We start from the raw sequence: 57,134 nt of genomic DNA on the forward strand, positions 1-57,134 counted from the left end.
CCAGGCGCCAAGCACGATCAGACCAACGGCGACGGGCGCGGCGACCCGGAGCGTGGTCTCGGCGTTTGCCGACGACCGGGAGCGGTTCGGGATCGTGAGCGCCATCAGCGGTTCTCGACTCCGCGGGCGCCCGTCGGCACTGGCGAGCCCGCGTGGAGTGCCTCGCGGACGGCGGTGACCCCCTCGAAGAACGCGCGTTCCTCACGGAGCGCCTCGGCGTGCGCCGGGTCGCGGTTGAGCACCATGGGCACGATCTGCTGGATGCGACCGGGGCGGGGTGACATCACAACCACCCGGTCCGAGAGATAGACCGCCTCGGGAATGGAGTGGGTGACGAACACGACGGCTGCACCGGTCTCGGCGCAGATCCGAAGCAGTTCGGTCTGCATCCGTTCACGGGTCATCTCATCGAGCGCACCGAACGGTTCGTCCATGAGCAGGAGGTCGGGCTTCTCGGCGAGCGACCTGGCGATTGCCACCCGCTGCTGCATCCCGCCCGAGAGCTGGTCGGGATAACGGTCGGCGAAATCGGTGAGTCCGACCATCTCGAGGAGCTCGGTGATCCTGGCCGTCCGGTCACCGCCGGACACTCCGTGCAGTTCGAGCGGGAGACCGACGTTCGCGGCGACGGTACGCCAGGGCAGGAGCCCGGCCTGCTGGAAAGCGATTCCGTAATCCTGGTCGAGCCTGGCCTGTTTCGCGCTCTTGCCGAACACCGTGACGCTCCCGGCGGTCGGCTGATCGAGATCTGCGATGAGCCGCAGAAGCGTCGACTTGCCGCAGCCGGACGGCCCGATGAGCGAAACGAACTCGCCGGCAGACACTGTCAGATCGATGGCGGTGAGCGCGTCGACCCGGCCGGAGCGGGTATCGAAGGTCTTGTCGACCGCACTCACCGTGACGGCGGCGGTTCGCCCTGCGGCATCCGCGGTGGATTCGGTTGGCTGAGTCACGCTGTGATCTCCACTCGTCGGTAGTTCCTGAGGATGGCGCCGAGGATGGCGACCGAGCCTGCCGCGGCGAGCCCGAGCACGATGGAACCGAAGATCGGTCCCCAGGCCTTCGCTGGGTCACCGCTGGCCTGGCCCGCGTACTGAATGAGGATGCGCCCGATTCCGCCCTGCATTCCCGTCGAGACCTCGGCGACGACGGCACCGACGACAGCGTTGGCTGCGCCAAGGCGGAGCGCCGGCAGGAGGTAGGGAACGGATGCCGGGATCCTCAGTTTCAGGAGGGTCTTCCACCAGCCGACGCCGTAGCTGCGCATCAGCTCGGTGTGGATGGTGTCCGGCGACTGGAGGCCCTTGAGCGCGCCGACCGCGATCGGGAAGAACGCGAGGTATGACGCGATCACCGCGACGCTCATCCAGTCCTGCCATTCGAAGGCGCCGATCTCGATTCGAGAGCCCCAGCTGCGCACAACGGGGGCGAACGCGATGAGCGGAACCGTCTGGCTGAGGATGATCCAGGGCAACAGGCCCCACTCGGCCAGCCGCCAGCGCTGCATCACCAGGGCGAGCGCGGACCCGACGACGATGCCGACGAGCCAGCCAACGGCCGCGATGCCGAGCGTGACGAGGGCGGCGAGCGCCACCTCGAGCCACAGCGGGTTCGCCGTCGACGACCGGGTCACGGGTTCGAACAGCCGCGCGACCATGTCCCAGGTGTGCGGCATGGCGAGGTCGGTCGTGCGGGGAAGCACCCGCGTCTCACCGATGACGACGCCGTCCACCGGCCCCAGGAACTTGTACAGTTCCCACAGCGCGGCGATCACGAGGATGCCGAGCACCCCGTATCCCCAGCGCGCAGCCTCCCTGGCAGGCGCCCCGCGGCGCCGCCGGAGTGCCGGGGCCAGGTTCTCGGCGGTCATGTCGTCGCCACGATCTTTTCCTTGAGCGCGGGGATGACCGTCTCACCGTAAACGCGGAGGGTCTCCTCCTTGTTGTCGTGCTGGAGGTAGCCCGCGAACTGGTCGACGCCGATGCTCTTCAGTTCCTCGAGCTTGTCGATGTGGTCATTCGCCGAACCGAGCACGCAGAACCTGTCGACGATCTCATCGGGCACGAAACTGGCGTGGGTGTTTCCTGCCCTGCCGTGCTCGTTGTAGTCGTACGACTCCCTGCCCTTGATGTAGTCGGTCAGCGCTTGCGGCACCGCGCCGCTCGCTCCGTACTTGGCGACGATGTCCGCAACGTGGTTGCCGACCATGCCACCGAACCAGCGGCACTGGTCTCGCATGTGCTCCCTGTCGTCGCCGACGTACATCGGTGCCGCGACACAGAACTTGATCGACATCGGGTCACGGCCGACCTTTTCGGCGGCATCCCGAACCGTCTTGATCATCCACTTGGCGATGTCGATGTCGGCCAGCTGGAGAATGAACCCGTCACCGACCTCGCCGGTCAGTTTGAGCGCGAGGGGGCCGTACGCGGCAACCCAGACGTCGAGCTCGGAACCGACGCTCCACGGGAACTGCACGGTGGCACCGTGATATTCGACGGGACGGGAGTTCGCCAGTTCACGGATGACGTGGATCGATTCGCGGAGCGTCTTGAGGTTGGTCGGAGCGCCGTTGGTGGTGCGCACCGCGGAGTCGCCCCGCCCGATCCCGCAGATTGTCCGGTTGCCGTACATCTCGTTGAGGGTGGCGTATGTCGACGCGGTCACCGTCCAGTCACGCGTCGCCGGGTTGGTGACCATCGGGCCGACCGTGATGCGCTTGGTCTCGTTGAGGATCTGGCTGTAGATGACGTACGGTTCCTGCCAGAGCAGGTGTGAGTCGAAGGTCCAGACGTGGCTGAAGCCATACTGCTCAGCGAGCTTCGCGAGGTGGACCGTTCGTGCGGCGGGCGGGTTGGTTTGAAGTACGGCTCCGAAGTCCATGGGTGCCCTCAGATCAGGTACTGGCTGAGGCCGCGGGGGACGTACTGTCCGTCACCTTTGGATCCCAGGTACTGGTTGTCGTCGACGATGACCTTCCCGCGGGAGAGAACGGTGTCGACGTGGCCGTCGATCTCGTACCCTTCCCAGGCCGAGTAGTCCATGTTCATGTGGTGGGTCTTGCCAACACCGATGGAGGTGTGACCGTGCGGGTCATAGATCACGACGTCGCCGTCTGCACCCGGCTGAAGCACTCCCTTCTTGCCGTACATGCCGAACATCCGCGCCGGGGTCGTCGACGTGACCTCGACCCAGCGTTCGAGCGAGATTTTCTTGTCGACGACGCCCTGGTAGAGCAGGTCCATCCGGTGCTCGACGCTGCCGATGCCGTTCGGGATCTTCGCGAAGTTGCCGAGGCCCATGTCTTTCTGGCCCTTCATGCAGAACGGGCAGTGGTCGGTGGAGACCATCTGGATGTCGTTCGTGCGCAGGCTCTGCCACATGTGGTGCTGGTGGCCCTCGTGCTTCGAGCGCAGCGGAGTGGAGCACACCCACTTGGCGCCCTCGAAGTCTCCCCACTCCTCGCTCGAGGCACCGAGCTGGTCTTCGAGCGAGAGGTAGAGGTACTGCGGGCACGTTTCGCCGAACACGTTCTGGCCGTTGTCACGGGCCATGGCGATCTGCTCGACCGCCTGCTTCGCGCTGACGTGCACGACGTAGAGCGGCGCACCCGTGAGGTTGGCGAGCATGATCGCGCGGTGGGTGGCCTCTTCCTCCGCCTGCCAGGGCCGGGTGATGCCGTGGTAGTACGGCGAGGTGTTGCCCGCGGCGAGCGACTGTTGCACGAGCAGGTCGATAACGCTGCCGTTCTCGGCGTGCATCATGATCATCGAGCCGTTGTCAGCCGCGCGCTGCATGGCCTTCACGATCTGGCCGTCGTCCGACAGGAAAACTCCCTTGTACGCCATGAAGAGCTTGAAGCTCGAGACGCCCTCCTTCACCAGCTCGTCCATTGCCGTCAGCGACGAGTCCTGAACGTCACTGAGGATCTGGTGGAAGCCGTAATCGATGGCGCAGTTACTCCGCGCTTTGTCATGCCACAGCGCGTATTGATCGAGGACGTTCTCACCCGCATACTGCACGACGAAATCGACGATGCTCGTCGTCCCGCCGTGTGCGGCTGCACGGGTACCCGTCTCGAAGGTGTCGCTCGCTTCGGTTCCTCCGAACGGCATCTGCATGTGGGTGTGTGCGTCGATTCCCCCGGGAATGACGTACTTTCCCGCTGCATCGATCACCGTGTCGACGTTCTTCTCGATGTCGAAGCCGAGCAGGGTCGAGCCTGGAGCGAGCACTGCGGCGATCGTCTCGCCGTCGATCAGCACGTCTGCCGGTGCCGATCCGGTCGAGTTCACGACGGTGCCGTTCTTGATGAGGGTCTTCATGATGCCTCCTCGCCTGGTCCGGTTACGGCTTCGGGATCGACGTGTAGGACTCGGGCCGACGGTCGCGGTAGAACTGCCAGTCGTCACGGACTCTCTTGATCATGTCGAGGTCGAGGTCACGGATGACGATGTCCTCGTGCTCGGCGCTGCCACGATCACCGACGAAGTTGCCCTGCGGGTCTGCGAACTGGCTCGTGCCGTAGAACGTCACCGCGAGGTCGCCGTATTCGTTATCTTCCGTGCCGACCCGGTTGGGGGCCGCAACGAAGTACCCGTTTGCCGCCGCTGCGGTCGCCTGCTCGAGGTCCCAGAGCCGGTTCGAGAGACCAGGCTTGGTTGCGTTCGGGTTGAACACGATCTGTGCGCCGTTGAGGCCGAGTTCGCGCCAGCCCTCTGGGAAGTGGCGGTCGTAACAGATGTAGACACCGACGGGGCCGACCGCGGTGTCGAACACGGGATAACCGAGGTTGCCGGGGCGGAAGTAGAACTTCTCGTAGAACTTCTCGAGGTGAGGAATGTGGTGCTTGCGGTACTTGCCGAGGACGGTGCCGTCGGAATCGACGACGACAGCGGTGTTGTAGTAGACGCCGGGCATGTCCTCTTCATAGATCGGCAGAACCATCACGAGGTTCAGCTCTTTCGCGAGCTTCGCGAACCGCTGGACGATGGGACCGTCCGCCGGTTCAGCGAACTCGTAGTACTTCTTGTCCTCGGTGATTCCGAAGTACGGTCCGTAGAACAGCTCCTGGAAGCAGATGATCTGCGCTCCCTGAGCAGCCGCATCCCTCGCGAACTGTTCGTGCTTCGCGATCATGGATTCCTTGTCGCCGGTCCAGGTTGTCTGGGTGATAGCCGCGCGAACTACAGTCATCTCTAGCCTCCGTGTCGTCATTGAGCGGTAGGTGTTTCTGTCTGTCAGCCTCGGGATGAAACGTCGGTTTCGTTGTCAGCCCGAGGTGTGTGGTGCCGTTCCGCTCATTTGTTATTATTCGAGTTGAACATTTCTCCATTGTTTCCCTCTGTGACGCATTCGTAAATACCCAAAACCCGGATGGGGTTCCCCGATGCCTGAGTCGTACGCAGATCTCATCGACGATCGCTCGCCTCGCGGCATCGCGGCCGCTCTCGCGAGACTCATCAACTCCGGGCAACTGGCACCGGGTGACCGCCTCCCGACGGTGAGGGAACTTGGCGCGGAACTCGCCGTGAGCCCGGCGACCGTGAGTGCCGCGTGGCAGGCGCTGACCACCGTCGGCCTCATCGTCTCTCGCGGACGCAGTGGCAGTTTTGTGCGTCAGGCCGCCATGCCCTGGTTGAGTCCACGCATGCAGCGCATGGCCGGCTACACCGAGCAAACCCGCATCGACCTCTCACGGGGCACCCCGGACGATTCCCTGCTCCCCGCGCTCGGGCCGGCACTGTCGCGCCTGTCCGAGCACGCGACGACGTTCAGCTACACCGACCAGCCGGTGATCCCCACCCTCGCCGAGGAATTGAGACGAACCTGGCCGTACAGCACCGGCGAAATCACCGTGGTCGATGGGGCACTCGACGGTGTGTCGCGCGCGCTCGAACAGGTCGTCAGGTTCGGCGATCGGGTGGTCATTGAAGACCCCACCTTCCCGCCGTTCTTCGACCTCCTCGATTCCCTGGGCGCCGTACCCGTCCCGGTGCCCCTCGATCACCTCGGGATGCGTCCTTCCGCACTGGCCAGGGCCCTGACATCATCGCCGCGCGCGGTGCTGCTCCAACCGCGCGCGCACAATCCGACGGGCGCGTCGATGACCCAGGACCGCGCACGCGAACTGGCCGCGGTGATCACGGCATCCCGTCACGCCAGCGACGCCGTCGTGATCGAAGACGACCACTCCGCGGGGATCAGCACCGAGCCAGACGTCAGCCTCGGCAGCTACATTCCCGGGCAGGTGCTCCACGTACGCAGCTTCTCGAAAACACACGGCCCTGACCTGCGCATCGCCGCACTTGGCGGGCCGGATGAACTCGTGAACCGCATTGTGTCGAGGCGGATGCTGACGACCGGGTGGACGAGCCGAATGGTCCAGACGATCCTCACCGAACTGCTCACCGAGAACGCATCGGTCAACGCGGTCAATGAGGCGAGGATGGTGTACTTCTCCCGGCAGAAGGAGCTCGCCGCTGCTCTCGGCAGACACGGTTACGACGCCACCCTCGCTGACGGCCTCAACACCTGGATCGCCGTCGACGACGAACGAAGCGCGCTTGTGCAGCTGTCAGCCGCAGGCATCCGTGTGGCCGGCGGGACGCCGTATCTGTCGTCGCCGGATACCGGCTCGTTTGTGCGCGTCACGGCAGGGGTGCTGAGCGGTGAGTTCGATTTCGTCGCGGATGCCCTCGCGAACGTCGCGGTGAGGGCGTAGAACTGACGAAGGAATCCCTCACGGAAGGCTGACCATGATTGACGCACCTGCCGGATCGGTCATGCGGTCATGGCGCGGCTGGATCCGACCGGAGGATCGGGAGAACTACACCGAGTACCTGGAAAAAACCGGTCTCAGCGAGTATCGCTCGACGCCGGGCAACCTCGGGGCGATCGCCGCGTTCAGGGATCTTCCCGACGGACGGTGCGAGGTGCGCACGCTGTCGTGGTGGGAAAGCCGGGAACACATCGTCGCTTTCGCGGGGAGCGACATCGCGGTGGCCGTCTTCTACCCCGAGGACGACCGTTACCTCATCGACCGCGAGAGCTCCGTCGAGCATTTCGACGTGGGTTAACGGGTTTCGACGAAATCTCAGGTCTCCGGCGTATTATGACTCACCACTTCGATCCGAAGGATGTTGATCGTGTCGCGTAACTCTCTCAAGTGGCTTCCCGCCCTCGCAGTACCGGCGCTCGTCGCCGCGGGCATCGTCGCAGTGCCGCTCTCCGCTGGCGCGGCCGTTGACCTGCCGGATAAGACGGCGGAAGAGGTGCTCCTCCTGATCTCCGACAGCACAGAGGACTCGTTCTCCGGCACCGTCACGAAGACCGCCGAACTCGGTCTGCCCGACGTGGATGCCGCTACCGGCATGACCTCCTCCATGGGCGGCGCGTCAGGTCTTTCGGCCGAAGAGTCGAGCGAACTCGTCTCGAGCGCACTCGAACTGCTCAGCGGCACCCACGAGGGCAACGTGTACGTGTCGGGAGACAGCAATGTCAGGATCCAGATCAAGGACGAGCTCGCTGAGCGCATCGCGGTGCTGAACGGCACCGACGCCTGGTACTACGACTCCGAATCCAACGTCGCGACCCACGTCGCCATCCCCGCCGACCTCGAGTCGTCGCTCGAGGGCAAGCTCGACGGCCGCGCCGACGAGACGATGAACCCCGCTGAACTGGCGAACCAGCTCCTGACCGAACTCGAACCGACCACAAAGGTTGCGGTCGGCACCGACGCCCGCGTCGCCGGGCGGACCGTGTACGAGCTCATTCTCACGCCGAAGGCATCCGGAACACTCGCTGAGTCGGTGTCGATCGCCGTCGATTCCGAGACGGGGCTTCCGCTTCAGGTCTCCGTCGCGGCTGCCGGTCAGGACGAACCGGCATTCCAGGTCGGCTTCTCGTCAATCGATCTCTCTGACCCAGCGGCTGACCTCTTCACGTACACACCGGGCGACGGCGTCACCGTCGAGGAACAGCCGTTCCCCTCGATGCCGCCGGCTTCCGATGACGGACCGAAGCCCGACGACGGCAGCGGGCTTGTCACGACAGGAACCGGATGGGAGACCATCGTGGCCTTGCCGGCCGGTAGCGCCCCCGAGGGCTTCGAAGGCAACCCGATGCTCGACCAGCTGACCACAAAGGTCGACGGTGGGCGACTTCTCTCCACGTCACTTCTCAACGTGTTCCTCACCGACGACGGCCGCGTGTTCGCCGGGTCGGTGACCGTGGACAGGCTCCAGGCGGCTGCGAACGCAGAGTGACGGCATCCGCCGGGGCCTCACCCGAGCTCGCCATCGAGAGCTCGGGCCTGACCAAACGGTTCCGAACCCAGACCGCCGTCGATGCGATCGACCTCGCCGTGCCCCGCGGCTCGGTGTTCGGGTTCCTCGGCCCCAATGGATCCGGCAAAACCACGAGCATCCGCATGCTGCTCGGCCTCGTCAGCCCAAGCCAGGGTGAGGTCAGGGTGCTCGGCGAGAGCATGCCCGAACGACTGCGTGACGTACTCCCCCGGGTCGGTGCACTCGTGGAGGGCCCGGCGTTCTATCCGTTTCTGTCGGGACAGGCCAACCTGCACCGGCTCGACACGGCGGACCGGCACGCGCCACGTCGAACCCGCGGTGCGCGCATCGACGCGGCGCTCGAGCGGGTCGGGCTCACGAACGCCGCGACGAAAAAGGCCGGCGCGTACTCGCTCGGTATGAAGCAGCGGCTCGGCATTGCCAACGCGCTCCTCTCGCCACGCGACCTCCTGGTCCTCGACGAACCGACCAACGGACTCGATCCACAGGGAACACGGGAGGTGCGCAACCTCGTCAGCTCGTTCGCTGCTGAGGGAACCACAGTGTTCGTCTCCAGCCACCTGCTGGCCGAGGTCGAGCAGATGTGCACGCACGCAGCGATCATGAGCGCCGGCCGCATCGTGGCCCAGGGCGCGCTCGATGACCTTCGGGGCGCCGGTGAGTCCCACGTGCGGGTGCGAACACCGGATGCCGAGACCGCCGAGAGCGTACTTGCCCGCTTCGGGCTCACACCGACGCGCGAGGGGAAAGCCGACTCGCACGCCGAAGTATCCGCCCTCCTCCCGGCGACGACCGACCTCGATCCCGACCGGATCCTCCCCGCGTTGCTCGAGGCCGGCGTCCGTGTCCGCGGGTACGGCATCGAGGAGGCCAGTCTCGAGGAACGGTTCGTTGCGCTGACCGGGGAGGGATTCGATGTCGTCTCCTGAGCTCGCCCCGACCCCGCAACCGTCCCAGCCTGCGGCGACCCCGCGGAACGCCGGGGTCGCACTCGATTCTCCGGGCACAGGGCAGCCCGCCGCCACGCGTACCCGCCCGACCCTGGGCCTCGACCTTCTCGGAAGCGAACTCACCGTGCTGTTCCGGCGGCGACGCACCTGGGCCATGCTCGCGGCCGTCGCGCTCATTCCGATCCTTCTCGCCGTCGCCGTCCGCTTGACGGCGAGCGAGCTCGACCCCGGCGACGGGCCGCCGTTTCTCGACCGGGTGACCCAGAACGGGCTGTTCGTCGGGTTCACGGCGACGGTCGTTGCGATCCCGCTCTTCCTCCCGCTCACCATCGGGGTGGTCGCCGGGGATACCATCGCCGGCGAAGCAGGGCTCGGAACGCTGCGCTACCTGCTCGTGTCGCCCGCGGGCCGACTCCGACTGCTCCTGGTCAAGTACGCCGGAGCTGCCGCATTCTGCCTCGCTGCGACACTGACCCTCGTGGCTGTCGGAGCACTGATCGGCGCACTCCTGTTCCCGGTCGGGCCGGTAACGCTGCTGTCGGGCGAGACCATCGGCGTCGGTGAGTCCGTGCTGAGATCACTGCTCGTCGCGGCCTATGTCACCGTGTCGCTTCTCGGCCTGTGCGCGATCGGCCTCTTCATCTCGACGCTCACCACGGTGCCGGTCGGCGCCATGGCTGCGACGGTCGTCGTGTCGGTCGTGTCCCAGATCCTTGGCGCTCTCCCCCAGCTGGAGTGGCTGCACCCCTGGCTGTTCACGCAGCACTGGCTCGGTTTCGCCGGAATCCTCAGCCAGCCCGCAGACTTGAGCGCGTTCGGCACCAATGCGCTTCTCCAGGCCGGCTACATCGCCGTGTTCTTCGCACTCGCCTACGGCCGGTTCGCGACCAAAGACATCCTGTCCTGAGCGCGGTAGCACCACAGGGCTCTCGACTCAGGTGCGCACCTCGAGCCGTTGCGTGAGGAACTCTTCCCACGACTGACGCCCTACCGCGTGTTCCGGCGTGAGATTGGCTCCGCTGCGAAACGCCGCTGCCGCTCGACCTGGCATCGGCACCTGCACGATCCGTCGTCGCTGTCCGGTTCTCGCGAGATACTCACGAATCAGCTCGACCATCGTGTACACACGCGGGCCACCCATATCGGCAACGAGGCCGGAAGGCACGCCGAGAGCCAGCTCGACCAGCCGAGCGGCGACCTCATCCGCGGAGATCGGTTGAAATCGAAACCCGGCCGGGGAAGGAATCACGGGGAGCTTTGCAAGACCCTGCACGGCGGCGAGGTTGAGATCGTGAAACTGGGTCGCCCGCACCATTGAATAGGGCAATCCCGACTCGCGGATGATGTTCTCCGCCCCGCGCTTGAATCCGAAATAGCCGAACATCGCCCGATCGACGGCGCTTTCGATCGGAATCCGATCGGCACCGACAACGGAGATGTGCACGAGATGTTCGATCCGTTCCCTCTCCGCCGCTTGCACGAGGATCCGCGCCTTGTCGTCGTCACCCTTCTGGCTGCCTGCGCAGTGGATGACGGTGGACACTCCGCGGGTCGCGGCGGCGACGCCCGAGCCGGTGGACAGATCGCCAACGACGAATTCGAGCCCGTCGCCGTCTTCCTCCTGCTGACGGCTGAGCACCCGCACGTCTCGCCCGGCCTGGCTCAATCGCTTGACGACGAGTCGGCCGAGCGTGCCGGTGCCACCGGTGACGAGAATTGGTGATGTGGTCATTTTTCCTCCGCGAGGTTCGTGTTTTACTGACATGACCCCGAGAAGTGAGGGAGTGTGACACATGCACGTCGATCTCCTCGCCGATGCGTTCGAGTCGCACCGCACGCATCTCCGAGCCGTCTCCTACCGAATGCTGGGCTCCCTGAGCGAGGCTGACGATGCGGTTCAGGATGCCTGGCTGCGACTCAGCCGCAGTGATGCGGATGACATCGAGAACCTGGGCGGATGGCTGACCACTGTGGTCTCGCGAATCTGCCTGAACATGCTGCGCTCGCGTGTGTCCCGGCGGGAGCAGCCTCTGGGGCCGCACGTGCCTGATCCCCTCGTGAGCCGCGTCGACTCCGGCAATCCCGAACACGAAGCTCTCCTCGGGGACTCCGTCGGCCTGGCCATGCTGGTTGTCCTCGACACGCTCTCCCCGGCGGAACGCATTGCGTTCGTGCTTCATGACGTGTTCGCTGTGCCGTTCCCGGACGTCGCCGCCGTCCTCGCGGTCACACCACCGACGGCGCGACAACTCGCCAGCCGCGCTCGACGTCGGGTCGGAACCGCCCCGGTTCCCGATGCCGACCCCGCTCGCCAGCGAGAGGTGGTCGATGCCTTCTTCGCGGCATCCCGCAACGGCGATTTCGAGGCGCTTCTCAGCCTCCTCGACCCCGAGGTGGTGCTCCGGTCCGATGGCGGGGACAGCCGCCCGAGCATCACCCGGATCATCCGCGGGGGGCACGCACTCGGCGAGCAGGCAATTCTGTTTGCGCAGGGCGCGCCGTTCGCCCAGCCTGCCCTCGTGAACGGAGCTGCTGGAGTCGTCGTCGTCCGAGACGGGCGGCCTCTCTCGGTGATGGGCTTCGTGGTTCGGGACGGCGTGATCGTCGCGATCGATGTTCTCGCCGACCCTGAGCGGCTCCGCCGACTCGATCTGGTTCCCTGGCTCGGCTGACCTCGCCGTCGGGTGTATCGTCGAAAAAGACCGCCGGTTGGGTATGACCGGTCGAGCTTGCCCGGATTTGGGTGGCTGGTCGAGACGAGTACGCGTTGTGCTCTCTCACCCCGCACACTCGATCCGAGGTCACATGACTCTTCGTAACCCTGCCCCCCGTTTCTCTCGCCCTCTCGCTGCGATCGCTATTGCCGGCTCGCTCCTCGCGGTTTCCGCGTGTGCCGGCCCAGCGGCATCCGCCCCACCGTCGGAATCGGCCACCCCGACAGCGGCGAGCTATCCACTCACACTCGACAACTGCGGCACAGAGGTGACCATCGAGCAGGCGCCAGAGCGCGTGCTGACCATCAAGTCCACGACGACGGAGATGCTTCTCGCGCTCGGCCTCGAGGACAATCTGATCGGCCGTGCATTCCCCGATGGCCCGCTGCCCGACGACCTCGGTGGCGCCGACGTCCCGGTGATCAGCGACAAGGTGCCTGGGCAGGAGGCCGTCCTCGACCTCGAACCCGACTTCATCTACGCGGGCTGGGAATCGAACTTTTCGGCAGACGGCGCCGGCGATCGGCCGACGCTGCAGTCTCTCGGGGTGAACACCTACGTGTCTCCCGCCGCGTGCCAGGAAGCGGAATACGCACCGAAGTCGCTGAGCTTTGACGATGTCTTTGAGCAGATTCTCGAGGTGGGTTCCATCTTCGACGTGAGCGAAGCGGCCACCGAGCTCGTTGCAGAACAGAAAGAGCAGCTCGAAAAGATCGAGCCGGTCGAGGACGTCAGCGCCCTCTGGTTCTCCAGCGGATCAGACACCCCGTTCGTCGGTGCCGGATCCGGCGCGCCGCAGATGATCATGGATGCCGTCGGGCTCACGAACATCGCGGCGGACGTCGACGAAAGCTGGACCTCGTTCAACTGGGAAGCCGTCGTCGACGCGAACCCCGATGTCATCGTGCTCGTCGTCTCCGACTGGGGCAGCGCCGAGAAGAAGATCGGCGTGCTCGAAGCCAACCCGGCAACCGCCCAGCTCGACGCCGTCGTGAACAAGCGATACGTCACCGTGCCGTTCGCGACAGGCGAGGCCGGCGTGCGCAACGCCGAGGCGGCATCCACGATCGCTGACCAGCTGGCGGAACTGAACCTGTGACGCTGACGGCCGAGACCGGGGCACCGGCGGTGGGGATTCCTCACCGCCGGATCCGGCGCGGGCTGCCGACCGCTGTCTGGGTCGTCGTCCTCTCGGCCGTGCTCCTCGTGTCGATCGTGTTCGCCGTGACCTTCGGGCCGGCCGAGATCCGCCCGACGGAGGTCTGGGGGTCGATCCTCGGCCACCTCGGCTTCTCGCCGACGGCGCTCGGCGGTGAAGCGCTGTCACCGCTTCGCGACGGCATCGTCTGGGAACTACGGATGCCTCGTGTCCTCACCGCTGCGGCGGTCGGCGCCGGCCTCGCCCTCTCCGGAACCGTGATGCAGGCCATCACCCGCAACCCGCTCGCCGACCCGTACCTGCTCGGACTCTCGTCGGGTGCATCGCTCGGTGCCGTTGCCGTGATCCTGCTCGGGCTCGGGGTGCTCCTGCCCGTCGCAGCGTTCGGCGGGGCCGTCGCAGCCCTCGTCGGCACCCTGCTGCTCGCCGGCGCGATCGGTTCACTGACCCCGACCCGCACCGTGCTCGCCGGCCTCGCGGTGTCGAGTTTCTTCGGCGCGCTCACCAGCCTCATCATCTTCTGGTCCGCAACCGGTGACACCTACCGCGAAATCCTCAGCTGGCTGCTCGGCTCGCTGAGCGGTGCGCGCTGGCCCGCCGTTGCAATTGGACTCGGCGCCCTCCTGATCGTCGGCATCCCGCTCATGCTGACCGGCCGCACACTCGACGCGTTCGCGTTCGGTGACAACGCGGCATCCGCTTTGGGTGTCGGCGTGAATTCAACCCGGTGGACGCTCCTCATCGCGACCGCCCTGCTCACCGGTGCCATGGTCTCGGTCTCCGGCTCGATCGGTTTCGTCGGCCTCATCCTGCCGCACGCGGTCCGGCTCGTGGTCGGGCAACGCAACCGGGTTGTGCTTCCTCTCTCGGCACTCGCCGGGGCAATCTTCCTGCTCTGGATCGACACCGGCGCCCGCACGCTGTTCGACCCGCGTGAGCTGCCCGTCGGCATCCTCACCGCCGTCGTCGGCGCTCCGGTGTTCGCTCTCCTGCTGCTCAGGGGCAGGAGGGTCTCGTGACCGATACCACAGCCCCATCGACAACGGATGCCACCGCCGGTGCGTCCGCTCTCGCGGCGAACCGGCTCTCGTTCCGCCGCGACGGCAGGCTCATCGTCGACGGCGTCGACATCACGGTTCCCGTCGGGTCGTTCGGTGCCGTCATCGGCCCCAACGGTGCCGGAAAGTCGACGCTGCTGCACCTCCTGGTCGGCACGCTTCCCGCCGACAGCGGCACTGTGTTGCTCGACGGCGCCGACCTGCTCGGACTTCGACGCAGGGACCGCGCCAGGATCGTCGCGCTCAGCGAGCAGCACGGTGATTCAGACACCGGCCTCGCGGTCACCGAGGTGGTCATGCTCGGCCGGACACCGCATATCGGCAGGTTCTCCAGCGAGAGCGAGGCCGACAGGCAAATCGTCGCGGATGCCCTTGCCGCCGTTGGCATGGACTTTTTTGCCGACCGGCCGTTCGACACGCTCTCCGGCGGTGAGCGCCAGCGGGTGCACCTCGCCAGGGCACTCGCCCAGCAACCGAGGCTGCTGCTCCTCGATGAGCCGACCAACCACCTCGACGTGCGGGCGCAATTGAGCCTGCTCTCACTCGTCAGGGCGCAGACCGCGGCCGGGATCACCGCTGTCGCGGCGCTTCACGACCTCAATATCGCCGCGGCGTACGCAGACAGTGTCATCGTGCTGAGTGCCGGGCGCGTGGTCGCCGCGGGTGCTGCGGCATCCGTTCTTACCCCCGAGCTCATCGGCGACGTCTACGGCGTTCGAGCCGACGTGCTCGAACACCCGCGCACCGGGCGTCCGCTCATCGCGTTCGACACGACCTGACCCTTTTCACCGAGCGCTACACATCCTGCGTTCGGCTGCAGATGCTTCTGCAGCCGAACGTAAGGATATGCAGCGGTCGGCGAATCTAGCTCGAGCTTGCCGACGCGGCAGCAGCGGCGACTCCGGCAGCAAAGCCTGCGGCATAGGCCTCGTCACTGCCGAGCCGGAACATGTCACGCTCCGCGTCCCGCACGAGCGCACGAGCACCCGGCCCGTCGTCGTCAGTCACGATCTGCGCCATCCCGCGGGCAACCGCGACCGGGCGACCGGAAGCCTTGCCCTTGACCAGGTCACCGGCGGCGGCAAGCTCGTCGGCGGTTGCCGCAGCGGTGACAGTGAGCAGGCGACCGGAGGCATCCGTCGTCCCGCGCAGGTCATCGACGACACGGATGCCTGCGGCCCCGATGGCAATATCGGTCTGACCTTCACGCCACGGCCGGCCAACAGTGTCGGTGATGATCACGCCGACCCGGACACCGAGGCGGGTTCGAAGCTCGGCTCTCAGGGCACGGGCTGACGCGTCAGGGTCGACGGGCAGCAACAGGATGGTGCCGTCCGGGGTGTTGCTCGCGTCGACTCCGGCGGCAGCCATGACGAGGCCGAGCCGGTTCTCGACGATGCGGGTGACGCCGCCGGGGTGTTCGCGGCTCGCAACGACCCGAACGGTCTCCGCGGTGATGGCCTCTTCGCGGTCGACGGCGTTGAGCTGCCTGCCCTCCGCCTTCGACACGATCTTCGAGGTGACGAGGAGGATGTCGCCGTCCGCGAGTGCGCCATCGGCGGCGGCAGCGATCAGGGCAGCAAGGTCATCGCCAGGCGCGATCTCGCCGATGCCGTCGAGGGGAAATACTGTCAGCACGCTGCGCCTATCGCTTGAGGGAGGGAAGAACGTCGCGGCCGAAAGTCTCGATCCACTCACGCTGGTTGCGACCGACGTTGTGCAGGTACACCCGGTCGAACCCGAGGTCGATGTAGGACTGGATGTGCCGCCGGTGTACGTCGGGATCGGCGGAGATCACCATTCGGCCGTCAAAGTCCTCCGCCCGCACCATGCGCGCCATCTGCTCGAACTCGAACGGCGACCTGATGTCGGACTTCGGAAACCGCATGCCACCGTTCGGCCACTCGACCACGGCGTTGCGGCGCGCTTCCTCCTCGGTCGGGGCCCAGGAGAGGTGAAGCTGAATCACCTTGGTCATCCCGGACGGGTCCCTGCCGACGGACCGTGCACCCTCATCGAAGCGGGCGAGCAGCGTTGCCACTTTCTCGCGCGGCGCCTCGACAGTGATGAGCCCGTCCACGGTCTTTCCCGCACGCTTGGCCGTGACGGGCCCGGAGGTAGCGACGAGGATCTCCGGGGCAACCTCCGGCATGGTCCACAGCCGGGAGGATTCAAGCTTGTAGAACGGGCCGGTGTGTTTGGCATCCCGACCGGCGACGGATGCCGCGAACAGCTTCTTGATCACGTCGACCGCCTCGAACATGCGACTGATCCGCTCGTGCGCCTCCGGCCAGTACGCCCCGACGACATGTTCGTTGAGTGCCTCGCCAGAGCCGAGACCGAGCCAGTGCCTGCCCGGATACATGGCCGCGAGCGTGGCCGACGCCTGCGCGACAACGGCGGGGTGCATGCGGAAGGTCGGAGCCGTGACGCCCGGCCCGAAGTTGCCCGTCGTCCGTTCACCGAGGGCGGCAAGCACGCTCCACACGAACGACGACTGTCCCTGCTGCGGAACCCACGGTTGAAAGTGGTCGGCCGCCATCACGCCATCGAAGCCGTGCTGCTCGGCGTACGCGCTGAGTGCGACGGCCTCCTGCGGTGCGAACTGCGAGAGCATGGCCGAGTATCCGACAGAGAGTGACGCCATTGTCCCATCTTGGCGCACAGAACCCCCGAGAACCACGACGAGAGCCACGAGCGAACAGAACCGTCACAGGTCTCAGCTAGCGTTGACGCATGCGAATCGCCACCTGGAACGTCAATTCAATCCGCGCCCGCGTCGGACGCACCGTCGACTGGATGGTGCGGGAAGACATCGACGTGCTCGCGATGCAGGAGATCAAGTGCAAGCCGGAGCAGTTCCCCCTCGAGGCGTTCGAGGCGGCAGGGTACGAGGTCGCGATCCACGGCTTCAGCCAGTGGAATGGCGTTGCCATCGCCAGCAGGCTCCCGCTCGAGGATGTCACGACCACGTTTGAGGGTATGCCCGGCTTCCTCAAGGGCCAGGAAGGCCCTGACCTCCCGAAAGAGGCTCGGGCAATGGGTGCGACGATCAACGGCGTGCGACTGTGGAGCCTGTACGTTCCCAACGGCCGCTCGCTGGATGACCCGCACTACGTCTACAAGCTCGACTGGCTGGCCGCACTGAAGAACGACACGGCGAATTGGCTCACGAAGAACCCCGGCGTCCCGCTCGCACTCATGGGCGACTTCAACGTCGCCCCGTTCGACAGTGACATGGGCGACCCGAGCATCATTCCCGGCCTGTCCACCCACGTCTCGCCAGCTGAGCGCGAGGCCATCGCTGCCTTCGGCGAGATCGGCCTGACCGATGTCGTCCGCCCTCTCGTCCCGGAGGGATTCACGTACTGGGACTACAAGCAGCTGCGTTTCCCCCGCAACGAGGGCATGCGAATCGACTTCATCCTCGGGTCGCCCGAATTCGCCGAGCTCGTCACGGCTGCCTCGATCCACAGGAATGAGCGCAAGGGTGAGGCTCCGAGCGATCACGTTCCCGTTCTGGTCGAACTCGACCTGCCCACCGAAGACGACGACGACCGGCCCATGATCTTCTAGAGCCGCTCTGCACGAGGCTCCCCGCATTCCAGTACCGCGCTGCCTGAGCCTTCGGAAGTGCGGTCGGTTGGCGTTCGAATGCCACAAAACCGCGGAATGAGCGCGCCATACCGCGATTTTGCGGCATCCGAGCGCTCGGCACTTCGAGCCGCCTTCTCTCAACTGACGCAAACGCACCGTAAAGACGGCCCACCCGTGACTTTGCGTCCACCGAACGGATGCCGTCGCCCCTGGGGATTGCGTCGGCGGGCTTCACAGTGGCCCAACGTGGGTCCGCGGATTGTGCGGCGTTTTTGGTTTTTCTGTGTTTCGCTTGCGTTCCCACACAATCGGGCATAAAGTCACTGAAACAAAGATTCGTCCGGGCGGTGGTTACCGCTGGACGGGTTCCGGTTCAGAGAAGTCCGAGGGGTCAGCGTCGACATGTATGCCATTGAACGCCACGAGCGAATAACGAGGCTTCTCCACGCCGGCGGGCGCGTCACCGTAGCCGGTCTCGCCGATGCTCTCTCGGTCACCGCGGAAACCGTGCGGCGCGACCTCGACATCCTCGAACGCCAGGGTGCACTTCGCCGGGTCCACGGCGGAGCCGTGGCCGCGAGCAAGACCAGCCTCGTCGAATCGACGGTCGCCGACCGTTCCGGCAAGGCACGCGAGGCCAAACTCGCGATCGCGCGTGCAGCGTTCGCGTTGCTCGGTGACGACTTCCGTGGGTCCATCCTCCTCGACGCCGGCACGACGACCGGTGCCCTGGCGGAGCTTCTCGCCGAGTGGCACGGCAGCGGCCCATCGAGCATGACGGTCATCACGAACTCGGTGCCGATCGCCGCCCTGCTGCACCACAACCCGGCACTCGACCTGCACCTGCTCGGTGGCAGCGTGCGCGGGGTCACGAGCGCAGCGGTCGGCGGCAGCACGCTCGAACAGCTCGCGCACCTGCGCCCCGACATCGCCTTCCTCGGAGCCAACGGTCTCTCCGCCGACTTCGGACTCAGCACCCCGGAGGAGCGCGAGGCGACGGTCAAGTCCGCCATGGTTCGCGCAGCACGTCGCACTGTCGCGCTCGTCGACTCGTCGAAGCTGGGCGACGAAGCGCTCTACCGGTTCGCTGAACTCCGGGAACTCGACACCCTCATCTCAGACACCGACCCGATCGGGACGCTCTCAGCGGCGCTCGACGCCGACGACGTGGAGGTAATCGTCGCATGATTCTCACAGTCACACTCAACCCGTCGTTTGACCGCACCGTCGAACTCACCGCACCGCTCGAACGGGGCCAGGTGCAGCGAGCTGCCGGTGCCGTCCAGGAGCCGGGCGGCAAAGGCGTCAACGTCTCCCGCGCGCTCCATGTGGCCGGAGTCGACACTCTCGCGGTACTCCCCGGCGCACCGGCGGACCCGATGGTCATCGCCCTCGAGGCCGACGGCATCCCCTCCCTCACGATTCCCGTGACGAGCCCGATCCGTTCGAACACCACGCTCACCGAGCCTGACGGAACGACGACCAAAGTCAACGAACCTGGCGCGCCTCTGACCGCTGAGACGGCCGAGGCCATCCTCGAGACCATCGTCGCGCGATCAGCGGATGCCACCTGGCTGGTTCTCGCAGGATCGCTGCCCCCGGGGATTCCGGTCGACTTCTACGCGCGCATTGTGAGCGCCGTGCGAACAGCCGCCTCCCGCAACGGCACCAAGGCACCCCGCATCGCCGTCGACAGCTCGGGTGCACCGCTTGCCGCGCTGCTCGCGTCGGACGAGGCCGTCGATCTGATCAAGCCCAACGCCGAGGAACTGTGGGAACTCGCCTCAGGCCTCGGCATCACCGTTCCGGACGACGACCCTGAGTCGCTGGGCTTCGACGATGACGCAGTCGTCGACGTCGCAAGCCGTGTGCTGGAGCACGGCCTCGATGCTGCGCTCGTCACACTTGGCTCGCGCGGTGCTGTTCTTGTCAGCACAACCGAGGTAGTGCGGGCAGCCGCGCCCCGAATTATCGCCCGCAGCACCGTCGGCGCCGGGGACTGCTCTCTCGCCGGCTTCGTCCTGGCGTCCGAGCGCGGAGACGATGCTGCGGGGTGCCTGGCCCAGGCCGTCGCCCACGGCGCGGCAGCCGCGTCCCTTCCCGGTTCACAGGTTCCCACCCTCGAACAGGCGGCTTCCGGCCCTATTGCCGTGACCCGTACCCGTCGCACTCTTACCGAGTAGCGCCCTTCTTCACACGACGTTCCCGCACCACCACATTGAAGGATTCTCGTCTCATGTCATCTCTCATCACACCGGAACTGGTCATCCTCGACCGGGACCTCGGAACCGACCGTGCAACGGTCATCCGCACACTCGCGACGCTCGTCGTCCAGAACGGCAGGGCGACCGATGTCGACGCCCTCTTCGCCGACGCCTGGGCACGGGAGTCCCAGACCGACACCGGGATTCCGGGCGGCCTCGCGATCCCCCACTGCCGTTCAGAAGCGGTCACGGTTCCGACGCTCGTCATGGCTCGCCCGAACCCCGGAGTCGACTTCGGCTCAGACGACGGCCCCGCCGACATCATCTTCTTCATCGCCGCACCCGCTGGCGCCGACCAGGCCCACCTGGCACTGCTGTCGACGCTCGCTCGCTCGCTGATCCGTGAGGACTTCACCGCTGCGCTCCGCAGCGCCCCGACGCCACAGGCGGTCGTCGACCTCGTCAATGAAGCCCTCGCCCCCGCGGCACCCGCCGCTGCCGAGTCGGATGCCGCGACCGGCACCGCCGCTGCGACGAGCACCGGTACCGCCGCGACCACCGGCACCGCGACATCCGCCCCCTCCACGACGGAGGACAAGCCCGTACTCATCGCGGTGACCGCGTGCCCCACCGGAATCGCGCACACCTACATGGCGGCAGACGCCCTCGCCGCAGCGGCGAAACGGGCCGGTGCCGAACTGCACGTCGAGACCCAGGGCTCATCGAGCGTCACACCGGTTGACCCGTCGGTCATCGGGCGGGCGTCAGCCGTGATTTTCGCCGTCGACGTCGACGTCCGCGACAAGAATCGTTTCGCCGGGCTGCCGCTCGTACAGGCACCGGTCAAGCGCGGCATCGACGAACCAGACAAGATGATCGCCGAGGCTCTCGCCGCCGCGAAGGACCCCAACGCACGCCGCGTCTCGGGTGGCGGCGCCGAACCCGCAACGGCCGGCGACGACACCAGGAATGAGCACATCGGCCAGAAGCTCAAGCGATACCTGCTCACTGGCGTCAGCTACATGATCCCGTTCGTCGCCGGAGGCGGTCTCCTGATCGCGCTCGGCTTCCTGCTGGCCGGTTACCGCATCACCGACAACGCCGGCGAGATCGTGCTCACCAACAGCCTGCTGAACCTTCCCGATGGCGGGCTCGGCCAGTACCTCGGCGCTGTGGCATACGTCATCGGCAACGCGTCGATGGGCTTCCTGGTCCCGGCACTGGCCGGCTATATCGCCTACGCCATCGCTGACCGTCCCGGCATCGCCGTCGGGTTCACCGCCGGAGCCGTCGCCCTCGTCATGAACGCCGGCTTCCTCGGCGGACTCGTCGGTGGTCTGCTCGCCGGATTCATCGCGTGGGCCATCGGGCGCATCAACGTGCCCCGCTGGCTCCGCGGTCTCATGCCCGTCGTGATCATCCCGCTCGTCGGCTCGATCTTCGCCTCCGGGCTCATGATCGTGCTGCTCGGCGGACCGATCGCTGCACTCATGACCGGACTCAGCAGCTGGCTCAACTCCCTCACCGGAACCTCCGCCGTTCTGCTCGGCCTGATCCTCGGCGCGATGATGGCTGTCGACCTCGGTGGCCCCGTCAACAAGGTCGCATATGCCTTCGCCGTTGCGGGACTCAGCGCTGGATCGTTCGAGAACCAGGCACCGTGGGCCATCATGGCCGCGGTCATGGGAGCGGGAATGGTTCCGCCCCTCGCCCTCGCTCTCGCGACGCTCGTCGACCGCAAGCTGTTCAGTGCCGCCGAACGCGAGAACGGCAAGGCAGCCTGGCTGCTCGGTGCCGCGTTCATCTCGGAGGGCGCGATCCCGTTTGCCGCCGCAGACCCGCTCCGGGTCATCCCGGCCGGAATCGTGGGCAGCTCGATCACGGGCGCGATCATCATGGGCACCGGCGTAACCTCGCAGGCACCGCACGGCGGTTTCTTCGTATTCTTCGCAATCGGCAACTTCGGTATGTTCGTCCTGGCGATCCTCGTCGGAACCATCGTCTCCGCTGGCCTCGTCATCCTGCTCAAGCGTTTCGTCCGGCGTCGCCCGGTCGCCGATGAGACGACGACGACGGATGTCACGGCGGTCGAACAGGGCATCCCCGCCACGGTCTGACCCCCGGCGCCACCCCCACTCACCGTCAATTCACTTCAGTTCACTCCAGTAAAGGAATCTCCATGCCAGAACGCTCAGCAGTCATCGGCAGCCGTGTCGGTCTCCACGCCCGTCCCGCCTCACTGTTCATCGATGCGGTGAAGCGCCAGCCGGTCAAGGTCACCATCGCGAAGGGTGACAGCGGGCCGCTCAACGCGGCGAGCATCCTCTCCATCATCAGCCTCGGTGCAACGAACGGTGAGACGGTCACCCTCGCGGCCGAAGGAGAAGGAGCCGATGAGGCTCTCGACGAACTGGTCGCTCTGCTCGAAAGCGACCTCGACGCCGAGTAATCAGGTTCACGCATAACGGAGGCCAGACGCATTAGTTGCGTCTGGCCTCCGTCGTGTCTGGGCAGCTACCCCTTGGTCACTATCGCGAACCCTCCCGGTTTCACCGAGATCTGGGCGACACCGCTGATGGAGTGCTCGGCCACAACGACGCCCCGCGAGTCGTAGCTGGTGAGAGTCCCAGCACCGCCGCCCGCGTTCACCGAGACCCGCTGCGTGACAGCGCTCGCTGAGTGCACGAGCTCCGTGCTCCGGCTCGGCCCGGCGAATTTCAGCCGGGAGAAGAGCGGTCGGACGATCAGGGCGTCGACCTTGACCGGCCCCGTCACCGCCGTGACCGACACCGCGGAGCTCCTGGACGGAGCCGCGATCGGCAGCGACTGCGGTAGCAGCGCACCGGGCACCGCCGTGACGCCCTGCGCGCCGACGCCATGCTTCAGCAATCCAAGCGGCACGTATCCGCTGCGCCACAGTGAACTGGCCTTTCCGTTCGCCGCCGAGAAAACGACGGGAGTGATCAGTCGCGCGGTCGTGGCGGACCCGAGAGAGAACGTCGCGGAGCGGCCCCGACTCAGTTCAAGGTAACCACTCCCCGAATACTGGGACTCACCGGTCCAGGTCGATTCGGGAGTGACGACTCTGCCGGTCGTGGATGTCGCGGATTCGGCCTCGACGACGGTGGCTCCCTCTCGCGAGACAACGGTGGTCAGCCCGAGTGTGCGATCTCGAAGTTCGGGGTTGGCGTCGAGGGCGAGCATCGACAGCTGCCCGTGAATCGTCGACTCGGCTCCGCTGTTGCGGTTGACGGTTCCGTCCGCCGCGACGCCGTCGAACGTCACACCGGTTGATGGGTCGTAGACGGCGGCGCCAGACGCGTTGGTGCCGAAATACCAGCTGCCAAAGAGCGACGCGAGGTCAAGAAGGCCGGGAAGCCCCGCGGCCTCGGACACAGCCACAAGCGACTGCAGTCGTGAGTCGACGCCGTATGCGATCTGGGTACGGTCGACGGGCGCGGGATTCCACCCGTTGTCGGGGCCGCCGGCGGTGAGCAGGATCGGATCGAACACCGCTGAATCGGTAACGGCTGGTCGGAGCAGCACTGGATCAGCCAGAACAACTGATGCCTCGGCGAGCGCTGCCGGCATCTGCGATCCCCAGGCGTGCCAGATCGACCGCGACTCGGCCCACGGAAGCACAGCGCCGTACGGCCAGTTGCGAGCGTCACCCGATCCGAGCGCCGCGATGCCCTCCGCCAGTTTGCTGGTCGCGTCGCGCACCCGCTCATCGTCCGGCGACGCGTTGAGATAGGCCGACAGCCCGAGGACTGCCTCGGCGCTGGCATCCCCCCCGTTCGTGATCAGCCACGCCGGAAGCTCGACCCCGTCGACCGTGAGGTATTCGCCATACCTCGAGAGCGTCTGCCGTTCGAGGGCGGCAACGCCGAGAGTGAGACGCTCGGAGAGGAACTGGGCGAACTCAGGATCACTCTCCTGGAAGGCCGCAAACCCCTCACCGAATGCCCAGAGCGACCGGGCCAGCCAATAGCTCTCCCCCGAGTCGGATGGGTCTGGCAGCTCGACGGGCTCTGCGCTCGGGTTGAGCGTGCCGTCCGGTTGCATCCACAACACCACGTTTCCGGCGTTCGGCCCGGATGCCGTCTGCAGGTATGCCGTCGACCTGAGCAACTCGTACGCGCTCTGTTTCGAGGACTCGTCGCCGAATTGTGTCCAGTGCCTGAGGTAGACGACCGCGGCTCGCGCAACATCGTCCGCGTTGTACGCGCCCTGCCCCCAATATCCGGTGGCCGGGTCGAGAGGTCCGCCGCCAACCCGCTCAAATGTTCCGCCATCGCGGGCATCAGCGTAGGTCCACGGCATGACGAGGGCTGGTTCCTCGGCCAGGCGCCACGTGGTGTGCTCGGCTGTGTCGGCTGGCGTCACGTCGTCGAGGAGAAAGTCGAGGTGTGAGAGGTTGCTCAGCTGCGGGGCGTCGGCCGTGGCCGGCGAGGCAAGCCCGATGCTTCCCGCAATCAAGACGACGCTCGCGGCCACTGCCGCCAGACGCCGTACCAGTGAATTCGCCACAATCCCTCCAACGCCGTCGTTGTATCGAATCAACACCCGAGTGGCCGTCATCATACGCTCTCAATCCGTGCGACGCCGATCTTCGAGTCGGCCATCCCGTAGAACACGAACCTCGCGCCGTCGATCTCCTCGATCGCCGTCGGAAATACGACGTTCGGAACGATGCCGGAGCGCTCGTCGTCGGTCTCTGCTTCGAGCAGCGGGAGCGCGGTCCTCGCGGTCACCCGCCACGGTTCCTCCGCGTCGAGAATCATGCCGCCGGTTGCGTAGTTGACGTTCTGTTGCTGGTCGAATGCCCGCGCGAGCACTCCGGTCACGCCGTGGTGCAGCAACAACCAGCCCTCCGGCACCCGGATGGGCGGCGGCCCTCCCCCGATCTTGAGCGCCTCGAACGCGAACTCCGGCGCTGCGAGCAGTCGATGACCGGCCCAGTGCGTGAGAGAACGGATGTCACGTGAAACGTCGTCAGCGTGCACGAAGCTGATCCAGATCGACTGCCGTTCGTCCTCGACGCCGTGCGGCACCCGAATCCCCTGGCCTGGCCTGATCTCGTCGAGGTCCCACATCGGCCGGTGGAGGACAGCGAAGCTCCGGATTCCATCCGGCCCGGTGACCGCCTCGGGGAAAAACACCGTGTCTTTGTTCGGAAACAGGTTGAGGTCGGTGTCGAGCGCGTCGTCGTACTCGAAGTGCACGGGCCCGAGCCTGGTCCAGTCGCGGAGGTCGGGAGATGTCGCGATCGCACTGCGCGGACCGAGCGGACCGTATGCCACATAGGTCATCACGTGCAGACCGAGTTCCTCGATCCAGGTGACCCGCGGATCTTCGACGCCGGCATTGCCGACGCCGCGCTCCCAGCCGCGGTCGGGCGCCAGCACGACCCCTTCCCGGTTCACGCCGACCGGGACCCCGTCCTCGATCACGACCCGCGCAAGACCCACCCGGGAGACGTTGCCTCTCTCCACCATCCTCGGCAGGAGATACAGCTCTCCGTCCGGTCCACGGCCAGACCCCGGATTGAGCACGCCCTCCGCCTCGAGCTCGTTCCCCGGCTCCGGCGTCATGACGACCCCGACCCGGGTGAGCGTGTACGGGAACGAATCAGACCCTGTCGACATGATCACCCTTTCACGCCGGACCCGATGTCCGTCGAGACGAAGTACCGCTGGAAAACGATGAAGAGAACGATCACGGGAGCGGCGAGCACAACGGCACCCGCGAGCATCGCGCCGAAGGGATTCGACGTTGATGACGCGACGTTCGAGATGAAGTTCGCGAGCGACACAGCGAGTGGCTGCAGGCTCGCCTCCTTGGTGATGAGGAACGGCCAGAGGAACTCGTTCCACGGGCCGATGAAGGTCAGCAGAATGACGGTGAGCAGCGCAGGACGGACCAACGGAATCGCCACCTGCCAGAGCAGTCGGAACTCTCCGGCACCGTCCATTCGCGCGGCATCGAACAGTTCATTCGGCACCTGCAGGAAGTACTGGCGGAAGATGATCACCGCTGTCGAGTTGATGGCGAACGGGAGGATCATGCCGAGGTGGGTGTCACCGAGTCCGTAGTCCCTCGCGATCATCACGTAGAGCGGGATCATGAGCAGCTGGAACGGTACGACCTGCACGAGAAGTGCCAGGGCGAAGATGACTCCGCGCCCCCGCCACTCGAGCACGGCAAGGGCGTAGCCGACGAGGAGGCCGAACACCGTTGTGCCAAGCAGAACACCGCCCGTAAAGATGCCTGAGTTGACGAGGCCCGAGAACAGGTTGATTCGCTCGTTGATGTTCGCGTAGTTCTCGACGGTGATGTTCCCCGGGGAGGGGAAGATGCCCCCGAGTGAGGTGTCTGGCGCTGCCTGCAGTGAACCGATCACCATGTAGTAGAACGGGAACAGGAAGAGCACGGCGCCGATGGCGAGCACAATTCCGCGGAGGATCGACTGCCCGCGGCTGAGCTGGCCCGGGATGCGATGTCTCTGAGCCATCACTTGTCGTCCCTTCCACCGGCGTAGCGGTACTGCAGCAGCGCGATCACGAGCACGAAGATCACGAGCACGACGCCGATGGCCGCCGCATAGCCCGGCTTTCCCTGTTGGATTCCCTGCTGGTACATGATGAGCACTGGCGATGCCGATGCTCCGTTGGGTCCACCGCCTCCGGTCAGGAGATACGGCTCGGTGAACAGATTCGCCCCCGTCACCGTTGCGAGGAGGAGCACGAGCACCGTTGCCGATCTGACACCGGGAATCGTCACCGAGAAGAACGATCGAACGGCCCCGGCCCCGTCGGTCGACGCGGATTCGTACAGTTCGTTCGGCACGTTCTGGAGCGCGGCGAGATACAGCAGGATGTAGAAGCCAAGCTGCTTCCACGTGACAAACAACGCGATGGTCGGCATCGCCCAGTACGGGTTGATGAGCCAGGCCGGATCGGGCGCGAGCGGCCCAAGGAGTGTGGACACGAGCCCGTTTCCGTTGAAGAGGAACAGCCAGACTCCCACGACGGCAACACTCGCCGTGACGTACGGAATGTAATACGAGACTCGCAGGAACGCCCGGAAGCGCACGACCTTGTTGAGTGCGGTGGCGAGCACGAGCGACAGCACAACGGTGAGCGGCACATTGATGATGAGGAAAATACCGACGTTGAGGAAGCTCCGCAGCACCCGTGGGTCGGTCAGCGCAGTGACGTAGTTTTCAATTCCGGTGAACGGCCGGTCGACGACCGCGCCCGGCGCCGAGAAGAAGTAATCGTGCACCGAAATGTAGCCGGCAAAGATAAGCGGGTATGCGAAGACCAGCAGCACGAAGATCAGGTACGGCGCGCTGAAGAGCGCACCGAGCGGATGCTTGCCGAAGACGCGTTGCCGGACCGGTAGTTTTCCGGATGCCTTCCCTGACGTTCTCCGGGGGCTGCGAACCCCCGGAGAACGGCCGAGCGTATCGCTCGACATGGGTTACCCCTCACTCGCGAGGGCGTTGACCTTCTCGGCAGCATCGTTGAGGGCATCCTCAAGGTCGCCGTCACCCGAGATGACGGCCTTCGTGTACGCATCGCGGAAGTCCTGCAGCATCTCGACGGTGTTCGGACCAGCCGGGACTTCGATCGTTCGGCCGGCCTGGTCACCGAACGTTGTGTATGCCGGGTTCGCCTCGAAGTAATCAGCGAAGGTTTCGGGAAGGTCGGAGCGCATGGGCATCTGGCCCGTCAGCTCGAGCAGTTGCCCGTCCTGTTCCTCGCTCGTCGCGAACTTCAGCACCTCCCACGCCGTTGCCTGGTTCTCGCACGCCGAGTAGAGGCCGACGTTCTTGGCGTCGCTGAAGGTGTACGTCTCTTCGGCCGGGGTACCGTCCTGGGTCGGAACCGGGACGGCGCCCCAGTTCACGTCCTCACCGTAAACGGCGACCGCCCACGGTCCGACGATGGCCATGGCCGACTGGCCACTGGCGAAGGCGTCCCCCTGGATCTGTTCCTTACCGGCAAGGCCCTCGTCGTAAATCGTCTTCCAGAACGTCGCAACATCGACCCCTTCTTCGTCCGCGAATGTTGCCTCACCGTCTTCGACCAGGCCGGTACCGCCGGTCTCGGCCGCGTACAGCGGCATGAAGTCGAACTGGGCCTGGAAGAATTCGCTGGTCGGCGCAGGGTGGATCGCGAACGGTGCCGCTCCTGACTGCACGAGAGTCCTCGACGTGGCGAGGAAGTCGTCGTAGGTCGACAGGGCGGGGTTCTCCGGATCGAGTCCGGCGGCGGCGAACATGTCCTTGTTGTAGAAGATCATCACGGGGTTCGACTTCCACGGCATCTGGAAGTACCCGCCCTCCGGTGACGAGTACTGGTCGGCCGCCTCGCCCGAACGCTCCTCGATGTACGACGCCCCGTCATCGAAGGTGGTGAGGTCGACGAGCCCGCCCTGCTTCTGGAACTGGCCGACCGCAGACGGGGCCGTGTTGAAGACGAGGCACGGAGCAGTCCCCGCCGTGATCGCGGCGCCAATGACCTCCTCGCTCGACTTTCCAGCGGGAATTTCCTGGCCCTTGATCTGTTCATCGGGGTGGTCGGCGTTCCAGGCCTCGACCATGGCTTTGCCCCAGGCCACTTCCTGTTCGTTGTTGGAATACCAGATGGTGATGTCGCCCGTCGAGGTGAGGGCATCTGACGTGTTCCCTCCCCCTCCTGAGCAGGCGGTGAGCGCGAAGATGGTGACCGCGACTGTGGCGGTTGCCGTCATGAGAGTGCGTCGGTGCACGAGAGTTCTCCTTATTTAGGCGCGGCGAGCGAGCCGCACATTACTGTGGTGGCGCGGTGGATCGTCTGACCAGGAGCGTCGCCGGGGCGAGCGTCACGTTCGACGCTGCTCCGGTCGCTACCTGGTCGAGCAATGTCCTGGCGGCAACGCGGCCCCATTCGACAGGGTCGCTCGTAATCGTCGTCAGTGCGGGAAAGACAAAGGCGGAAATGTCGCTGCCGTCAAACCCGGTGATGGAAAGGTCGCCGGGCACGTCGAGTCCTCGTTGTTGGGCCACTCCGAGTCCGGCGATGGCCATGGGGTCGTTGGCGTAGACGATCGCGGTCGGCGGGTCATCCGCGTTGAGCAGCCGACGCGTGGCATCCGCCCCCTGCCCGACGGAGAAATCGGTCTCGATGACCTGTGAATCGTCGAGTCCGGCCTGGCTCATGGCGGCGCTGAACGATTCTCGTCGCCGACCGCCGTGGATCATCGACTGGTCTCCGGCCACGTGGGCGATGCGACGGTGACCGAGCGATACGAGGTGCGAGACCGCGGCCCGGATGCCTGACGTGTCGTCCAGCTCGACGAAGGGAAACAGTACGGTGCTCGCCGGGTGGCCGAGTGCGACGGCGGGGAGCCCGAGTTCTTCGAGGAGCCCAAACCGTTTGTCATCGTGGCGGAGGTCGGTGAGGAACACTCCGTCGACGCGGTTATCGGCCGCGAGGGTGCGGTACGCAGTGAGTTCAGCCGCCTCATCGGGAACCACGCTGAGCACGAGCGCCCTGCCCTCATCGGAAAGCACTGATTCGACACCGGCGATGAAGGACGGAAAGAAGGGGTCTGCGCCGATCACCTCGGCGGCGCGACGGATGACGAGGCCGAGTGCAAAAGACGTGCGGGTGGAGAGCGACCGCGCTGTCACGCTGGGGCGCCAGCCCAGGTCATCAGCCACGGCGAGGATGCGATCGCGGGTGCCTGCGGCGACGCCTGGCCTGTCGTTGAGGGCGAACGAGACGAGGCCCTTGCTGACTCCGGCCGCGCTGGCCACGTCAGCGATGGTGGGCTTTCGAGTGCTCATCGTGCCTCCGCGGTGAGGTGGATGACCGGCGTCAGGGGAAACGGATTTCACACCTGAACCGGTTTAGAACCCTCACGGTAGACCCGATCATGACCCCCGTCAAGGGAACAGCCGCCAAGCCGCCAGAGCAGGTCAGTTCGATCGAGCGCTCTGCTCCAGGCGTCCTGAGGCAGGACACCTGGAGCAGGCACAAACCATCGCTCAAGCGGCTACCAGGTGGAGTCCCCGCGGATCACTGCGTCGGAACCGCCATCGATGAAGATAACCTGCCCGCAGAGGTGGCCGTTCTCCTCGCTTGACAGCCAGGCGAGGAGTTGGGCGACGGACTCGGGTCCGAAGAACCCGTTGAGCGGCATCGGAACCATCCCGGCCAGTTGGGTGCGGGCCTCCTCGGTGCCTGTCAGGGATGCGGTCATCGGTGTGAGGACGACCCCGGGTGCAACAGCGTTGAGCGGGATGTTCGCGCCCGCCCAGTCCGCCGTCGGCGCCTGGCGGCGGACCCAGCGCGAGAGCGCTTGCTTGCTCGAGCCGTAGATGAGGTTTCCCTGCTCCGGCGACCCTGCAGCCAGCTCAGCCGCACGAGCAAGTGCTGCCTCCTCGTTTCCATCGAGGAACGCGTCCAGCAGTGCGTCGTCGTGTGGCATGAGTGACGCCATTGAGGTCACGGCCACCGCCCGCGGAGAATCCGACTTCGCGAGCAACGGCCGAAGCCCCTCAAGCGTGGCGACAGCGCCGAAGTAATTGACCGCGGCGGTCGCCACGGTGGGAGAAGAAAGCCCGGCCACCGCGAGCACCGCGTCGATCCTGCCGTCGCTCAGTCGTTCGACCTCGCTCACGAGCGTCTGGCGGCCCTGAAGGGTCGTCAGGTCGACATTCACATCGCTCCCGGCGATGTCAGCGCCGATGACCCGAGCACCCCTGGCCTCGAGCAACTCCTTCGTCGCCTTCCCGATTCCGCTTGCTGCTCCGGTGATGACATAGGTTCGTTCCACGAGGATCTCCATTGGTCGATTGAGCTGGATCCAGCTCTGCTCGGCCAGCATGGCAGGGTTGGGGCGGCAAGGACTGCAACGTCGCCAGACCGCTCCCTGTATTGGGGGCACCTAGGTCAGGAGCAGGGACGCAATCAGCAGCACACCGACCGAACCAACCGTGGTGAGGAGCACGGTGTCACGGGCGAGGATAAGGCCGCGGGAATAGCGCTGCGCATAGTTGAAGACGTTCTGCGCGGACGGCAGGCTGGCAAGAACCACGACCGCGAACAGTTCGTGGCCTGTCATTCCGAAGCCGTATCGCCCGATGAGCCACGCGGCCACCGGCATGATCGCGAGCTTGATCGTCGTCGCGAGCAGGACATCCCGCCTGCCGGAGCCCGGCTCGAGGACTCGCGTCCCTGACAGCGACATCCCGAAGCTGATGAGCATGATCGGCAGCGCCGCGGCACCGATGAGGCGGAACGGCTCGAGCACCGGGTCAGGGAGTTCGACGCGAGTGAGCGAGACCACGAGTCCGAGAAGGGACCCGATGATGATGGGATTGCGGAACGGCTGGGTGAGAATGCGGCCGACGGATGCCTTCCCTCCGGTTCCGATGTCCAGCAGGGTAAGCGCGATGGGCGTGAAGATCAACAGCTGAAGGAGCACGACGGGCGCCGAGTATGTGGCGTCACCGAGAACGTATACCGAAACGGGAATGCCTATGTTGTTGGCGTTGACGTAGCCGGCCGCAAGAGCACCGATTGTCGCCTCCGGCAGTGCCCGCCGCCAGAGCAGGGCAGCGACCGCGATGAAAATCCCGAACGCCGTGAGCGCAGCGAGGAGTGAAACGACAAGAAGGGGAGAGAAAAGTCGGCTCACCTCTGCCTCGGCAAGAACCGTGAACAAGAGGCACGGTGAGAGCACAAAGAAAATCGCACGCGCCAGCACCGGTTGCCCGTGCGGGCCGAGCAGTTTGATGCGCCCGACGACATACCCAACGGCGATGATCACGCCGATTACGAGAAACCCCGTCAGGACCCCAGACATTCGTCCATTGTGTCAGCAGCAACGGCATCCGGTTGCCGATGCCTGCTGCCCCTGTCCCACGCCCCTAGCCCCCGAACACCGGCGTCGGTAGTGTCAGAGCATGCCCCACCTGGATGTGCCGGGAGCCCGGCTGTACTACGAGACCGATGGTCACGCGTCGGACGAGCCGCTGCTCCTCATCCACGCGGGGATCGCGACTCTTCGCATGTGGGACCCCATCATCGGCATGCTCGCGTCCGACCACTACGTGATCCGATACGACACGCGAGGCTTCGGCGCAACGACCTGCGGCCCTGACCCCTACTCGGACAGGGACGATGCCAGGGCGTGCCTCGATCACCTCGGCGTTTTGCGAGCGACGGTCGTCGGCGCATCGCGCGGCGGCCGTATCGGGCTCGATGTTGCGGTCGAGACACCCGATCGGGTCGCCGGGATCGTCACCATTGGATCGGGTCCAAGTGGATTCCCCGAGGTGGAACTCACCGACGCCGAGGAGGAACTCTGTACCCAGCTGGACCGGGCGTCGGAGGCGGACGATCATGCCCGGATTGCCGACCTCGAGGTTCGCCTCTGGTCGATCGGTCCACTTCGGAACGAAGAGGACCTCGATGCCGACTTCGTGCGGACCGCTTACGAACTCAACCGGCTGAACGTCCGTCACCAGACGGCCACTGTGGGCGCGGCCATCGACCTGGAGCCGCCGGCATACGATCGGGTGGTCGATCTCGAGATTCCTGCCCTGGTCACCGTCGGTGAGTTCGACATCACACCTGCTCTCGTCCAGTTCGAGTACCTCGCCGCGACGATCCCGCACGCGACCCGCCACGTCTTCACTGACGCTGCCCACCTGCCGAGCGTCGAGCATCCGCGGCAGTTTCTTGAGGTGCTGAAACCGTGGCTGAGTGAGCACGGGTTGTGATCCATGGTGGCGGAACCCAGCTCCTCGACGTCCTCTTCGACGCCGGCGCACACGGTGAGCGAGTTGCTCACCGTCGCGCGCCACTGGGCCGATGCGATCGTTGCCAACGACGCGGCGCGAATTCGCGAGTTCGTGACCGAGGATTGGGCGATCGTCTCGGCATCGGGAATTTCCCCCGGCTCACGGCTGCTCGACCTCGTCGCGTCCGGTGATCTGAGCCACACCGCCATGACGACAGTCGGTGACACCCGGGTCCGCGTCTTCGGAAACACGGCGGTACTCACCGCTCGCATCACCAACACCGCCGTCTACCGCGGTGCGGTAACGGACGCAGACGAGTGGACCACCGACGTGTTCGTCCGTCGGGGCGACCGCTGGGTGTGCGCGCTCACGCACTACACAGCGACGGCTCTGCCCGGCCCCGAGTGAGCCCTCAGGCCGGCTGGCCCGATCTTTTCACGACGTCGTAGGCAGCGAGCGCTGCCCTTCTCGTCACCGCGAGGTCGACGATCGGCTCCGGATAGGCATCAGTTCCCCACTCCGGAACGTTCTGCCGGACGTACTCGCCGTGCGGATCGAATTTCTTCGCCTGCAACTCAGGGTTGAAGATGCGGAAATACGGAGCAGCATCCGCCCCCCAACCGGCCACCCATTGCCAGTTGAACGCGTTGGCAGCCTGATCGGCGTCGACGAGGGTGTCCCAGAACCAGCGCTCACCCTCGCGCCAGTCGATCAGGAGGTTCTTGGTGAGAAACGACGCGACGACCATGCGGATGCGGTTATGCATGCTGCCGGTTCGCCAGAGTTCACGCATGCCGGCGTCGACGATCGGGATTCCCGTTGTCCCGCGCTGCCACGCCGACAGCGCATCGCCGTCGAGCGGCGGCCAGGGAAACGCGTCGAATTCACGACGCCAGTTCGTCGTCGCCAGATCCGGAGCGGCAAAAAGCACGTGGTAGCAGAACTCCCGCCAGCCGAGCTCGGTGAGAAAGCGGGAGGCACTCGCCGCCTCACGAGCTGGGGCGCCACGGCGAGCCAGGTCGGTGGCAGCCCAGACCCGGTGCGGGCTGATCTCGCCCCAGCGCAGGTGCGGGGACAGCCGCGAGGTGGCCTGTTGGACTGGGAGGTCTCGTTCCTCGTCGTATGCGGCCAGGTTGTGAGCGAGGAACTCGTCGAGGAGACGATGAGCGGATGCTTCACCCGGCTGCCACGCCTCCCGGAGTCCGGCCGCCCAGTCGGGTCGCGTCGGCTCGAGGCGCCATTCGCCGAGGAGGTCGGTGGGCACGTCGCCGTCCCAGCCATCCAGCGTCTCCGGCTCGTCGATGGGCGCCCGCGGTGGCGGGCCCCCGAGGCATGCCCGCCAGAACGGGGTGAAGACCGAGTACGGCGTTCCCGACCCGGTCGTGATTGTCCACGGCTCGAAGAGCAGTGAAGCGGCGAAACTGGCGACCTCGAGGCCGCCCTCTCGAAGTCCGGTTTTCAGCGCTGAATCCACGGCGCGTTCCGCCGCCCCGTAGCGCCGGTTCCAGAACACCGCCCCGGCACCGGTCTCCTGCGCCAGCCGCGGAATCTCCGTCCCCGCCGCTCCCCGGCGGAGCACGAGCCGCACGCCCAGGCCGGAGAGCGACGCCGAGAGCGATTGGAGGCTCGAGTGCAGCCACCAGCGCGCGGCACCGCCGAGCGGACGGATCCCCGGCGACGATTCGTCGAGAAGGTACACAGCGACGACGGGCCGACCCGAGTCAGCTGCGGCCGTGAGTGCCGGGTTGTCGTCGATCCGGAGGTCATCACGGAACCAGACCAGAGCCGGTGCTGTTACAGCCATTTGTTCTTCTTGAAGATGATGTAGAGCGCGACAGCACCGCCGAACATGAGCAGCAGGGAGAACGGGTATCCCCACTCCCAGCCCAGCTCAGGCATGTACTCGAAGTTCATCCCGTAGATCGAGGCAACGAGCGACGGTGCGAAGAAGATCGCCGCCCAGCTGGAGATGCGCTTGACCTGCTCGCTCTGCGCAAAGCTCGCCTCGTTCTGTCGTTGACCGACGAGCGCGGTGTTCACCATGAGCGCGTTCTGGAGGAGCGCGCGGAAGGCGTCTGCACGCTCGACGACCCTGAGCACGTGATCGTGAACATCGCGGAGGTAACGCCGCAGTTCGACCGGAACGCCGTACTTGTCAGCTCCTTCGCCGAGCGCTTCGAAGATCCCGACGAGCGGCTGGGTGGCCCGCTGGAACTCGATCACCTCACGACTGAGCGCATAGATCCGCTGGGATGATTCCTGCCCCTCGGTGAAGAGAGCGTCCTGGATCTCATCGATGTCATTCTCGAGGCCGGCGATGACCGGGGCGTACCCGTCAACGATCTCGTCGATCACCGCGTACAACACGGATTCCGGACCCATCCCGAGCAGTTCGGGATCGCCCTCGAGCCGCCTGCGGATCGCCGCGATATCCGGTGTCTCCGCGTGACGGATGGTGATCGCGAAGTCCGATCCGACCACCACGTGCACCTCTCCGAACTCGACGCGCTCGTCGGCATCGACGTATCGGGCCGCCTTGAAGACCGCAAACAGCGTGTCGCCGTATCGCTCGATCTTGGGTCGCTGGTGTCCGGAGAGGGTGTCTTCGATCATCAGGTCGTGCAGGTCGAACTCGGCCCCGACCGACTGGATCTCTTCCTTGTCCGGCCGGTACAGGCCGATCCACGCCATACCGCCCTTTTCGTGGAGAACCTCGTAGGTCGCGTCGAGGCTCGGGGGGCTGGCCACCCGGTTGCCCCTGAGATACACGGCGTTGTCGACGACGACCATTTCCAGTTCCTTTGTTTCAGCCCGGTGTTGCAGGGGGGTAGTGCAGTCAGTGGTGCAGCGGGGTTGTTGCAGAGAGTGGTGCGGGGAGTGTTACGGAGTGTTTCGGTGCACCTGCTCTCACCCGGACCTTGTCAGTACCGTGTGAGAACCCGATCACTCGCTCTGAGGAGCAACCGTATGTCATCTTCCCAAGGGAACGCCGGTCAGCCCGGGGCCTTGCGCGCCGTGTCGGAGTCCGCAACGCGGCCGGTGGCGCGGCCGGCAGCCGTCGGGTCGGATGCCGTGGGGTCGGATGCCGCGTTCGGTGTATCGATTCGGAGCATCGGTCGGGACTTCCCCGGCGAACGCGGGGCAACCCGCCACGTCCTTCGCGACATCACCATCGAGGTAAGAGCCGGCGAAGTTCTCGCCATTCTGGGCACGAGCGGCTGCGGAAAGTCCACCCTGCTGCGCCTCGCCGGCGGCCTCGACTCCGCAACGGCGGGGTCGATCCTCATCGACGGCTCCCCCGTTACCCCGTTCGATGCCCGCACCGCGGTCGGATTTCAGGAGCCGCGGCTTTTGCCGTGGCGGAGTGTCACCCAGAACGTCGCACTCGGCCTTCCACGAGGCACCCCGAAGGCCGAAGGTGATGCGCGCGTTGCAACCCTCATCGACCTCGTCGGCCTCGGTGCGTTTGCGGGCAACCGGCCGCGAGAAATCTCCGGCGGAATGGCGCAGCGCACCTCTCTTGCCCGAGCCCTCGCCCGCAACCCCGGCGTACTGCTGCTCGACGAACCGTTCGGCGCCCTCGACGCCCTGACCCGCCTGAAGATGCAGGATCTCCTGCTCGACGTGCACGCCGCCGCACCGACGACGGTGCTCCTCGTTACGCACGACGTCGACGAGGCGCTTCAACTCGCCGACCGGATCATCCTGCTCGGCCGCGAGGACGGCCTCGAGGGATCGACGATCATCCAGGAGATCGTCGTTCCCGGTCGGCGCCCGCGTGACCGCGGATCGGCCGAGCTCGCCGAGTTGCGCGGCCGGCTCCTCGCCGGTCTCGGCATCGACCGCCACGGCGAGGCCCGCGGCGTCGAGAAGACAACGGCGATGCCGGCCTTCCCGTACTGAGTACTCACCAGCCCGCTCGCCAGCACTACTGCACACAGCACGTACAGCACCTCTTTCAGCAAAGGACCTGACCATGAACCGCAAGCGCTTCTCCCTCGCGACACTCGTCGCGGGCGCTGCCACCGCAGCGCTGCTCCTGACCGGCTGCGTCGCCGGCGAAGGCCAGACGGCATCCCCCGCCACAGAAGACAGCGACTCGGCGACCCTGACAGAGGGCGGAACCCTCAACATCGACTTCGCGACCTACAACCCACTCTCCCTGATCATCAAGGAGAAGGGCTGGCTTGAGGATGCCCTCGCCGATCAGGACGTCACGGTCAACTGGGTACAGTCCGCCGGGTCCAACAAGGCCAACGAGGCGCTCAGGGCCAATGCGATCGACGTCGGGTCGACCGCCGGTTCGGCCGCACTGCTTGCCCGGTCGAACGGTTCGCCGATCCAGGTCATCGACCTCTTCTCCCAGCCCGAGTGGGCGGCCCTCGTCGTCGGGCCCGATTCGACGATCACGGATGTCGCAGAGCTCAAGGGTAAGAAGATCGCAGCGACGAAGGGCACCGACCCCTACTTCTTCCTGCTTCAGGCACTCGAGGAAGCCGGGCTCACCCCCGAGGACGTCACCATCGAGAACCTTCAGCACGCCGACGGCTGGGCTGCGCTGCAGAACGGCTCGGTCGACGCGTGGAGCGGCCTCGACCCCATCATGGCCAACGCCGAAGAGGCGGGCGCCAAGCTCATCTACCGCAACGTCGACTTCAACACCTACGGCTTCCTCAACGCCACGGAGACCTTCATCGAGGAGAAGCCCGACCTCGCCCAGGCCGTTGTCAACGCCTACGAGCACGCTCGCGAATGGGCCGCCGAGAACGAGGAAGAAGCAGCCGAGATCCTCGCGGAGATCGCCGGGCTCGACATCGCGGTTGCCACGAAGGTGATCACCGAACGCTCCAACCTCGACGTCGACCCGGTCCCGGGAGACGCGCAGATCGACGTGCTCTCGATCGTCGGCCCCATCTTCGTCGAGACGGGCGACGTCCTCGACGAGAAGGACGTCGACGACGCACTCGACACCATCATTAACGACGAATTCATCACCCAGGCCGACCCCGACGCGATCGGCTAGTCCACGCGGGAGGGGGCCGGCATCCGTTCCCCTCCCGTCCCTTTTCGCAGGATTCCCAGGCAGGACCTCTCATGAGCAACACCGACAAGCTGACAACGAGTGACGAGGTGCGTACTAGCGTCGCGTCGTCTTCAGGCATGTCGGCGCAGCCCGTTGCGGTGAGGGCCAGGCCCGCCGCTGCCGCTCGCACCGAGGCATCCGCTCGCCGGGAAGATTCGGCTCGCGGGCGCGTGCCGCTGACCCGCCGCACCTGGTTCGTGATCGTCGGTGGCTCGCTGCTGCCTCTCCTGTTGCTCGCCGTCTGGCAGCTGGTGACGTCGCTCGGCCTCGTCAGCGCATCGCAACTGCCGTCGCCCTCGTCGGTCTGGCTCGCGAGCATCGACCTGCTGCAGCGCGGTTTGCTCGGCCAGTACGTGGCAATTTCCACACAGCGCGTGCTCATCGGCTTCACCATCGGCGCTGTCCTTGGTCTCGTCCTCGGCGCATTCGTCGGACTGTCGCGGCTCGTCGACATCCTCGTCGCACCCACCCTCGGCGCAATCCGGGCAGTGCCGTCGCTCGCGTGGATTCCGCTGCTCATTCTCTGGCTCAAAATCGGCGAGGGGTCGAAGATCACGCTCATCGCGATCGGCGCGTTCTTCCCGGTCTACACGACCGTCTCTGCTGCGCTTCGCCACGTCGACCGGCAGCTCGTCGAAGCCGGTCGTGCGTTCGGCTACAACGGTGCCCGACTGTTCACGACCGTGCAGTTGCCCGCCGTTCTCCCCTCTGTCGTCTCGGGGCTTCGGCTCGCCCTCGCCCAGTCCTGGCTGTTCCTCGTCGCTGCTGAATTGATCGCGTCGTCGATGGGCCTGGGCTTCCTGCTCATCGACTCGCAGAACAACGGGAGGATCGACCGCATTCTCCTGGCGATCGTGCTGCTCGCGGTGCTCGGCAAGGTCACTGACTCCCTCGTTGGGCTCTTCGAACGCTGGGTGAACAAGCGCTGGAGCTAGCTTCTCCGCTGTGCTGCGCCGCTGTGCTGCGCCGCTGTGTTTTGTCGGTGCACTGAGTCGCTGTGCTGCGCCGGTGTGGCGTGATCGTTGTGGGCACTTGTCAGGGGTCAGCCTGGCTGGTGTGATTGACGCAACACGACGTTCAGCGCTACCCGCGCTGAGAGTCGTTGCCCTGACCCGGGCGAACCACATCACCCACAAGGAGATCCGACAATGACGTCATTTCACGCCGACGCGTCCCTCGACGCGCTGCACGCAGCATCCATTGACCACGAGACCGTACTGGACCACGAGACGGTACTGATCACCCGCGGACAACGATCCGGGCTCACGATCAGCGTCGCCGTCCACTCCAGCCGGCTCGGGCCAGCACTCGGCGGCGCTCGCGTGTGGCACTACCCCACCTGGCGCGACGCCGTCGAAGATTCCCTCCGCCTCTCGCGGGGCATGACCCTCAAGAACGCCGCAGCGGGGCTGAATCGCGGTGGTGGCAAATCCGTCGTGTTCGTTCCGGACGGTGAGACTCTCGACGCCGAGCGCAAACGACTCGCGATGCTCGACCTCGGCGATGCGGTTGAGCGCCTCGGCGGTCGCTATCAAACGGCAGAGGATGTCGGCACGAACGCGGCCGATATGGCGATCGTCGCCGAGCGCACCAGCCATGTCTCAGGGCTGCTCGCCGGCAGGCACGCGACGATCTCGGGGCTCGGTCAGGTGGGATCGCGACTCGCCCGCCGGTTGAGCGACGAGGGTATGTCGCTCATCGTCACCGACGTGAACCCGGCGCGGCGCGCGTTCGCCGAGGAGATTTCCGCGAGCTGGATCGACCCGGGCGACGAGCACCTCTTCGAAACCGATGTGTTCGTTCCGTGCGGGGTCGGCGGTGCACTGACGGCGGAGGTCATCTCGGAACTGCGCTGCGCGGCCGTCGTCGGTGCGGCGAACAACCAGCTCGCTGACCAGAGCGGTGGGGAACAACTCGCCGACCGCGGCATCCTCTGGGCACCCGACTTCATCGTCAACGCGGGCGGCGTGATCTACCTCGACATGGCGTCTCGGCCCGGCGCGGACCTGACCGCCATCCTCGCCCGCGTCGACGACATCGGGCTCACCCTTTCGGCGGTGTACCGGGATGCCGCCGCGCGGTCGGTCACCACGCTGGCGGCCGCTGAGAAGCTCGCGGCAGACCGGCTGGATGCCGCTGTGCCGTGGACAGCGAGCCACGGGCAGGTCCTGCAGTCGGTGTAGTTCGCCGCCGGGTGGGGTGACGACACCGTGATGGGTTGCTTGCATTGCACGGTACCGGTAGCATGCAGTGCATGGAACCTTCCCCCGAATCGGTCTTGACGCAACTCCGTAAAGGCACAGTGGACTACTGCGTGCTCGCCTGCCTGCGGTCAGGGGCTGCGTACGGGCTGGAGATCGCCGAGCGTCTCGGAGAGAGGAAAGTCCTGTTCGCCAGCGGGGGCACTCTCTATCCACTGCTTTCGCGACTGCGGCAGCAGGGCTGGGTAACCACGACGCTGCAGCCATCACCGGTCGGACCGCCCCGCCGCTACTACCACCTGACCGATGAAGGCGAGAGGGCCCTGACGGTCTTTACCGAGACCTGGGACCTGTTCGCCGCGGATGTCACCACCACGATCAAGGAGACAGCATGACCACCACCGAACCGATGCCGGCACTCCTGGAGGCATACTTCGCCGATCTCGATCGAGCACTCATCGGGGTGATGCCCGTGAGCGCGCTGAGACGGTCCAGGCGATGCGCGAGCATGCGGCCGAGTTGCTCAGCCGGCATGGAGCCTCGGAGGAGACCGCTGAACGCGTCATCGGCGATTTCGGGCCCGTCGAGCGGGTGGCCGCCTCCGCCACTCCCGCACCCGCCGCTCCAGCCCCGGCCACTCCCGCACCAGCGGCGCGTCCCTGGTCAGACATCTGGCTGTTCGTCGGCTCGATCACAAGCCTCATCTTCTTCGTGTTCCCGTTCGTCGCCATCGCGATGCTCGTCTGGGCAATCGTGCGGTTGAGGCAGAACACCGGGGACAGGTCGCTCCAGAGGGTGGCCCTGTGGGTATCCGTTGTGTCGACTGCGCTCTCGGTGGGGCTGTTCATCAGCCACCTCATCCACTGACGTCAGGGCGAGGTGCCGTGAGCGTCAACCGCCCGCAGCCCGGGTGGCTGAGATCGCTGCAGCCGGGCCCGGCGCAGTTAATCTGCGCACCGCCGGGAGTCTGCGCAGCCAAACCTCGCGATAGTCAAAGAAACGCTCCCGGTCCCCCGGATACGCTCGATGCACACCGTTTGCAACGACGCCGGGAGGGTTGTTATGTCTGAATTTCACGCACAAGTGATTGTTGGCGAGCCCGAGGTCGTCGAAGACCGCGACCTCGCTACCTCCCCTGCCTGGCTCCGCCTCAAGAACGCGGCCATCGGCATCCGCCCGCTTCAGCTGAAAGACGGGTCGATTCCGGATGCCAACGCCTCGGCCCGCGAATGCGTCACGACGATCGTCGACGCGGTGCGCGAGCTGGCGCCGGCGTTCCCCTGGGACGCCGAGTACCTCGACGCCGTCATCGTCGACCTCGAGCGCTGGGCGGCCGGGAACTTCGGTGTGCCCGACTTCTACGATTCGCTGACGGCGTTCCAGCCGCAGCAGCACCGCGCCGATGGCCGCAGGCACCTCGTGCTGTTTCCGATGTACACCCAGAACGGGTCGGCCGACCGGCTGATCGAGGCGGTGCTGGTCGAGGTCGTGTGGCCGGAGTTCGTCGCCGAACTCGAGGCGGGCGACTACTCGAACACGCTGTTCGTGCCGATCCGGTTTCTCGACTTCACCCCCGGCTACGACACCAACTCGGCCGTCCTGTTTCCCGAGACCGTCGCGATGCGCGCGATTCCGACGTTTACCTGGGGCGCAATTTTCGCCGACCGGGAGGCCGCGCGCTTTCGCCGGGTGGTGAAAGCCGCCGCCGAAATCACCAAACTCGAGCTGCCCGCCGACGCACAGGCGCTGCTCGAAAACCAGGAGCTCGCCGAAGAGACGTTCGTGATGTGGGACCTCATCCACGACCGCACCCACATGCGCGGCGACCTGCCGTTCGACCCGTTCATGATCAAGCAGCGGATGCCGTTCTTTTTGTATTCGCTCGAGGAACTGCGCTGCGACCTCACCGCGTTCCGCGAGTCGGTGAGGCTCGAACGCACCCTGTCGGCGCAGAACCCGGCGGAGCTCACCGAAGCGGAAACCGAAATCCTCGCCCACGCGAAGCTCGTGCAGTACGCGGTGATCTTCGACCGGATCTTCCGCTTCGCGCTCACCGGCAGCCGGGTGCGCAATTACGACGGCCTCGGCGGCCAGCTGCTGTTCGCGTGGCTGCACCAGCACCACGTGCTGCACTGGACAGACACCGCGCTCACGATCGACTGGGCCGAGGTGCCCGACGTCGTCGTCGCGCTCGGCACCGCGATCGACGAGCTCTACTGGCGCTCGATCGACAGGCCCAAGGTCGCCCACTGGCTCGCCGCATACGAGCTCGTCTCGAGCACGGTCGAACCGCACCCAGCATCGGCGTGGGCTCGTGGGCTTCCCGACGATGTCCTCACGGGACTTCCCAGGGGCTACACCGACCTGGTGAGAGACGACGAGTTCCCGCTCAGCATGTTCTACGAAGCGCTCTCGAAAAAGATGGGTGACGTCATCGCGTCGACGGCGGGGATCACGGGTCGTGGCTGAGCGGGAAGTGACGGGCTCCGAAACAGCCCGTCGTGGCGTCGCTGGCCGCGCTGTCTCTGGCCGCCGGGTGCTCGTTGCCGGTGCGACCAGCGCGGCGGGCATCGCCGTCTGCCGCGACCTCCAGGCGGCGGGTGCCCTGGTGATCGCCGTCGGCTCCAATCAGGACCGGCTCGACAGGCTCATCGATCAGGTTCCGGATGCCGTCGGCCACGTCGCCGACCTCACCCGCTTCGACGAGGTGGCGGCGTTGGCCGATCGCGTGCACGACGGCTCTGCCCCGAGCACCGGCGGGCCGATCGACGGGCTCATCCATCTCGTCGGCGGCTGGCGGGGCGGGGGCGGGCTCTCGGGACAGAGCGACGAGGACTGGGACTTCCTGCACTCCCGCATCGTCACCACGCTCCGCAACACCACCCGGGTGTTCGTCGACGACCTGCGCGCGTCGGATGCGGGGCGGCTCGCGATCGTCTCGAGTACGACGCTCGACCGCCCGATGCCGGGCGGCGCGAACTACGCCGCCGCGAAGGCCGCGGCAGAAACGTGGGTGCGCGCTGTCGCAAACGGGTTCGAGAAATCCGCGCCGACGGCATCCGCCACGATCTTCGTCGTTCAGGCGCTCGACGGGCTCGAAGCCTCACTTGCGACGGCGGTCACCGGCCTCTGGGACGCCGAGCGGCCGTCGATGTCGCGGGTTCCGCTCCACGGGGGGGCAACATCGGCCCAATAAAGGAGTACGTCCCTTCTCCGTCACAGGACGGATCGTCTCCGTCGCGGGACGGATCGTCTCCGTCGCGGGACGGATCGTCTCCGTCGCGGGACGGATGCCGGAACCCCGCCGGATCGCTAGCGTGAGAGTGTGATGTCCACTCAAGTCCCTCTCGTCGACCCCAACGATCCGTCGTGGCGCCGTCCCGCGGTGACGCGGAGCCAGTTGCGCACCGACGCGGTGCTCGCCGTCGTGCTCTTTGTGGGCACTCTCTTCAGCCTCATGCTCTATCGCGTCGCCGGTCTCTACGACAAACCCGCTGAAATGTGGGTGTGCCTGATCTGGGCCGTGCTCATCACGCTGCCGCTCGCGCTTCGCCGGCGGTTCCCGAACACGGTAGCGATCGTCGTATCTGGCGCGTTCATCGGCGGTGGAGAGCTGCAGGTCCCTGAGCTGCTCATGTGCAACATCACGCTGTTCATGGCGCTTTATGCCGTCGGTGCGTGGGTCGACAACCGCCGAACGGCGCTGGTCGTCCGCGCCGTCATCATCGCGGCGATGCTGGGCTGGCTGGTGATCGCCATGCTCCGAACGACAACGGATCCGGATGCCCTCGACGGTTTCTCGCGGGTGGGCGCCTTCTCCCCACTGGTCGCGTACCTGATGATCCAGATCCTCACGAACCTGCTCTACTTCGGTGGCGCCTATTACTTCGGCGACCGCTCATACGCGTCGGCGAAACAGAAGGCGCTGCTCGAGTACCGCACAGCCGAACTGGAGAGGGAGCGCGAGCGCACCGAACAGCAGGCCGTGGCGCTCGAACGCGTCCGCATCGCGAGAGAGCTGCACGACGTTGTCGCCCATCACGTGTCGGTGATGGGAGTGCAGGCCGGCGCTGCCCGAACGGTGCTCGAGTCGAATCCCGCGATGGCTCGCGACGCCCTGGCGAATGTGGAACTCGGCGCCCGCACGGCGATCGATGAGCTGCACAAGCTATTGCACACGCTGAGGGAGTCGGAGCCAGCGGATGGCCGCGCATCGACGAGTGCATCGACACTCGGTCTTGAGTCCCTGTCCGCGCTTGTCAGAGACTCGACGGCATCCGGGTTGCCCACCACCCTCGACGTCATCGGAGAGCGTCTGGACGTGCCTGGCCTCGTTCAGTTCAGCCTCTACCGCATCGCACAGGAGGCCCTCACGAACGCGCGGAAGCACGCCGGTCCGACGGCGACGGCCGACGTTCGAGTGCGCTATCTCCCCGACAGCGTCGAGCTCGAGGTCGGGAACACCGGCAACGTGCCCTCACGTCCGCAGCCGGGAGGCCTTGGGCTGATCGGCATGCGTGAGCGCATCGACGCGATCGGGGGCACGCTCGAGACCGGCCCGCGCGCACGCGGCGGGTACCTCGTTCGCGCTCGGGTGCCGGTGCCCGGTAAGCGGACCGGTGAGCGGACCGGTGTTCCTGCCGACGCAGCGTCCCCCGATGGCGCTGACAACACGCATGTGCCAGCCGCACACGACGACGCCCAGCGCAACGCGCAGCACAATGCACGGGAGACGACACGATGACGACGGCAACCCGGGTTCTCCTCGCCGACGACCACGAGATGGTGCGGGCAGGCTTTCGCATCATCCTCGGCTCCCAGCCCGATCTCGAGATCGTCGGAGAGGCGGCAACAGGCGCTGACGCACTCGCCCTGGCCCGCGAACTCAACCCGGACGTCGTGTGCATGGACGTACAAATGCCGGGGATGGACGGCCTGGAGGCGACGCGCCAGATCACCGCTGACGGGGCGCTGGCGTCCGCGGTTCTCATCCTCACCACCTTCGACCGTGATGACTACCTGTTCGAGGCGCTGTCCGCAGGAGCGAGCGGGTTTCTGCTGAAGAACTCCACTCCTGAGCAGCTCATCGACGCCGTTCGCGTCGTCGCCGCTGGCGACGCCCTGCTCTCCCCCGCCGTGACCAGGCGTGTCATCGAACGGTTCGGAGCGCCAGGCGAAACGGATGCCGGCACCGCGGCTGCTCCGCCGTCCGCTCTCGAGAGCCTGACCGATCGCGAAGCGGAGGTGCTCCAGCTCGTCGCGCAGGGCCTCTCGAACGCCGAGATCGCGCGCGACCTTTTCGTCGGAGAGGCGACCGTGAAGTCACACGTGTCGAAGGTGCTGCAGAAGCTCGGCTTGCGCGACAGGATTCAGGCTGTGGTCTGGGCGTACGAAAATCGCGTGACGGTGCCGGGATCCTGATCAGCATGGTTGCCGGAACTCACTCGCTGGTCCGAAGCTCGCGCGGCATTTTCACCGCGAACGCCGACGAGGCCAGGAGGAACACCGCCGCAACGCCGAAAGCCAGCGGGAACGAGGCGGTGTCGACCAGCCAGCCAGCGACGAGCGGGCCGACGATCGCCCCGAAATCGCTAGCCATGGAGAACGTGGCAACGGGGCGGCCGCCCTTCGCGCCGGCTGTTGCATCACCGAGCGCAGCGGCAGGTGCCGTGCCCATGAACGCTGCGGCGACGCCGTAGACCGCCAGCAGGACTGTCAGCACCACGATGTTCGGCGCGAACGCGATGCCGAGCACAGTGACAGCGGCGACCGCATACGCACCGATGATCGCCGGCTTGCGTCCGACGGTGTCGACGAACTTTCCGGCGGGAGCGAGAGCGAGCGTCTGCGCGACGGCGGCAATCGCGAACGCGATTCCTGTCCACGCCGGTTCGCCGTGGAGGACATCGACCACCAGGAGCGGGACGAGGGCGCTCCGAACACCGAGCGACGTCCATCCGTTGGCGAAGTTCGCAACAACGGCAACGCGGAACCGCGTGTCCCTGAGCACAACCCGGAACGGCACGACGTCGACCGGCGCATTTGGGCCGACGTCCCGCGTCCTCGGTCGCAGCAGGATGACACCGACGAGGCCAGCGACGGCGAGGGTGCCGGCGTAGAAGAAGAACGGTGCTGTGAGTGAGATCGCCGCGAGCACACCGCCGACGGCAGGCCCCGCCATTCCGCCGATGAGGAACCCGCCCTGGTAGAAGCCGACGGCACGACCGCGCAGTGTCGACGGCGTTGACCCGAGCAGCAGTGTCATCGCCGACACCGTGAACATCGCCGAACCGATGCCGCCGGCACCGCGCAACAGCAGAACCTCGACGTAGCTCGAGGCGATTCCCACCAGACCGCTCGATAGGGCGACGATACCGATGCCCACCGCGAGCACCACACGTTCACCCCACCAGTCGATGAGCCGGGCGCAGAACGGACTCGTGACGAACCGCAGCAGCGCGAACGCGGAGACAACAGCACCGACCTCGACGTAGCCGACTCCGAAACTCGCCACATAGACGGGCAGCACCGGTACAACGACACCGAAGCCGACCATGACGAAAAAGGCAACGACACCGAGCACGAGAACATCGCGCGGCAACCGCGGCCGGTCAGAACGTCGGCGACCGATCAGCGGGAGTTGTGGCACCACACCAGCGTATGCCAGCGAGATCCCCCGCAAGACGGAGACAAAAGACTCGTCGTCAGGCGGATGCCGGGCCCCACCGCCCAGCCGTATCGTGAAATCACACTCAGAGGAAGGCTCGCGATGCTCGAGATTCGAGATGTCAACAAGACGTATGGAACGAGGCAGGTGCTCACCGACGTCAACTTCGACGTCGCACCCGGCCGGATGACCGGCTTCGTCGGCGGCAACGGTGCAGGCAAGACAACGACGATGCGCATCATTCTTGGCGTGCTGAACACCAACACAGGCACAGTGACCCTCGACGGTCACCGCCTCACTCCCGAGGACCGCCGGCGGTTCGGGTACATGCCGGAAGAACGCGGCCTCTACCCGAAGATGAAGGTCGAGGAACAACTCGTCTACCTCGCCAGGCTGCACGGCTACACGACCGAAGCCGCGCGGCGCAACGCCGGCGACCTGATCGAGCGCCTCGGCCTCGGCGAACGCCGCAACGACGCCGTCGAGAGCCTCTCGCTCGGAAACCAGCAGCGCGCCCAGATCGCCGCTGCCCTCGTGCACGACCCCGAAGTGCTCATCCTCGACGAGCCGTTCTCCGGGCTCGACCCCCTCGCGGTCGACGTCGTCGTCGGTGTGCTCAAGGACCGGGCGCTGTCCGGCGCCCCCGTGCTTTTCTCCTCGCACCAGCTCGACATCGTCGAACGGCTCTGCGACGACCTCGTCATCATCGCCGGCGGCACGATCCGGGCCAACGGGTCTCGTGAGGCGCTTCGGGCCGAACACTCGAGGCTCAGGTACGAACTGATCACCAGCGGGGATGCCGGCTGGTTGCGTGAGGCTCCTGGGATCACCGTCGTCGACTTCGACGGCGGGTTCGCTCTCTTCGACGCCGACAGCGAAGCTGCAGCGCAAGACGTACTCCGCACAGCGGTGAGCCGCGGCGACGTCGCGACGTTCGCTCCCCAACGCCCGACCCTCGCCGAGATCTTCAAGGAGGTCATCAAGTGACGACAACAGCCCACACCCAGGACCCGGCCCAGCGCACCCGCCCAGCCGCACCGAGTGCCTTACAGGCCACCTGGCTTGTTGCGGAGCGTGAGATCACCATGCGCCTCCGCAGCAAGGCATTCCTCGTCTCGACGGGGCTGCTCCTCCTCCTCGTCCTCGCATCCATCGTGATCGGAGGATTCGCCGCCAAGAACACGAGCGACACCCCCGTCGCTGTGGTCGGCACCGCGTCAGACGCCGTCGCCGGGGCATCCGGCCTCGACATCACGGAGGCGTCGAGCGTCGAGGAGGCACAGGAGCTGGTGAAGGACGGATCCGTCGAGGCGGCAATCGTCCCCGATTCATCAACGCAGCTCGGCATCGCCGTCATCGCCAACACCGACGTTCCGAGCGGCCTGCTCGCCCAGCTGAGCGTGTCACCACCGGTGCAGCTGCTGGACGAGAACGCAACCAACCCGTTCATCGTCTACCTCGTCGCCCTGGGCTTCGGACTCGTCTTCCTGATGTCTGCGATGACCTTCGGCTCGACCATCGCGCAGAACGTCGTGGAAGAGAAGCAGACCAGGGTCGTCGAGATACTGATGTCGGCGATCCCCGTGCAGGCGCTCATGGCCGGCAAGGTGCTCGGTAACTCGATCCTCGCGTTCGGGCAGATAGCGGTGATCGCGGCACTCTCGATCATCGGACTGACCATCACGGGCCAGGCCGACCTCCTCACCGGACTCGGTGCCCCGATCGTGTGGTTCGTGGTCTTCTTCGCCATCGGCTTCGTGCTGCTGGCATCGTTGTTCGCCGCGACGGGGTCGATGGTCTCCCGCCAGGAGGACATCGGCTCGACGACAACGCCGGTGACCATGCTCGTGATGATCCCGTACTTCCTCGTCATCTTCTTCTACGACAACCCCACGGTGCTCGCCGTCATGTCGTACGTGCCGTTCTCGGCTCCGGTGGGAATGCCCCTGCGGTTGTTCGTCGGTACCGCCGCTTGGTGGGAGCCGCTCCTGTCGCTCGCGATCCTCCTCGTGTCGACGGTCGGCGTGATCTGGCTCGGATCCCGGATCTACCAGAACTCGCTGCTCAAGATGGGTGCCCGGGTGAAGTGGGCGGACGCCCTCAAGAGCTGACCCGGCAGCACCCGACCCGGCAGCATCCGATCGCCCCTGCGACTGTCTCACTGACACGTCGGCAGGGGCGGTCGTGCGTGTGCCCCACAAACCGCCACGGTCGGTGGCGGTGACAGTACGCTGAGACGGTGACCGAAACTCTGCATGACCCCAGCTCGCGCGGCTTCGCCAGCGACAATTACGCCGGCGTACACCCCGAGGTCCTCGAGGCCATCGCGAGTGCGAACGGCGGCCACCAGGTCTCCTACGGGGCGGATGTCTACACCGCGCACCTGCAGGACGTCTTCGCCACCCACTTCGGTGCGGGCGTCGAGGTCTTTCCCGTCTTCAACGGCACCGGCGCCAACGTCACCGCGCTCCAGTCGATGCTTCCCCGCTGGGGAGCCGTGATCTCGGCATCCACTGCTCACATCAACGTCGACGAGGGCGGCGCTCCCGAGCGCGTCGGTGGCATCAAACTGCTCACCGTGCCTTCCCCGGACGGCAAGCTGACGCCGGAGCTCATCGACCTCGAGGCGTGGGGCTGGGGCGACGAGCACAGGGCGCAACCGCTCGTGGTGTCGATCACCCAGTCGACGGAGCTCGGAACGCTCTACTCCGTCGAGGAGGTTCGCGCGATCGCCGATCACGCACACGCGCGCGGCATGAAGCTGCACATGGACGGTGCGCGGATCGCGAACGCGGCTGCATCCCTCGGCGTCCCGATGAAGGACTTCACCACAGACGCCGGCGTCGACGTCCTCTCCTTCGGTGGCACCAAGAACGGCCTGCTGTTCGGCGAGGCCGTCGTTGTTCTCAACCCGGCGGCATCCGATGGCCTGGTCTTCCTCCGCAAGCTCAATATGCAGCTCGCGTCGAAGCTCAGGTTCGTGTCTGCCCAGCTCATCGCCCTGCTCGAGGGCGACCTGTGGCTGCGCTCGGCACAGCACGCCAACCAGATGGCGGCACGGCTCCGCGGGTCACTCGAGCAGCTCGTGTCGACCGGCGCGATTAGCGGCCTCGGCTTCAGCCAGCCGACCCAGGCGAACGCCGTCTTCGCGGTCCTCCCGGCGGATGCCGCCAACAGGCTTCGCGAGCGATTCCACTTCTACGACTGGGATGCCACGAAGCAGGAAGTCCGATGGATGTGTGCGTTCGACACGACCGAGGCGGATGTCGACGCGTTCGTCGACGGCATCCGCGCGGAACTGGCCGTGAGGGTAGAAGAACGCGCCTGACGCTCCTGACGCTCCGGCGGAAGGGTTCTTGCGGACGTCAGAACCGCTTGCGATACTGACGCTCTCGCTCTGTCAGGCGTTGACCCCACCGGCGGTCCATCGCTCGGATGGAGTCGAACAGACAGCCGGATGGACGGACAGGGGGCTCCGATGACAACAGCAAATCCCAGCCAGTCGATTCTGCGGCGCAAGCCGATCGAAGACATCGAGGAAGAGAACAAACGCAGCGGCCTCTCCAAGAGCCTCGGGCTGTGGCAACTCACCGCGATCGGTGTTGGCGGCATCATTGGGGTGGGTATCTTCTCGCTCGCGGGCCTCGTGGCCGCCGGAAGCGAGGGCACACCGGGAGTAGGCCCTGCCGTGCTGATCTCGTTCCTCATCGCCGGGCTCGCCTCCGCAGCAGCGGCACTCTCGTACGCCGAGTTCGCCGGGATGATTCCCCGCGCGGGGTCTGCGTACACCTACGGTTATGTCGCGCTGGGCGAGATCGTCGGCTGGTTCATCGGCTGGGACCTTCTGCTCGAGTACATCGCGATCGTCGCTGTCGTGGCGATCGGCATCTCGGGCTATTTCGAGGCGTTCCTTTCCGGCATCGGAATCGAAATGCCGACCGCCCTGACCTCGACCTTCGACGAGGGCAGGGGCGGCATCATCAATCTGCCCGCCATCGTCGTCTGCCTCCTCGTGACCTGGATCCTCAGCCGAGGCACCAAAGCGTTTGGCCGGTTCGAACTCGTCGCCGTCGCGATCAAGGTGCTGTTGATCCTGTTCATCATCGGGCTCGGCGTGTTCTTCGTCGACACGGCCAATTACAACCCGTTCATGCCGAGCGGCTTCGGCCCCGTCATCGCCGGCGCGGCCACCGTGTTCTTCGCTGTGTTCGGGTATGACGCCATGAGCACGGCCGCCGAAGAATCGACCGACGGCAAGAAGCACATGCCGAAGGCGATCATCCTCTCGCTCATCATCGCCATGCTGCTCTACGTTGCCGCCACCCTCGTGCTCACCGGCATGCAGAACTATGAAGACATCTCGCCGACAGCTGGCTTCGCGTCAGCGTTCACGAGCGTCGGCCTGCCGGTCATCGCCACGATCATCGCCGTGTTCGCCGTGCTCTCCATCCTCACGGTGATGCTCACCTTCCTCCTCGGTGTCACGCGAGTGTGGTTCTCGATGAGCCGCGATGGACTCCTCCCAGCCTGGTTCTCCGGGACGGACAAGAACGGCACCCCGCAGCGGGTCACCTGGATCGCCGGGCTGTCATCGGCGTTCCTCGCCGGGGTGTTTCCGATCAAGGAGGTCGCCGACCTCACCAACATCGGCATCCTCGCGGCGTTCGTCGTGGTCTGCGCGTCGGTGATCGTGTTCAGGTACAAGAGACCGGATGCCCCGCGAACGTTCCGCCTGCCGCTGATGCCGTTTGTTCCCGCTTTCGGCGTCCTGGCATCCGGCTTTCTGATGCTGCAGCTGGACTGGGAGACCTGGGTACGGTTCGGCATCTGGCTCGTGATCGGACTCGCCATCTACTTCTTCTACGGTCGCCGTCACTCGCTGATGAACCCGGACAGCCCGCGACATCGCGTCGCGGACGCGCCGACCTCGACCTGAGCGGGAGAGCAATCCTGAAGGTGTGACTCCGGTAACGAGGGTGCCGCGTCAGATGGCGAAGCGTTCAGCGAGCCGATCGGACAGCGCGTCGAAGCTGGAATCGACATCGCGCCGCGAGGCATCCGCGTCGTACCACTCGATGATCTCGCGTGCGCCATCCTCGAAGAACGTCGACTGCCGGAAGTCGGGCACGAGCGCCTTCAGCTTGCTGTTGTCGAACACCATCGAGTGGGCCTTGTCGCCGAGGAGCCCCGCGCCGCGTTCCGGTGAGGCAGCGGCGATGGCCTCGCTTGGCACGTGGACGAGTACCGGTTCCACACCGGCGGCGCGGCCGAGGGCTGCGTAGATGGCGTCCCACGTCGGCGCCTGGTCACCGGTGATGTGGAAGGTGTCACCGATCGCGGCTTGCCGGCCGAAGAGCCCGACGAAGCCGACAGCGAAATCGCGGGTGTGTGTAAGCGTCCACTGGGTGGTTCCATCGCCGTGCACGATCACGGGCGCGCCGCGGCGCATCCGCTCGATGTCGGTCCAGCCGCCGAGGGTCGGCAGCGCTGTGCGATCGTAGGTGTGCGACGGGCGGACGATCGTAACGGGGTACCCGGATGCCCGGTATTCGGCAACGAGGACGTCTTCACACGCGATCTTGTTGCGCGAGTATTCCCAGAACGGGTTGCGCAGCGGCGTCGACTCGGTCACCGGCGAGTACGCGGGTGGCTTCTGATACGCCGACGCCGAACTGATGAAGATGTACTGCCCGGTGCGGTCACGGAACGTGTCGAGGTGCAGCTGGTCGGGGGTGAAGCTGAGGAAGTCTGCGACGACGTCGAAGCTGCGGTCGCCGATCGCGGCGGTGAGCGATTCGGGATCGCGGACGTCGGCCTGCAGGGTTTCGATGCCTGGCCCGAGCGGACGGTCTTTCGATGCCCCTCGGTTGACGACGGTCACCTCCCAGCCGCGTTCAGCGGCGAGCGCCACCGATGCGCTGCTGATGATTCCGGTACCACCGAGGACGAGAATGCTCTGTGCAGTCATGCCGTTCAGTCTGTCAGGGTCGGTGCCCGACGGGTCAGATTTTCGAAAGGGTTGCGCTGAACCCCCTTCGGCACGACGAAGAACGGCGAAGCCGGGCGAGAAGGTTACCTTCTGTTGCGCCCTGATTGAGAGCCGATCACCCGTCGCACTTAGCGTCGAAGAATGACCGCGCCAGGGGCATCCGCGCCCACGATCTCGAATCTGCTCGCCGAAACGCGACGATACCCCGCTTCAGCGAGCTTCACTGCTCAGGCGAATGTTTCGGCGGAGGACTGGCGACGTGCGGATGCCGACCCCGTTGCGTTCTGGGCGGAGGCGGCAGCACGGCTCGACTGGGCGGAGCCCTGGCACACGACGCACAGCTGGGAACCGGTCTCCGAGGGCGCCGACGGCGAACTGACGGTTCCGAAGGCCGAGTGGTTCGCGGGCGGGAAGCTCAACGTCGCCGTGAACTGTGTCGACAGGCACGTCACAGCGGGCAACGGCGAGAAGATCGCGCTGTATTTCGAGGGCGATCCGGGCGACCGGCGTGCGATCAGCTACGCCGAGCTGCAGCGCGAGGTGTCGAAGGCGGCGAATGCCCTGACCGAGCTTGGCATCGGGAAGGGTGACCGGGTGGTCATTTACCTTCCGGTCATTCCGGAAACCATCATTGCCACGCTCGCGGTCGCCCGGATCGGCGCGATCCACTCCCTCGTCTTCGGCGGGTTCAGCGCCGAAGCGCTGAGATTCCGGGTCGAGGACACCGGGGCGAAGCTGCTCATCACCACCGACGGGCAGTACCGCCGAGGTGCAGCGGTCGCCGTGAAGGACAACGCCGACGCCGCTGTGGATGGCGTCGCGAGCATCGAGCACGTGCTCGTGGTGCGCCGCACCGGCGATGCGACCGGTGACATCGCCTGGACACCTGACCGGGACGTCTGGTGGCACGACACCGTCGACGTGGCATCCGACGTTCATGTCCCCGAAGCGTTCGACGCCGAGACACCGTTGTTCATCATTTACACCTCGGGGACGACCGGGAAGCCCAAGGGTCTCGTGCACACCTCGGGCGGCTACCTCACCCAGGCGTCGTGGAGCCACTGGGCGATCTTCGACGCGAAGGCCGACGACGTGCACTGGTGCACCGCAGACCTCGCCTGGGTGACGGCGCACACCTACGAGATCTACGGGCCGCTGTCGAACGGGCTGAGCCAGGTGATCTACGAGGGCACGCCCGACACCCCGCACTCGAGTCGGCACTTCGAGATCATCGAGCGATACGGAGTGACGACCTACTACACGGCGCCGACGCTCATCCGCACGCTCATGACCTGGTTTCCCGACGGCGTTCCCGCGGAGTACGACCTCTCGTCTCTGCGGCTGCTCGGCACCGTCGGCGAGGCGATCAATCCTGAGGCGTGGGTCTGGTTCCACACCCAGATCGGCCGCGGCGAGATTCCGATCATCGACACCTGGTGGCAGTCCGAAACCGGGGCGTCGGTGATGGCGCCGCTCCCGGGCGTCTCGACCCTCAAGCCCGGCTCGGCGAATCGTGCGCTGCCAGGGCTGTCGACGCTCGTGGTCGACGACGACGGCAACGCTGTGCCGTTCGGCGAGGGCGGTTACCTGGTTGTGGACCGCGCCGGGCCCGGCCTCGCCCGAACGGTCTGGGGCAACCCCGAACGGTACCGGGACTCGTACTGGGCCCGCTTCTGGAAGCAGGGCTACTTTTTCTCCGGCGATGGCGCGAAGTGGGACGCCGACGGCGACATCTGGGTACTCGGCCGGGTCGACGACGTCATCAACGTGTCTGGTCACCGCCTGTCGACAATCGAGATCGAGTCGTCGCTCGTCGCGCATCCCGCCGTCGGGGAGGCCGGTGTTGTCGGGGTGGCGGATGCTCTCACCGGTCAGGCCATTGCGGCGTACGTCATTCCCGCCGAGCGTTCACACGGTGTCGAATCCGAGGATCCCGCGTATTGGCTCGACCTGCGCGACGAACTCTCCGCCGTGCTTCGTGCCCATGTCTCCGCGCAGATCGGTCCGATCGCGAAACCGCGCGATGTCATCCTCGTACCGGACCTGCCCAAGACCAGGTCTGGCAAGATCATGCGGCGGCTTCTCGGTGACATCTCCGACGCACGACCGCTCGGTGATGTGACGAGCCTGCAGGACGAGTCAGCTCCGTCGCGCATCGAGCAGATCGTCCGAGCGGGTCGAGCGAGCGGATCAGCCATAGGATGAGATAGCCCCCGAACAGACAGTACCCATGCCCGCTTCTGCCCCTGCCCGTCCGTCACGTCTTCGGCGCGCCCGCAGCACGAAGGGCACACTGTCGCTTGTTGTATGCGTCGCCATCGTCGCCGTGGTCACGCTCCTCTCGACCGGAAGCTCGGCAGGGACGTACGCGTCTTTGTCCGACACCAGCGCGAGCGACCTGCCGGCCGTCTCGGCGGGGTCGATCACGGCGGCAAGCACGTTCGGAATCGTGCCGACAGTCTCCTACACCTCGAGTGTCACCGAGAAGGTCGGCAATCTGATGGTCTCGAACAACGGAACGGTAGGAGCGACCTACACCACGACCCTCACGCGCACCGGCTCGGCCCCGCTCGCCAGCGCTGTGCGCGTCGTTCTGTGGAAATCGACAGCGGTCGCTGGGTGCACCACGCCGGTGTCACCGATTACGGGGACGTGGGCATCACTGCCGGTCCTGACGGGCACGTTGTCCGCCGGGGCATCCCAGTTCTACTGCATCAAAACAACCCTGACCAGCGCAACGGGCGTGACGGCGAACTCCTCGGTGACGGCGACATTCACGACGGTTCTCAATCAGTCATCATGGACGAGCGCGGCCTCCTCCGCCGTGACCCAGACCTTCGTCAGCTCGGCGGACACCACGAAACCGACGGCGCCGACGGCACTGGCTGCCAACGCCAAGTCCGCGACCTCAGTGGTTCTGACCTGGAAAGCCGCGACCGACGCGATAGGCGTGAAGGAGTATCTCGTCTACCGCGGCACCACGCTCGTGAGCACAGTGGCGTCTCCAACATTGACGTATACCGACAACGGAACCGCGCCTTCGACCGCATACAGCTACACCGTCAGAGCGAAGGATGCCGCCGGCAATACCTCCGACGCGTCGAACGTCGCCAGTGTGACGACTCCACAGGCCCTCCGCTGCGCCTCGACCGGGGACCCGGCCGGGTACTACGTGAACTACACCTGGAACAACACGGTGAAGGGCGACGCGTCCGTATCCAAGTACCTGTTGTACGTCAACGGTTCCTCGACTGCGGCGGCCTCGGTAGGCAACTGGGAAACCGCCATCGGGGTGGCGCCCGACCCCGTGCACGCGACTGCACCGTCAGGATCAACTGTCCCTGTTGTGCTGAAGCAGAAGCTCACAAATGGGCAGGAAGTCATCATCGCCACCGGCTCGGTTCGGCTTGCCGTCGACCAGTGGGGATCAAAACGCATCTTCTGCGCGTGACTGATCCCATACGGGGATAGACCGCGGATAGCAAGACCTCTGGTGGAACCGCCGATCCCAATAGGCTGACCCCCATGAGATTTGGAATATTTGTGCCACAGGGATGGCGCCACGACCTTGTTGGAATCGACCCCGCAGCGCAGTGGGACACGATGAGCGGCCTCGCAGCCCACGCCGATGCCGGCGCCTGGGAGTCGATCTGGGTGTACGACCACTTCCACACGGTGCCGGTGCCGAGTGAAGAGGCAACCCACGAAGCATGGACGCTGATGTCCGCGTTCGCCGCCACCACGAAGCGCGTTCGCCTCGGCCAGATGTGCACGTGCATGAGTTACCGCAACCCCGCTTACCTCGCCAAGGTCGCTGCGACCATCGACAACATTTCGGGCGGTCGTGTCGAAATGGGCATCGGTGGCGGTTGGTACGAGCACGAGTGGCGTGCATACGGTTACGGGTTCCCCAGCGCCGGCGACCGGCTCGGCCGCCTCGACGAGGGTGTCCAGATCATGAAGCAGGCCTGGGAAACCGGCACTGCGACCCTCGATGGCAAGCACTACCAGGTCGACGGTGCCATCGTGCGTCCGCTTCCCATCCAGGAGAACGGCATCCCTTTCTGGATCGCCGGCGGTGGCGAAAAGGTCACCCTCCGCATCGCCGCGCAGTACGCCCAGTACACGAACTTCGACGGTTCGCCCGAGGGCTTCGCCCACAAGAGCGACATCCTCCGCGGGCACTGCGACCGTCTCGGCCGCGACTTCAACGACATCGTGCGCAGCGCGAACTACAACGTCGTCATCGCCGACACCGAAGCCGAAGTCGCCGACCGGCTGAACGCCATCCAGGCGAGGGTGACGCCGTACCTCGGTGAAGACAAGGCCGCCGACTTCATGGCCGAGTACCGCACAGGCGCAGCGCTCGGCGTCGGTACCCCGGAACAGATTGCCGAACGC

The 57,134-nt window shown here is 65.9% G+C and carries 54 protein-coding genes (2 of these 54 only partly in view); 33 read left to right on the plus strand and 21 right to left on the minus strand.

Annotated elements, in window-relative coordinates:
- The 6 genes in view from C3E77_RS12815 to C3E77_RS12840 are tightly spaced (at most 19 nt apart) and all read right to left on the minus strand, a layout consistent with a single transcriptional unit that may run on beyond the window.
- Positions 1-105, minus strand: the beginning of a protein-coding gene (locus C3E77_RS12815; protein WP_108392052.1) for an ABC transporter permease. Its footprint begins 696 nt before the window's first position; the window shows 105 of its 801 coding nt (coding positions 1-105); its start codon is at positions 103-105; its stop codon lies beyond the left edge, outside the window.
- On the minus strand, positions 105-953 hold the full coding sequence (locus tag C3E77_RS12820; protein WP_108392054.1) for an ABC transporter ATP-binding protein: 849 nt from the start codon (positions 951-953) through the stop codon (positions 105-107). The genes C3E77_RS12815 and C3E77_RS12820 overlap by 1 nt, the downstream gene beginning before the upstream one ends.
- Positions 950-1,870 carry an ABC transporter permease gene (locus tag C3E77_RS12825; protein WP_108392056.1) on the minus strand — a complete coding sequence of 307 codons (921 nt, stop codon included), beginning with the start codon at positions 1,868-1,870 and terminating at the stop codon, positions 950-952. The genes C3E77_RS12820 and C3E77_RS12825 overlap by 4 nt, the downstream gene beginning before the upstream one ends.
- Entirely contained in the window at positions 1,867-2,883 is a 1,017-nt protein-coding gene (locus C3E77_RS12830; protein WP_108392058.1) for a TIGR03842 family LLM class F420-dependent oxidoreductase, read from the minus strand. Before C3E77_RS12830 ends, C3E77_RS12825 begins: the two co-directional genes overlap by 4 nt.
- Positions 2,884-2,891: 8 nt before the next feature.
- A complete protein-coding gene (hydA, locus tag C3E77_RS12835) occupies positions 2,892-4,328 on the minus strand; it encodes a dihydropyrimidinase (RefSeq protein ID WP_108393340.1) in 1,437 nt (478 codons plus the stop codon).
- Positions 4,329-4,347: 19 nt separating this feature from the next.
- Complete coding sequence (locus C3E77_RS12840) at positions 4,348-5,196, minus strand: nitrilase-related carbon-nitrogen hydrolase (RefSeq protein ID WP_108392060.1); 849 nt, start codon at positions 5,194-5,196, stop codon at positions 4,348-4,350.
- A 193-nt stretch (positions 5,197-5,389) separates the two neighbouring features.
- Between C3E77_RS12840 and C3E77_RS12845 the strand changes: the two genes are divergently transcribed.
- The 5 genes from C3E77_RS12845 (at position 5,390) to C3E77_RS12865 (ending at position 10,166) form a co-directional block, all read left to right on the plus strand.
- On the plus strand, positions 5,390-6,724 hold the full coding sequence (locus C3E77_RS12845; protein WP_108392062.1) for an aminotransferase-like domain-containing protein: 1,335 nt from the start codon (positions 5,390-5,392) through the stop codon (positions 6,722-6,724).
- Between the two features lie 34 nt (positions 6,725-6,758).
- Positions 6,759-7,079 carry a hypothetical protein gene (locus C3E77_RS12850; protein WP_232529025.1) on the plus strand — a complete coding sequence of 107 codons (321 nt, stop codon included), beginning with the start codon at positions 6,759-6,761 and terminating at the stop codon, positions 7,077-7,079.
- A gap of 69 nt (positions 7,080-7,148) precedes the next feature.
- Positions 7,149-8,267: a LolA family protein gene (locus tag C3E77_RS12855; protein ID WP_162925011.1), complete on the plus strand. Its 1,119-nt coding sequence runs from the start codon at positions 7,149-7,151 to the stop codon at positions 8,265-8,267.
- On the plus strand, positions 8,264-9,238 hold the full coding sequence (locus tag C3E77_RS12860) for an ABC transporter ATP-binding protein (protein WP_108392066.1): 975 nt from the start codon (positions 8,264-8,266) through the stop codon (positions 9,236-9,238). Before C3E77_RS12855 ends, C3E77_RS12860 begins: the two co-directional genes overlap by 4 nt.
- Positions 9,225-10,166 (plus strand): ABC transporter permease, encoded by a 942-nt coding sequence (locus C3E77_RS12865; protein WP_108392068.1) that lies wholly within the window; start codon positions 9,225-9,227, stop codon positions 10,164-10,166. Before C3E77_RS12860 ends, C3E77_RS12865 begins: the two co-directional genes overlap by 14 nt.
- Before the next feature lie 27 nt (positions 10,167-10,193).
- Here the strand turns inward: C3E77_RS12865 and C3E77_RS12870 are convergent, their stop codons facing one another.
- Positions 10,194-10,991: an SDR family oxidoreductase gene (locus C3E77_RS12870; protein ID WP_108392070.1), complete on the minus strand. Its 798-nt coding sequence runs from the start codon at positions 10,989-10,991 to the stop codon at positions 10,194-10,196.
- A gap of 61 nt (positions 10,992-11,052) precedes the next feature.
- On the opposite strand from C3E77_RS12870, the gene sigJ reads away from it, so the two are divergent.
- From sigJ to C3E77_RS12890, 4 genes are all read left to right on the plus strand, one after another.
- Positions 11,053-11,931 carry an RNA polymerase sigma factor SigJ gene (gene sigJ, locus C3E77_RS12875; RefSeq protein ID WP_108392072.1) on the plus strand — a complete coding sequence of 293 codons (879 nt, stop codon included), beginning with the start codon at positions 11,053-11,055 and terminating at the stop codon, positions 11,929-11,931.
- Positions 11,932-12,064: 133 nt separating this feature from the next.
- Positions 12,065-13,072 (plus strand): putative F420-0 ABC transporter substrate-binding protein, encoded by a 1,008-nt coding sequence (locus C3E77_RS12880; protein WP_108392074.1) that lies wholly within the window; start codon positions 12,065-12,067, stop codon positions 13,070-13,072.
- Positions 13,069-14,151, plus strand: coding sequence for a putative F420-0 ABC transporter permease subunit (locus C3E77_RS12885; RefSeq protein ID WP_418288046.1), 1,083 nt, complete (start codon positions 13,069-13,071; stop codon positions 14,149-14,151). The genes C3E77_RS12880 and C3E77_RS12885 overlap by 4 nt, the downstream gene beginning before the upstream one ends.
- Positions 14,148-14,969 carry an ABC transporter ATP-binding protein gene (locus tag C3E77_RS12890; RefSeq protein WP_108392076.1) on the plus strand — a complete coding sequence of 274 codons (822 nt, stop codon included), beginning with the start codon at positions 14,148-14,150 and terminating at the stop codon, positions 14,967-14,969. Before C3E77_RS12885 ends, C3E77_RS12890 begins: the two co-directional genes overlap by 4 nt.
- An 85-nt stretch (positions 14,970-15,054) precedes the next feature.
- On the opposite strand, the gene C3E77_RS12895 is transcribed toward C3E77_RS12890, so the two are convergent.
- Together C3E77_RS12895 and C3E77_RS12900 are read right to left on the minus strand one after the other, a co-directional pair.
- Entirely contained in the window at positions 15,055-15,828 is a 774-nt protein-coding gene (locus tag C3E77_RS12895) for a coenzyme F420-0:L-glutamate ligase (RefSeq protein WP_234031212.1), read from the minus strand.
- A gap of 7 nt (positions 15,829-15,835) precedes the next feature.
- The gene (locus C3E77_RS12900; protein ID WP_108392078.1) at positions 15,836-16,837 is read right to left on the minus strand and encodes a TIGR03557 family F420-dependent LLM class oxidoreductase; all 1,002 of its coding nucleotides are present in this window, start codon (positions 16,835-16,837) and stop codon (positions 15,836-15,838) included.
- An 89-nt stretch (positions 16,838-16,926) separates the two neighbouring features.
- Here C3E77_RS12900 and C3E77_RS12905 point away from each other — a divergent pair, with 89 nt between their 5' ends.
- From C3E77_RS12905 to C3E77_RS12925, 5 genes are all read left to right on the plus strand, one after another.
- Positions 16,927-17,766: an exodeoxyribonuclease III gene (locus tag C3E77_RS12905; protein WP_108392080.1), complete on the plus strand. Its 840-nt coding sequence runs from the start codon at positions 16,927-16,929 to the stop codon at positions 17,764-17,766.
- A gap of 423 nt (positions 17,767-18,189) precedes the next feature.
- The gene (locus tag C3E77_RS12910) at positions 18,190-18,975 is read left to right on the plus strand and encodes a DeoR/GlpR family DNA-binding transcription regulator (RefSeq protein ID WP_108392082.1); all 786 of its coding nucleotides are present in this window, start codon (positions 18,190-18,192) and stop codon (positions 18,973-18,975) included.
- Positions 18,972-19,970 (plus strand): 1-phosphofructokinase family hexose kinase, encoded by a 999-nt coding sequence (locus tag C3E77_RS12915; RefSeq protein ID WP_108392084.1) that lies wholly within the window; start codon positions 18,972-18,974, stop codon positions 19,968-19,970. The genes C3E77_RS12910 and C3E77_RS12915 overlap by 4 nt, the downstream gene beginning before the upstream one ends.
- Positions 19,971-20,023: 53 nt before the next feature.
- A complete protein-coding gene (locus C3E77_RS12920) occupies positions 20,024-22,108 on the plus strand; it encodes a PTS fructose transporter subunit IIABC (RefSeq protein ID WP_108392086.1) in 2,085 nt (694 codons plus the stop codon).
- 62 nt (positions 22,109-22,170) lie between these two features.
- On the plus strand, positions 22,171-22,440 hold the full coding sequence (locus C3E77_RS12925; RefSeq protein ID WP_108392088.1) for an HPr family phosphocarrier protein: 270 nt from the start codon (positions 22,171-22,173) through the stop codon (positions 22,438-22,440).
- 65 nt (positions 22,441-22,505) lie between these two features.
- Here C3E77_RS12925 and C3E77_RS12930 read toward each other — a convergent pair whose 3' ends face one another.
- From C3E77_RS12930 to C3E77_RS12965, 8 genes are all read right to left on the minus strand, one after another.
- Positions 22,506-24,521 carry a hypothetical protein gene (locus C3E77_RS12930; protein WP_234031213.1) on the minus strand — a complete coding sequence of 672 codons (2,016 nt, stop codon included), beginning with the start codon at positions 24,519-24,521 and terminating at the stop codon, positions 22,506-22,508.
- Positions 24,522-24,571: 50 nt separating this feature from the next.
- A complete protein-coding gene (locus tag C3E77_RS12935; protein WP_198412149.1) occupies positions 24,572-25,639 on the minus strand; it encodes a glycoside hydrolase family 130 protein in 1,068 nt (355 codons plus the stop codon).
- Between the two features lie 2 nt (positions 25,640-25,641).
- A complete protein-coding gene (locus C3E77_RS12940) occupies positions 25,642-26,505 on the minus strand; it encodes a carbohydrate ABC transporter permease (RefSeq protein WP_198412150.1) in 864 nt (287 codons plus the stop codon).
- On the minus strand, positions 26,505-27,473 hold the full coding sequence (locus tag C3E77_RS12945; RefSeq protein ID WP_108392090.1) for a carbohydrate ABC transporter permease: 969 nt from the start codon (positions 27,471-27,473) through the stop codon (positions 26,505-26,507). The genes C3E77_RS12940 and C3E77_RS12945 overlap by 1 nt, the downstream gene beginning before the upstream one ends.
- Positions 27,474-27,476: 3 nt before the next feature.
- Complete coding sequence (locus C3E77_RS12950; RefSeq protein ID WP_108392092.1) at positions 27,477-28,769, minus strand: extracellular solute-binding protein; 1,293 nt, start codon at positions 28,767-28,769, stop codon at positions 27,477-27,479.
- Positions 28,770-28,809: 40 nt separating this feature from the next.
- Positions 28,810-29,829 (minus strand): LacI family DNA-binding transcriptional regulator, encoded by a 1,020-nt coding sequence (locus tag C3E77_RS12955; protein ID WP_108392094.1) that lies wholly within the window; start codon positions 29,827-29,829, stop codon positions 28,810-28,812.
- Between the two features lie 209 nt (positions 29,830-30,038).
- Positions 30,039-30,821, minus strand: a complete 783-nt coding sequence (locus tag C3E77_RS12960; RefSeq protein ID WP_108393351.1) for an SDR family oxidoreductase — start codon at positions 30,819-30,821, stop codon at positions 30,039-30,041.
- A gap of 111 nt (positions 30,822-30,932) precedes the next feature.
- A complete protein-coding gene (locus C3E77_RS12965; RefSeq protein ID WP_108392096.1) occupies positions 30,933-31,853 on the minus strand; it encodes an AEC family transporter in 921 nt (306 codons plus the stop codon).
- Between the two features lie 100 nt (positions 31,854-31,953).
- Here C3E77_RS12965 and C3E77_RS12970 point away from each other — a divergent pair, with 100 nt between their 5' ends.
- Complete coding sequence (locus C3E77_RS12970; protein ID WP_108392098.1) at positions 31,954-32,772, plus strand: alpha/beta fold hydrolase; 819 nt, start codon at positions 31,954-31,956, stop codon at positions 32,770-32,772.
- 54 nt (positions 32,773-32,826) lie between these two features.
- The gene (locus tag C3E77_RS12975) at positions 32,827-33,201 is read left to right on the plus strand and encodes a nuclear transport factor 2 family protein (protein WP_198412151.1); all 375 of its coding nucleotides are present in this window, start codon (positions 32,827-32,829) and stop codon (positions 33,199-33,201) included.
- Positions 33,202-33,205: 4 nt separating this feature from the next.
- Here the strand turns inward: C3E77_RS12975 and C3E77_RS12980 are convergent, their stop codons facing one another.
- The gene (locus C3E77_RS12980) at positions 33,206-34,597 is read right to left on the minus strand and encodes a cryptochrome/photolyase family protein (protein WP_108392102.1); all 1,392 of its coding nucleotides are present in this window, start codon (positions 34,595-34,597) and stop codon (positions 33,206-33,208) included.
- On the minus strand, positions 34,588-35,583 hold the full coding sequence (locus tag C3E77_RS12985) for a magnesium and cobalt transport protein CorA (protein WP_108392104.1): 996 nt from the start codon (positions 35,581-35,583) through the stop codon (positions 34,588-34,590). Before C3E77_RS12985 ends, C3E77_RS12980 begins: the two co-directional genes overlap by 10 nt.
- A gap of 177 nt (positions 35,584-35,760) precedes the next feature.
- On the opposite strand from C3E77_RS12985, the gene C3E77_RS12990 reads away from it, so the two are divergent.
- From C3E77_RS12990 to C3E77_RS13035, 10 genes are all read left to right on the plus strand, one after another.
- Positions 35,761-36,696: an ABC transporter ATP-binding protein gene (locus C3E77_RS12990; protein ID WP_108392106.1), complete on the plus strand. Its 936-nt coding sequence runs from the start codon at positions 35,761-35,763 to the stop codon at positions 36,694-36,696.
- 73 nt (positions 36,697-36,769) lie between these two features.
- Positions 36,770-37,816 (plus strand): aliphatic sulfonate ABC transporter substrate-binding protein, encoded by a 1,047-nt coding sequence (locus C3E77_RS12995; protein WP_108392108.1) that lies wholly within the window; start codon positions 36,770-36,772, stop codon positions 37,814-37,816.
- Positions 37,817-37,887: 71 nt separating this feature from the next.
- Entirely contained in the window at positions 37,888-38,811 is a 924-nt protein-coding gene (locus C3E77_RS13000) for an ABC transporter permease (RefSeq protein WP_108392110.1), read from the plus strand.
- A 213-nt stretch (positions 38,812-39,024) separates the two neighbouring features.
- Positions 39,025-40,059: a Glu/Leu/Phe/Val dehydrogenase dimerization domain-containing protein gene (locus C3E77_RS13005; protein ID WP_108392112.1), complete on the plus strand. Its 1,035-nt coding sequence runs from the start codon at positions 39,025-39,027 to the stop codon at positions 40,057-40,059.
- Between the two features lie 71 nt (positions 40,060-40,130).
- On the plus strand, positions 40,131-40,472 hold the full coding sequence (locus C3E77_RS13010; RefSeq protein WP_108393352.1) for a PadR family transcriptional regulator: 342 nt from the start codon (positions 40,131-40,133) through the stop codon (positions 40,470-40,472).
- Positions 40,473-40,575: 103 nt separating this feature from the next.
- Positions 40,576-40,944 (plus strand): hypothetical protein, encoded by a 369-nt coding sequence (locus tag C3E77_RS13015; protein ID WP_108392114.1) that lies wholly within the window; start codon positions 40,576-40,578, stop codon positions 40,942-40,944.
- A 195-nt stretch (positions 40,945-41,139) separates the two neighbouring features.
- Complete coding sequence (locus C3E77_RS13020; protein ID WP_108392116.1) at positions 41,140-42,546, plus strand: DUF6421 family protein; 1,407 nt, start codon at positions 41,140-41,142, stop codon at positions 42,544-42,546.
- On the plus strand, positions 42,539-43,273 hold the full coding sequence (locus tag C3E77_RS13025) for an SDR family NAD(P)-dependent oxidoreductase (RefSeq protein WP_234031214.1): 735 nt from the start codon (positions 42,539-42,541) through the stop codon (positions 43,271-43,273). The genes C3E77_RS13020 and C3E77_RS13025 overlap by 8 nt, the downstream gene beginning before the upstream one ends.
- 132 nt (positions 43,274-43,405) lie before the next feature.
- Entirely contained in the window at positions 43,406-44,821 is a 1,416-nt protein-coding gene (locus C3E77_RS13030) for a histidine kinase (RefSeq protein ID WP_108392118.1), read from the plus strand.
- Positions 44,818-45,498 (plus strand): response regulator, encoded by a 681-nt coding sequence (locus tag C3E77_RS13035; RefSeq protein WP_108392120.1) that lies wholly within the window; start codon positions 44,818-44,820, stop codon positions 45,496-45,498. Before C3E77_RS13030 ends, C3E77_RS13035 begins: the two co-directional genes overlap by 4 nt.
- A gap of 19 nt (positions 45,499-45,517) precedes the next feature.
- Here the strand turns inward: C3E77_RS13035 and C3E77_RS13040 are convergent, their stop codons facing one another.
- Positions 45,518-46,726, minus strand: coding sequence for an MFS transporter (locus tag C3E77_RS13040; protein WP_232529029.1), 1,209 nt, complete (start codon positions 46,724-46,726; stop codon positions 45,518-45,520).
- Positions 46,727-46,846: 120 nt separating this feature from the next.
- On the opposite strand from C3E77_RS13040, the gene C3E77_RS13045 reads away from it, so the two are divergent.
- The 4 genes from C3E77_RS13045 (at position 46,847) to C3E77_RS13060 (ending at position 51,680) form a co-directional block, all read left to right on the plus strand.
- Positions 46,847-47,731 carry an ABC transporter ATP-binding protein gene (locus C3E77_RS13045; RefSeq protein ID WP_108393356.1) on the plus strand — a complete coding sequence of 295 codons (885 nt, stop codon included), beginning with the start codon at positions 46,847-46,849 and terminating at the stop codon, positions 47,729-47,731.
- The gene (locus C3E77_RS13050; RefSeq protein ID WP_416046404.1) at positions 47,728-48,855 is read left to right on the plus strand and encodes an ABC transporter permease; all 1,128 of its coding nucleotides are present in this window, start codon (positions 47,728-47,730) and stop codon (positions 48,853-48,855) included. Before C3E77_RS13045 ends, C3E77_RS13050 begins: the two co-directional genes overlap by 4 nt.
- Before the next feature lie 128 nt (positions 48,856-48,983).
- Entirely contained in the window at positions 48,984-50,072 is a 1,089-nt protein-coding gene (locus tag C3E77_RS13055; protein ID WP_108392122.1) for a threonine aldolase family protein, read from the plus strand.
- A gap of 150 nt (positions 50,073-50,222) precedes the next feature.
- Positions 50,223-51,680 (plus strand): amino acid permease, encoded by a 1,458-nt coding sequence (locus tag C3E77_RS13060; protein ID WP_108393360.1) that lies wholly within the window; start codon positions 50,223-50,225, stop codon positions 51,678-51,680.
- Positions 51,681-51,728: 48 nt separating this feature from the next.
- Here C3E77_RS13060 and C3E77_RS13065 read toward each other — a convergent pair whose 3' ends face one another.
- Complete coding sequence (locus C3E77_RS13065; RefSeq protein ID WP_108392124.1) at positions 51,729-52,712, minus strand: NAD-dependent epimerase/dehydratase family protein; 984 nt, start codon at positions 52,710-52,712, stop codon at positions 51,729-51,731.
- A gap of 162 nt (positions 52,713-52,874) precedes the next feature.
- On the opposite strand from C3E77_RS13065, the gene acs reads away from it, so the two are divergent.
- The 3 genes from acs to C3E77_RS13080 form a co-directional block, all read left to right on the plus strand.
- Complete coding sequence (gene acs / locus C3E77_RS13070; protein ID WP_108392126.1) at positions 52,875-54,938, plus strand: acetate--CoA ligase; 2,064 nt, start codon at positions 52,875-52,877, stop codon at positions 54,936-54,938.
- Between the two features lie 25 nt (positions 54,939-54,963).
- Positions 54,964-56,184, plus strand: a complete 1,221-nt coding sequence (locus C3E77_RS13075) for a fibronectin type III domain-containing protein (protein ID WP_108392128.1) — start codon at positions 54,964-54,966, stop codon at positions 56,182-56,184.
- A 74-nt stretch (positions 56,185-56,258) separates the two neighbouring features.
- A protein-coding gene (locus C3E77_RS13080) for an LLM class F420-dependent oxidoreductase (protein ID WP_108392130.1) crosses the window boundary here: on the plus strand, positions 56,259-57,134 show its 5' portion. The gene runs 117 nt beyond the window's last position; only the first 876 of its 993 coding nucleotides appear in the window; its start codon is at positions 56,259-56,261; its stop codon lies off the right edge, out of view.

The sequence above is a fragment of the Mycetocola zhujimingii genome (assembly GCF_003065425.1).
Taxonomy (GTDB): Bacteria; Actinomycetota; Actinomycetes; order Actinomycetales; family Microbacteriaceae; genus Mycetocola_A; species Mycetocola_A zhujimingii.

Coding starts and splice junctions, on each gene's coding strand:
- C3E77_RS12935 (WP_198412149.1), bottom strand. CDS start 25,639: ATGTCGACAGGGTCTGATTCGTTCCCGTACACGCTCACCCGGGTCGGG.
- C3E77_RS13045 (WP_108393356.1), top strand. CDS start 46,847: ATGCTCGAGATTCGAGATGTCAACAAGACGTATGGAACGAGGCAGGTG.
- C3E77_RS12945 (WP_108392090.1), bottom strand. CDS start 27,473: ATGTCGAGCGATACGCTCGGCCGTTCTCCGGGGGTTCGCAGCCCCCGG.
- C3E77_RS12915 (WP_108392084.1), top strand. CDS start 18,972: ATGATTCTCACAGTCACACTCAACCCGTCGTTTGACCGCACCGTCGAA.
- C3E77_RS12980 (WP_108392102.1), bottom strand. CDS start 34,597: ATGGCTGTAACAGCACCGGCTCTGGTCTGGTTCCGTGATGACCTCCGG.
- sigJ (WP_108392072.1), top strand. CDS start 11,053: ATGCACGTCGATCTCCTCGCCGATGCGTTCGAGTCGCACCGCACGCAT.
- C3E77_RS12970 (WP_108392098.1), top strand. CDS start 31,954: ATGCCCCACCTGGATGTGCCGGGAGCCCGGCTGTACTACGAGACCGAT.
- C3E77_RS12985 (WP_108392104.1), bottom strand. CDS start 35,583: ATGGTCGTCGTCGACAACGCCGTGTATCTCAGGGGCAACCGGGTGGCC.
- C3E77_RS12910 (WP_108392082.1), top strand. CDS start 18,190: ATGTATGCCATTGAACGCCACGAGCGAATAACGAGGCTTCTCCACGCC.
- C3E77_RS12840 (WP_108392060.1), bottom strand. CDS start 5,196: ATGACTGTAGTTCGCGCGGCTATCACCCAGACAACCTGGACCGGCGAC.
- C3E77_RS13075 (WP_108392128.1), top strand. CDS start 54,964: ATGCCCGCTTCTGCCCCTGCCCGTCCGTCACGTCTTCGGCGCGCCCGC.
- C3E77_RS12865 (WP_108392068.1), top strand. CDS start 9,225: ATGTCGTCTCCTGAGCTCGCCCCGACCCCGCAACCGTCCCAGCCTGCG.
- C3E77_RS13000 (WP_108392110.1), top strand. CDS start 37,888: ATGAGCAACACCGACAAGCTGACAACGAGTGACGAGGTGCGTACTAGC.
- C3E77_RS13005 (WP_108392112.1), top strand. CDS start 39,025: ATGACGTCATTTCACGCCGACGCGTCCCTCGACGCGCTGCACGCAGCA.
- acs (WP_108392126.1), top strand. CDS start 52,875: ATGACCGCGCCAGGGGCATCCGCGCCCACGATCTCGAATCTGCTCGCC.
- C3E77_RS13010 (WP_108393352.1), top strand. CDS start 40,131: ATGGAACCTTCCCCCGAATCGGTCTTGACGCAACTCCGTAAAGGCACA.
- C3E77_RS13020 (WP_108392116.1), top strand. CDS start 41,140: ATGTCTGAATTTCACGCACAAGTGATTGTTGGCGAGCCCGAGGTCGTC.
- C3E77_RS12995 (WP_108392108.1), top strand. CDS start 36,770: ATGAACCGCAAGCGCTTCTCCCTCGCGACACTCGTCGCGGGCGCTGCC.
- C3E77_RS13015 (WP_108392114.1), top strand. CDS start 40,576: ATGCGCGAGCATGCGGCCGAGTTGCTCAGCCGGCATGGAGCCTCGGAG.
- C3E77_RS12850 (WP_232529025.1), top strand. CDS start 6,759: ATGATTGACGCACCTGCCGGATCGGTCATGCGGTCATGGCGCGGCTGG.
- C3E77_RS12920 (WP_108392086.1), top strand. CDS start 20,024: ATGTCATCTCTCATCACACCGGAACTGGTCATCCTCGACCGGGACCTC.
- C3E77_RS13035 (WP_108392120.1), top strand. CDS start 44,818: ATGACGACGGCAACCCGGGTTCTCCTCGCCGACGACCACGAGATGGTG.
- C3E77_RS12880 (WP_108392074.1), top strand. CDS start 12,065: ATGACTCTTCGTAACCCTGCCCCCCGTTTCTCTCGCCCTCTCGCTGCG.
- C3E77_RS12990 (WP_108392106.1), top strand. CDS start 35,761: ATGTCATCTTCCCAAGGGAACGCCGGTCAGCCCGGGGCCTTGCGCGCC.
- C3E77_RS12830 (WP_108392058.1), bottom strand. CDS start 2,883: ATGGACTTCGGAGCCGTACTTCAAACCAACCCGCCCGCCGCACGAACG.
- C3E77_RS12955 (WP_108392094.1), bottom strand. CDS start 29,829: ATGAGCACTCGAAAGCCCACCATCGCTGACGTGGCCAGCGCGGCCGGA.
- C3E77_RS12925 (WP_108392088.1), top strand. CDS start 22,171: ATGCCAGAACGCTCAGCAGTCATCGGCAGCCGTGTCGGTCTCCACGCC.
- C3E77_RS13030 (WP_108392118.1), top strand. CDS start 43,406: ATGTCCACTCAAGTCCCTCTCGTCGACCCCAACGATCCGTCGTGGCGC.
- C3E77_RS12900 (WP_108392078.1), bottom strand. CDS start 16,837: ATGGCGTCACTCTCTGTCGGATACTCGGCCATGCTCTCGCAGTTCGCA.
- C3E77_RS12845 (WP_108392062.1), top strand. CDS start 5,390: ATGCCTGAGTCGTACGCAGATCTCATCGACGATCGCTCGCCTCGCGGC.
- C3E77_RS13060 (WP_108393360.1), top strand. CDS start 50,223: ATGACAACAGCAAATCCCAGCCAGTCGATTCTGCGGCGCAAGCCGATC.
- C3E77_RS12870 (WP_108392070.1), bottom strand. CDS start 10,991: ATGACCACATCACCAATTCTCGTCACCGGTGGCACCGGCACGCTCGGC.
- C3E77_RS12825 (WP_108392056.1), bottom strand. CDS start 1,870: ATGACCGCCGAGAACCTGGCCCCGGCACTCCGGCGGCGCCGCGGGGCG.
- C3E77_RS12940 (WP_198412150.1), bottom strand. CDS start 26,505: ATGGCTCAGAGACATCGCATCCCGGGCCAGCTCAGCCGCGGGCAGTCG.
- C3E77_RS13065 (WP_108392124.1), bottom strand. CDS start 52,712: ATGACTGCACAGAGCATTCTCGTCCTCGGTGGTACCGGAATCATCAGC.
- C3E77_RS12965 (WP_108392096.1), bottom strand. CDS start 31,853: ATGTCTGGGGTCCTGACGGGGTTTCTCGTAATCGGCGTGATCATCGCC.
- C3E77_RS12905 (WP_108392080.1), top strand. CDS start 16,927: ATGCGAATCGCCACCTGGAACGTCAATTCAATCCGCGCCCGCGTCGGA.